Consider the following 56,784-nt stretch of genomic DNA (forward strand, 5'->3'; position numbering starts at 1 on the left):
CTGGTCCGCGAAGCTGTTGGACATCACGAACGAGGGGTGGCCGGTGGCGTTGCCCAGGTTCAGCAGGCGGCCCTCGGACAGCACGATCAGGACCTTGCCGTCCGGGAACGTCCAGGTGTGGACCTGCGGCTTGACCTCGTCCTTCACGATGCCGTCGATCGCGGCGAGGCCGGCCATGTCGATCTCGTTGTCGAAGTGGCCGATGTTCCCGACGATCGCCTGGTGCTTCATCCGGGCCATGTCGGCGGCCATGATGATGTCCTTGTTGCCCGTCGTNGTGACGAAGATGTCCGCCTGCGCGACGACGTCGTCGAGGGTGGCGACCTGGTAGCCGTCCATCGCCGCCTGGAGGGCGCAGATCGGGTCGACCTCGGTCACGATCACCCGGGCACCCTGCCCGCGCAGCGACTCCGCGCAGCCCTTGCCCACGTCGCCGTAGCCGCAGACCACGGCCGTCTTGCCGCCGATCAGCACGTCCGTGGCCCGGTTGATGCCGTCGATCAGCGAGTGACGGCAGCCGTACTTGTTGTCGAACTTCGACTTGGTGACCGCGTCATTGACGTTGATCGCCGGGAACAGGAGGGTGCCGTCGCGGTGCATCTCGTAGAGCCGGTGCACACCGGTCGTGGTCTCTTCCGTGACACCACGGATCTCGGAGGCGAGCTGGGTCCACTTCTGGGGGGACTCGCCGAGCGTGCGGTTGAGCAGCGTGAGGATCTGCGCGTACTCCTCGCTGTCGGCCGTGGCCGGGTCCGGGGCCGCGCCGACCTTCTCGAACTCGACGCCCTTGTGAACGAGGAGGGTGGCGTCGCCGCCGTCGTCCAGGATCATGTTCGGGCCGCCGGTGGGCGTGTTCGGCCAGGTCAGGGCCTGCTCCGTGCACCACCAGTACTCCTCCAGCGTCTCCCCCTTCCAGGCGAAGACGGGAACGCCGGCGGGGGCGTCCGGGGTGCCGTCCGGGCCGACCGCGATGGCGGCCGCCGCGTGGTCCTGGGTGGAGAAGATGTTGCAGGAGGCCCAGCGGACCTCGGCGCCGAGGGCGACCAGGGTCTCGATCAGCACGGCGGTCTGCACGGTCATGTGCAGCGAGCCGGTGATGCGGGCGCCGGCCAGGGGCTGGGCGGCGGCGTACTCCTTGCGGATCGACATCAGGCCGGGCATCTCGTGCTCGGCGAGGGTGATCTCCTTACGGCCGAAGGTGGCCAGGGAGAGATCGGCGACCTTGAAGTCCTGTCGATTGGCGACCGTCGTCATAACGGGCTGCTCCTCGTGGTGGAGTCGAGGGTGGGTAGGGCGGCTCTGCGGCAGCGGGCATACGGATGCCCGGGAGCTCGCAGCGCAGTCCGTCGGAGGCCCTCTCTCCCTCGGCCGGTCCGGCGTACGGACCGATCGACCGCCATCAGCAGCGACGTCTGACACTGCCGTCGAATCTACACCGAACGGCGCAGCCGCTCCCAGTCCGCCGGGGCTGAACCGGGGCGGGGGCGGCTGTACGGAGTACGCGATGGCGTGTCCGGTGCGGTCAGTGGCCGGATTCCGTCGGGTCCGACGGCGTAGCCGGGGTGTCGGGGGCTCCAGACTCGGGGGCTCCGGACTCGGGGGCTCCCGGTTCCGGGGCCTCCGGGCCGGGGGTGGTGGCCCCGTCGTCGGGGGTGCCGCCCGGGGTCTTGGCGGGGTTGGTGCCGGCCGCGGCGGCCGCCTCGTTGTAGATGTCCGGTTCCAGGTAGATCACCCGGGCGATCGGGACGGCCTCGCGGATGCGGGACTCGGCGGCGTTGATGGCGTTGGCGACCTCGTCGGCGGTGTCGTCGTGCTGGACCGCGATCTTGGCGGCGACCAGCAGTTCTTCCGGCCCGAGGTGGAGGGTGCGCATGTGGATGATGCCGGTGACCGTGTCACCGTCGACGACCGCGGCCCTGATCCTGTCGACCTGGTCGGTGCCGGCGGCCTCGCCGAGCAGCAGGGACTTGGTCTCGGCCGCCAGGACGATCGCGATGGCGATCAGCAGGATGCCGATGCAGAGGGTGCCGATGCCGTCCCACACGCCGTCGCCGGTGCCGATGGCCAGGCCGACGCCTGCGAGGGCGAGGACCAGACCGATGAGCGCGCCGAAGTCCTCCAGCAGCACGACGGGGAGTTCCGGGGCCTTCGCGCGGCGGATGAAGTCCGTCCAGCTGAGCGAGCCGCGGGTCTGGTTGGACTCCTTGATCGCCGTACGGAAGGAGAAGCCCTCGGCGATGATCGCGAAGACCAGCACGCCGACCGGCCAGTACCAGGACTCCAGCGCGTGGGGGTGCTTGATCTTCTCGTAGCCCTCGTAGACCGCGAACATGCCGCCGACGGAGAACAGGACGATGGAGACGAGGAAGGCGTAGATGTAGCGCTCGCGGCCGTACCCGAAGGGGTGCTGGGGGGTGGCCTCGCGCTGGGCCTTCTTGCCGCCGAGAAGCAGGAGGCCCTGGTTGCCGGAGTCGGCGAGCGAGTGGACGCTCTCCGCGAGCATCGACGAGGAGCCGCTGAACAGGAACGCGACGAATTTGGCCACTGCGATCGCGAGGTTGGCGCCGAGTGCCGCCACGATCGCCTTGGTTCCGCCTGACGCACTCATGGGTGCTCGGTGTCCCTTCCTCGGTGCTGCGGCTCCGGCGTCCGCGGTACGGCGGCACATTGTTGCAGCCGCCGTACCGCGGACGGTACGTCAGGCCACCACTGTGGCCCGGAACAGCGTGCCCGCTCCGGACACCCGGACCGGCTCGCCCGCCGGTACGAACGCCGACTCGCCGGGGCCGAGACCGAGCTCACCGGCGCGCGGGGCGCCCGCCGTGCAGAGCAGGATCTGGGGCGTGGGCGCGGTCAGGTCGACGGGGGCGGCGCCGGGTGACAGGTCGAAGCGCGAGAGGCGGAACTCGTCGACCGGTGTCTCGTACAGCTCCTCGCCTGAGGCCGACGCCTCGGGGCGCAGGATTCCCGGATCGGTCGCCTCGAAACGGACGATGCGCAGGAGTTCGGGGACATCGATGTGCTTGGGCGTCAGGCCGCAGCGCAGCACGTTGTCGGAGTTGGCCATGATCTCGACGCCGAGGCCGTCGAGGTACGCGTGCGGCACGCCGGCGCCGAGGAACAGGGCCTCGCCGGGCTGGAGCCGCACGTAGTTGAGCAGCATGGCCGCGATGACTCCGGCGTCGCCCGGGAAGTGGTGGGCGATGCGGGCGTACGGGGCGTAGGCGCCGCCGAGCCGTTCCGCGGCGGCCGCTGCGGCGGCCACCGTCTCGGCCATCTCGGCCGGGTCCGCGGTGAGGATCGCCGTCAGCACCTCGCGCAGGGCGCCCTCTTCGGGGTGGGCGCGCAGCAGATCGACGTACGGCTTGAGGGAGTCGACGCCCAGGCCCTCCATCGCCTCGGCCGCCTCCAGCGGGCGGCGGAATCCGCACAGGCCGTCGAAGGGGGTGAGCGCGCAGATCAGCTCGGGCTTGTGGTTGGCGTCCTTGTACGTGCGGTGCGGGGCGTCGATCGGGACGGACCGGCGCTCCTCGTCCGCGTACCCCGCCCGCGCCTGGTCCAGGTCCGGGTGGACCTGGAGGGAGAGGGGGGCGCCCGCGGCGAGCAGCTTCAGCAGGAAGGGGAGGCGCGGGCCGAACTTCTCCACGGTGGCCGCGCCGAGCTCACCGGCCGGGTCGGCGGCGATGACGTCGGTGAGGGCCTGTTCGGCGGGGGCCGACGCGGTGGGGGCGGTGCCGGTGCGGGTGATCCGGGAGGGGGCTCCGGGGTGGGCGCCCATCCACATCTCCGCCTGCGGCTCGCCGGTGGGGGCGACGCCGAGCAGGGCGGGGATCGCGGTGGTCGAGCCCCAGGCGTACGGGCGCACGGTGTTGGAGAGCCGGTCCATGGAGTTTGTCCTTGTGCGTTGTTCTGTGTGGTGCGAGGTGCTGCGGGAGCTGCGCGGTGCGCGGGGCTCCGTAGTCCGTTTCAGGCGCCGCCCTTTGCGGCGAGGGCCAGGTAGACCGCGGCGAAGTCGGTGACGGCGAGCAGCTCGGCGAGGGATTCGAGCGTGCTGCCCTCTTCCGGTTCGAGCTCGCTGATCGGCGTGTCGTGGCCCAGGGCCAGTTCGCGGGCCGCGGGGGCGGCGCTGAGGCCGCCGGTGGGGCGGTCGCGGAGCAGGACCACCCGGGCGTGCAGGGGTTCCGACTCGTCGACGCGGTCGCGGAAGAAGTCGTCCGGGTCCGCCCCGGCGGCGAACGCGCCCGCCAGCAGGCCCCCGTGCGCCGGGAGCGCCTCCGGGAGCACGGCGGCGAGGGCCGGGCGGCCCGACAGCTCCGCCAGGACCGCGGCGAACCGGCGGCCGACGGGGCCGGCCGCGTCGCCCTCCGCCCAGATCAGCGGCAGGCTGTCCGCGAGCTCCGCGGCGAGGGTCTTGGCCGGGTTGCTGTACGTGGCGATGGCCGGTCCGCAGCGCTCCGCCGTACGGTCCAGGCGGTCGGCGACGCTCTGCAGTACGTCGGCGGGGGCGGTGACCAGGCCGACGCGGTCGAGCAGCGCGAGCAGCGGGGTGAGCAGGGCCCAGAGCGTGCCGGGGCCGGCGGCCGACGTCTCGGCGTCGTACTCGCCGTGCGGGGCGGATGCCATCGGTACGACGACGCCGTGCACCCCGTGGACCGCCTCCCGCAGCGGGGAGCGCAGGGGGGCGACGGCCACGACCGTGCAGCCGCGGCGGTACGCCTGTTCCGCGAGGAGGGCGAGGCCCGGTTCGGAACCGTCCGCCGTGGCGATGAGCAGCAGGTCGACGGAGCCGGCCCAGCCGGGCAGCGTCCAGCGCAGTGCGCCGGGGGCGGGGGCGACGCCGGTCGGGTGGATACGGGTGACCGGGGCGGAGGCGCCGGCGAGCGCGGCGATCAGGTCCGCGACGCCGGTCGCGGCGGTGCCGGGGCCGGCGACGAGGACGGCGCGGGGGCGGCCTTCCGGCTTCAGCTCCGTGATCCCGGCCTCCGTCGCGTGCCGGGCGGCGGTACGGACCCGGGCCCCGGCCTCGGCGGCGCCGCGGAGCAGACCGCGGCGGTCGGCTCGGGCCAGGGCTTCCGGGGCGTCGAGCAACGACTCGTCGAGCATGGGGACGGTCCTCCGATCACATGCCGGTCACCGGCTGGTGCGGGTGTGCGGCCGGTTACGCGGGGCGGCGGGCCTCGTCGACGAGGAGTACGGGGATGCCGTCCCGTACCGGGTAGGCCAGGCCGCAGTCCTTGCCGGTGCAGACCAGTTCCGGGCTGTCGGCGGCCGACCTGTCGTCGAGCGGGGAGTGGCAGGCCGGGCAGGCCAGGATCTCCAGGAGGCCGGCTTCGAGCGGCATGGGGTGGTCCCTTCGGGCGGGGTGGGGCGGTGGGGCGGGGTTCGGTGCGGTTGTGGCGGGGTCAGCCTACCGCTGGGGGGCTGGGGGGCGCCTGCGGCGGGCCCTTGTCCCCTCCCCGCCCCTTCCCGAAACCGGAGGCTCCGCCCCCGGGCCCCCGCGCCTCAAGCGCCGGCGAGGCTGGGGATGGCCGCGAGCGGCTTCGGGGCTCCGCCCGCTCCCCGCTCCTCAAACGCCGGAGGGGCTGGAGATGGACAAGGCCGATGGGCACGCACGCCCGGCCAGGGATTCGGGGCTCCGCCCCGGGCCCCGCTCCTCAAACGCCGGAGGGGCTGAGTGGCCGGACGGAGGTGGGGATGGCCGGAGGGGCCGGGGTGACCAGAGGAGCTGAGGTGGTCGACGGGGCCAAGGTGACCAGAGGAGCTGAGGTGGTCAGAGGGGCCAGGGTGGCCAAAGTAGCCGGGGATGGCCGGACGGGGCGGAAAGATGGTCGGACGGGGCTGAGTGGCCGGACAGAGGTGGGAATGGCCGGAGGGGCTTGGGTTGTCGGACGGGCCTGGAGGTGGCCCGACGGGCCTGGGGTTTGATCACGCGCCTCCAACCACCAGATAGGCGCGAGTAGCCAGCGGGCCGGGGTGGCCCGATGGGGCTGGGAACGGTCGACGAGGCTGGGGTGGCCGGACGGGGATGGTGGGTGGCCGGACAGGGGTGGTGGGTGGTTATCCGCGGATCAGGGTCAGTACCTCGTCGCGTACCGCTCTCATCGTTTCCTCGTTCTCCGCCTCCACGTTCAGGCGGAGCAGGGGTTCCGTGTTCGAGGGGCGGAGGTTGAACCACCAGTGGGGGGAGGTGATCGTGAGGCCGTCCAGGGTGTCCGTGGTGATGTGCTCGCGGTCGGCGAAGGCGGAGCGGACCTTGGCTGTGCGGGCGGGCTGGTCGTCGACCGTGGAGTTGATCTCGCCGGAGGCGGCGTAGCGGTCGTACTGGGCGACCAGGGCCGAGAGGGGGGCCTCCTGGCCGCCGAGCGCGGCCAGGACGTGGAGGGCGGCGAGCATGCCCGTGTCGGCGTTCCAGAAGTCGCGGAAGTAGTAGTGCGCGGAGTGCTCGCCGCCGAAGATCGCGCCGTGGGCGGCCATCTCCGCCTTCATGAAGGAGTGGCCGACCCGGGTGCGGACCGGGGTGCCGCCGTGTTCGCGTACGACCTCGGGCACGGAGCGGGAGGTGATCAGGTTGTGGATGACCGTGCCCCGGCCGCCGTTGCGGGCGAGTTCGCGGGCGGCGACGAGGGCGGTGATCGCCGACGGGGAGACGCCTTCGCCCCGCTCGTCCACCACGAAGCAGCGGTCCGCGTCGCCGTCGAAGGCCAGGCCCAGATCGGCGCCCTCGGCCACGACGCGGGCCTGGAGGTCCGTGATGTTCTTGGGGTCCAGGGGGTTGGCCTCGTGGTTCGGGAAGGTGCCGTCCAGCTCGAAGTACATCGGGACCAGGTCGACCGGCAGCCCCGCGAAGACGGTGGGGACGGTGTGGCCGCCCATGCCGTTGCCCGCGTCCACGACCACCTTCAGCGGGCGGATCGCCGTCAGGTCCACCAGGGAGAGCAGGTGGGCGGCGTAGTCGGTGAGGGTGTCACGTGCGGTGACCGTGCCCGGGGTGGTGCCCGGCTCGGGGGCGCCCGTCTGCGACCACTCCTCGACCAGGGTGCGGATCTCGGCCAGGCCGGTGTCCTGGCCGACCGGTGCGGCGCCCGCCCGGCACATCTTGATGCCGTTGTACCGCGCCGGGTTGTGCGAGGCCGTGAACATCGCGCCGGGCAGGTCCAGCGCCCCGGACGCGTAGTACAGCTGGTCCGTGGAGCACAGACCGATCATCGTGACGTCGGCACCGCGCCCCGCCGCGCCCCGCGCGAACGCCCCGGACAGCCCGGGGGAGGTCGGGCGCATGTCGTGGCCGATCACGACGGCGTCCGCGCCGGTCACCGCCACGAACGCCGCCCCGAACAGTTCGGCCAGCGGTTCGTCCCACTGGTCGGGCACGACTCCGCGCACGTCGTACGCCTTCACGAGCTGCGACAGGTCTGCGGTCACGGGCCGGTCCTCCTGGGGTCTTCTTCGGACCGCCAAACTACCCGGCGGCCCGCGACGCCTCAGGAGTCGGGGGAACGCAGAACGCGCAGGTGGCCCCTGCGGGCGACCTCCATGGGGTCCGCGGTGCGCGGGCCGCCGCCCCGCGTGCCGTCGCCGCGTTCCTGCGGGCGGGCGGCTTCCCGTACGGCGTTCGCCAGCGCTTCCAGGTCGTCGCCGCTGGGGCGGCTGGGCGCGGAGGGGTCGGAGAGCCGGACGACTTCCCAGCCCCGGGGCGCGGTGAGCCGCTCGCTGTGCTCGGCACAGAGGTCGTAGCAGTGGGGCTCGGCGTAGGTGGCGAGCGGGCCGAGGACCGCAGTCGAGTCGGCATAGACGTACGTCAGTGTCGCGACGGCAGGGCGGCCGCACGCGGTGCGCGAACAGCGACGTACAGGGCTCACGATGTTGGACGGTACCGCACTCTTGAGCGGGCTGCGACGACTCTCCCCCGGCTCACCCCTCCGTGTCGCCCTGTGACCTCCGGCACATACCGCCCCACAGCAACTCCCCTGACCTGCGCGGCGGGAGAGACCCGGGGCCGCGACGGCGACGGTTCCGGGCGCCGCTGTGCCACGAACCTTTCCCAGGACGCGAGTGCGGCGGTCGGGAGCGGGGCCGGAAACGGGCTGCTGTGTGGCCGGATTGTTCAGGAGCGGACAGGGCGTCCGGCTCGCGGACGGCAGCCGTCCCGCCGCCCCTCGGAGCCCGGTCCGGAGCGTTAGGCTGCGTCGGTGATGGACAGTCCCGTACCGCCCCTCCCGTCCGAGCCGCGACCGCGGCGCCGAGACCGACACGGCCGCGGTATGCGCGGGCCCGTCGCCCCGCCGCAGGTGCCGCTCTCCACGAGCCGCGCGGACAGCTTCCGCGATCTGGTGCAGGACTCCGTCGAGCGGCTGGAGCGGCGCTGGCCACAGCTGGCCGAGGTCGACTTCGTCGTCCTGGAGGTGCCGGAGACGGCGGACGAGACCGTTCCGCTGGGCAGCGCGCTCTCCGCCGAGAAGGGGCGGCCCGCCCAGATCGCCGTCTACCGGCGGCCCGTCGAGCTGCGCACCAAGAGCCGCGACGAGCGCGCCCTCCTCATCCACGAGATCGTCGTGGAGCAGGTCGCCGAACTCCTGGGCCTCGCCCCCGAGTCCGTCGACCCCCGCTACGGCCAGGAGTAGCGGGGCGGGGCCGCTCAGTCGTCGAGTACCGACAGGTCCTGTTCGGCGGCCGGTACCTCCACCGTTCCCTTGTCGTCCGGCAGGGTCTGCACGGTGAACATCGGGATGCCGTCCTGTTCCACGGTGAGTGTCCGGGCGGCGTGGACCGGGCCGCCCGACTGGGTCTCGACCGTCAGGGCGTAGGTGCCCTTGAGGCCCGCGGGGACCGGCGGGGTGACCGCCACGGTCGCGCCGGCGGCGATCTTGTACGTCTTGCTGACCGGGGTGCCGCCCTTGCTGCCCGCGGACGCTGTGACCTTGACGGTGCCGGCGGCTCCGGGTGCGGCGAGCGAGAGGACCGAGCCCTTGGAGCGGTTGTCGGCAGCGGTCGCCCGCGCGCCGACCGGGCCGGTTGCCGGGATGTAACCGACCTCCTGCTTGTCGCCCTTGCCCCGGACCACCCGCAGCGCCGCGACCACGGGGGTGGCCTTGCCCTCCTCTGCGGGGACCAGCATCAGTGAGCCGGCCTCTCCGCGGGTGAGGTCCTTCAGGTCGAGTCCGGCGGTCATCTTCGACTTGACGTGCAGTTCGTCGTGGCCGGCCGGCGAGATCGCGCCGGACTTGCCGAGCAGCTTCAGCTTGAGGTCGGCGTCGTCGTCGCCGGGGGCGAACGCCACCAGCCGTACCGAGGTGGCGTCGGCCGGGATTCCGGGCAGCACGAGCGTCTTCGCCGGTTCGGCGGACGCGGCGATCCAGTCGCTGCCGGCCTTGCTGTCCGCAGCCCTGACGGCGGCGCCGACCCGGCCCGAGCGGGTGGTGACGTGGACGGTCACGTCGTCGGCGGCCTTGCTCGTCAGCGTCGAGATCAGCACCCGGATGCCGGAGCCGGCCGGGACGGTGATGCCCTCGCCCACGTCGGACTTGAGCGAGCCGTCCGGTCCGTACAGCTCGATGTCGGCGACGGCGGCCGTGTCGTCCGGGTTGGTGAGGTGGACGTAGTCCTGGCGGGACTTCGCGGTGCTCGCCGCCGGGAACCAGAAGTCGGTGTCGGGCGCGGTGCAGCTGATGCCGAGCAGGCCGCGTCCGTCGCCCGCCTCGATGGTGGTGGTCTGCTGGGCGGTCCAGCCGGGCGCCAGCCGGGCGGTGGCGGTGCCGATGAGCGCGGGCGAGTCCGCGCCGGACGCCTCGCCGGTGGCGGGCTTGCCGGGCTCCTTCAGGGAGACCACGGGCTTCTTCCCGTCCGCCTCCTTGCCCTTCTTGCTCTTCTCCTTGTCCTTCTTGGCGTCCTCGTCGTCGTCCTTCTTGGCGTCCTCGTCGTCCTTGGCGGACGAGAGGAGTTCGGCCTTGCCGCCCGCGGCCGACCCGCCGCTCCCGCCGACCGGGGTGAAGGCCGTGTACGCGGTCTCCGAAAGGTCGGAGAGGCCGGGCGCCGGGCAGAGCAGGCTGGTCCGCTCGACGGGCAGCCGTGCGGCGGTCCTCGCCTCGGCCGTGCCGCCGCCGTCCGGCACGTTGAGCGCGGCGAACCCGGTGACAGCGGCCAGGGCGACGGCCCCGGCGATGAGGGACAGGCTGGTGGACTTCACTCGGACTCGCCTCGGGTCGGCCACGGGTTCCGGCCCGGGGCGGGGTTCTCGGGGTTCTGCGGGTCGTACGGGCGCTGCTCGCCGTACTGCCCGGCCTCGGCGTCGTACCCGTTCGGGTCGTACTGCGCCGGATCGTACGGGGGCGGGTCGTACGGGCCCGCGTACTGGCCGTCCTGGTACTGCGGGTAGCCGGTGCCCTGGTACCGGCCCTGGTCACCCGTGCCGTACTCGCCCTGCTGCTGCGGATAGCCGTACGGGTCGTAGCCGCCGGCGTCCGGCTGCTGCCCCTCGGCGTACTGGGCGTCCGGGTACTGGCCGTCCTGGTACTGCGGATAGCCGGAGTCCTGGTACTGACCGCCCTGCCTGCCGTCCCACTCGCCGTACTGCTGCTGCGGTACGAAGACGTTGTCGTCGTCGTCCTGGGCACCCTCGGGGTCCGGGGCCGGGTCGCCGCCCTCCGGGCCCTGCTGGGCGGGGACGTACGCCGGCTGCTCGCCGGTCTCCTGGGCCGCGTCCGGCTCCGGTTCCTCGGCTCCGCCCGCGGCCTCGTTCTCGGCCAGGGCGGCAGCCCGCAGCCTGCGGGCGCGCCGGCCCTCGCCCGCGACCGGTTCGGCTACGACCGCCTCGGCCTCCTCGGGCAGGTCGTCGTCGATCTCCCGGCGGCGGCCCGGCAGGGCCATGACCACGAGGATCACGGCGAGCGCGATCTGTGCCCAGATCCACACGGTGTGCGTGAAGGGCTCCTCGTACGTGAGGTCCAGGGTGCCGCCCTCGGCGGGGAGCTCGAAGCCCTGGGCCCAGCCGTCCACGGTCTTGCGGGTCAGCGCACGGCCGTCGAGCGTGGCCTGCCAGCCGGGGTCGGCGGCGTCGGCGATCCGCAGCACGCGGCCCGCGGCGCCGCCCGGGATCTTGGTGTGCGCCTCGACGGGCCGGGAGCCCACCGGGAGCGGCTCGGCGTCGTCGCCGGACGGGATGATCATGACCCGGGCGACCTGGCGGTCCACCCGCCACAGCGCGCTGCCGTCCAGCTGGCTGAGCCGGCTCAGGCCCGGGGTCGCGTCGAGCACCCGGCTCATCTGCTTCGGCGCCCCGTCGCGTACGAGGACGTAGCGGATCGCGAAGCCGCTGAGCTGGCTGCCCTGGTCGGCGCCCGAGCCGGCGACGAGATTGGCGACGACCTTGTCGAGGTGGCTGTTGCGGCCCTGCGCCTCGGCCAGTTCCGCGTCGCCCAGCCGGGCGCCCGAACCGCGCACGAGGGTGTAGGCGACGGAGGCGGGCGAGGTGCCGCCGAGCACCAGGGTGCGCGGCTGGTCGCGGGTGCCGCTCTCCTCCGCGACGAAGGCGGGCACCTGGACCGGGTCGCGGCGCTCCAGCGGGCCGGACGCGCCGCCGATCATCCAGCCGGCGGCGGCCAGGACCGGGGCCAGTCCGGCGGCCAGGGCGATCAGGACCGCGACGGGCTGGCGCCAGCCGAAGCTGAGTTCGGCGACCCGGATGCGGGCGCCGTCCGCGCCGATCAGCGCGGCGGCGATGAGCGCGGCACCGTAGACGAGGGTGGCGGGGCCCGCCCAGCCGGAGCCGTTGGCGAGCCCGGCGAACGCCAGACCGACCAGCGCGGCCACCCAGGCGGTCCGCACGGCGAACTGCCGCTCGCCGCGCAGCAGGGCGGCCAGCGCCGCGAGCACGATGCCGAGCAGCAGGACGCCGCCCGCGGCCTTCGGCCCGCCGGGGCTGATGCCGAGCAGGTCCAGCGCGGACGCGGAGCCCGTACCGGTCTCCAGGCCCGCTTCCTTCAGGAACGCGGACGGGCTGCTCAGGAGCGAGAGCGACCAGGGCGCGAGGACGAGCAGCGGGGTGCCGACGGCGGCGAGGAAGCGCAGCCCGTAGGCCGTGATGTCGCCGCGCCGCAGCACCAGGACGCCGAGGCCGAGTACCACGGCGAGCGGCCACACGATGGGGGTGAAGGCCATCGCGAGGGTGAGGAGCAGGGTGTACGCCCAGGTGGCGCGCCAGCTGCCGCGGCTGTCGCCGGTGGCCCGCATGCCGTGCGCGGAGACGGCCGTGCGGGCGATCAGCGGGAGCAGGACGGCCAGGACGGCGGTGCCGAGGCGGCCGGTGGCCAGGGCGCCGGTCGCGGCGGGCAGGAAGGCGTACGCGATGCTGGCCCAGGCGCGCAGCAGCCGGGAGGGCAGCAGCGGGCGGGAGACGAAGTACGCGGTGAGCCCGGCGAGCGGGACCGAGCAGACGAGCAGCAGGGTGAGCGCGAAGCCGGTGGAGCCGAGGAACAGCGCGGACAGGGCCGCGAGCACGGCCAGGTAGGGCGGTGCGGTCGGGGTGCCGCCGGTGCCGATGGTGTGCCAGCCGTCCGCGTATCTGCCCCACAGGTCGGCGACGTCGCCCGGGGCGGGCAGCAGGGCGCCGCCGGCCAGGGCGCCGCCGCCGATGAGGCCGCGGCAGGCGACGAGGGAGACCAGGAGCAGGACGGCGAAGAGCACGGGTCCGGGTTTGCGCCCGACCTTCTTCAGCCGGGCGAACTGGTCGATCTCCAGGTAGTCGGCGTCGTCGCCGCCGGGGCCCGACTCGACTGCGCCGTGCCGGGAGCCGCCGGTGTCGGCGTCGGAGCCGCCGCCGAAGTTCCCGGCGACCTGTTCGACGGTGGCGCGGACGGTGGCACCGGGCGCGGGGAAGAGGCCACGCAGTTCGGCGGCGTCGACCACGCCCTTGCCGCGGGCGCGGCGGGCGCTCAGGATGCGGCCGGGGCGCAGCAGGGTGCTCAGGAGGCCGGTGACCTCGTCGACGGCCTGGCCGGGGACCTTGCCGACGAGGTAGGCGAGCGTACGCAGCAGGGTGCCGAGGACGAGCCTGAGCAGCACCCAGGGCAGCCGTTTGCCGCGGGCGTTGACGAGCATCGTGTAGACGGCGCCGGCCTTGTCCACGCGGTGCGGGCTGGCCACCGAGCGGCCGGCGCAGTCGATGGGGCGGCGCTCGCGGGCGGATGCCTCGGCGTGCCGCAGGACGGCGTCCGGGGCGACGAGGACGCGGTGGCCCGCCATGTGGGCGCGCCAGCACAGGTCGACGTCGTCGCGCATCAGGGGGAGCCTGCGGTCGAAGCCGCCGAGTTCCTCCCAGACGTCCCGGCGGATGAGCATGCCGGCGGTGGAGACGGACAGGACGGTGCGGACCTGGTCGTGCTGGCCCTGGTCCTGCTCGCGGCGGTCCAGGCCCGTCCAGCGGCGTCCGCTGTTGGCGATGGAGACGCCGACTTCGAGGAGCTGGCGGCGGTCGTACCAGCCGCGCAGCTTGGGGCCGACGATCGCGGCGTGCTGGTCGTTGTCCACGACGCGCAGCATCTCGGCGAGCGCGTCGGGCGCGGGCGCGCAGTCGTCGTGGAGCAGCCAGAGCCACTGCACCGGCTCGCCGTGCGGCAGCTCGGGCATCTCGTACGCCTCGTCGTGCCAGGTCCGGGTGACCGGGTCCCAGCCGCTGGGCCGCTTCAGGTAGGGGAGGTCGTCCGGGGTCAGGACGCCGGCCGTGCGGCTCGCCTCGTCGACGGCGGTGCCGAAGCTCGTACGCCGCGCGAGGTGCAGGACCCGGTCGGCGCCGAGCGCCTCGGTGACCAGGTGCGCGGAGTCGTCGGCGCTGCCGGTGTCGGCGGCGACGACGTTCTGTACGGGGCGTTCCTGCCCGAGCAGTCCGGCGAGCGCGTCGGGCAGCCAGCGTGCGCCGTCGTGGGAGACGAGCACGGCGGTGACGACATGCCGGGGGAACTCTGGGGCGGCGGCGGCCGCGTACGGCGCCGTTGATTGGCTGTGCACGGACATCGAGGTACGGGCCCTCCGGCCGGGTCCGGGGGACGTCCCCCCGGGGGCTGCATCGGTGTACACGCGCGCCCTGTCGGGTCGTTGGCGCGTCTCGGACGGGGCCCCACACTAACGGTACGGATAGGCGGGGTGGCGCGGAGCGGCCGGCGGAGGGTGCGACGGGGCTCCCGGCCGGGGGCGGAAGCACGGAAGCCGGGCACGGAAACGGCCCGCCGCCTGCGGGGGGGGTGCAGGGGGCGGGCCGTCGCGGGTGGGTCAGATCGCGGCCTTCTTCAGGCGGCGGCGTTCACGCTCGGAGAGGCCGCCCCAGATGCCGAAGCGCTCGTCGTTGGAAAGGGCGTATTCCAGGCACTCGGAACGGACTTCACAGGCGAGGCAGACCTTCTTGGCCTCGCGGGTCGATCCACCCTTCTCGGGGAAGAAGGACTCGGGGTCGGTCTGGGCGCACAGCGCGCGCTCCTGCCAGCCGAGTTCCTCGTCCGCGTCCTCGACCAGCAGTTGCTGGAACAGCTCGGTCATGTGCGCCCCTCGTCTGTCTCTTGCGTCCCCGTGATGCGGCCGTTATCCGATCGACCGAACGACACGAGTGAAATTACAAGTGTGTAGCTCTGGGGGGTCAAGCCCAGATCTGCTATTGGCCCCGCTATTCACTCTGCGGAACCAAGCGTATGCGTTAAGTGTTCAAATCACCAAAAACCTGACATATGCCATGGGCTCTCTCACGCCCTCGCTCCCCATGGAGACAAACCGCCGGGAGCTCGAACACGTTGCGATTCGATCACTGAAGCGACCAAGATCACATTCGGGTCACGGTGCCGTACCCGCGTTTAGCGGCACGACTGCTGCGCCACCTGTCCCCGCACGGTGGCGCACAAACCTTTCTCCGCTCCGGGTAACCGGATGAGGTGAAACATTGCCGCCAAATCGGACATCGGGTTGACAGTGGGTGGTTCTCCGGTTCTCCTTGATGTCATGCCAGTGACCTCAGCGACGCACGCCACCCGCACCCGCGGGTTCCGTAGCGCTGTCCAGGCTCGCTGCTGCTGTTCCAGCTGTCTCAGCTGCTGACGCCGCCGACGCTGTCGTAGCCCTCCCGCTCCGGCCTCGGCACCTCACCCGGACCCCCGGCCCCTCCCGCAGCGCCCCTCACGGCTTAGCGACCGCCGGTCCCCGGTCCTCGCGACACCTCACCGCACCGCACCGCACTCGCTCCCCTGCCGAGGAACCACCGCATCCATGAACAGCGACAGCGACCTCCAGATCGCCGGCGACCTCCTTGAAGTCCAGCACCTGCTGCGCCCCGCCCGCGAACACCCCGTCACCGTTGCCGAATTCGTCGGCCTCGCCCGCGCCATCGCCGCCGACCGCTCCCAGTGGGCGCCGCTCGTCCAGTACGACGCCACCACCCGCTGGTACCACCGCCTGCGCCAGGGACCCGGCTACGAGGTCTGGCTGCTCAGCTGGGTCCCCGGCCAGGGCAGCGGCCTGCACGACCACGGCCCGTCCTCCGGCGTCCTGACCGTCCTGGACGGCGAGCTGACCGAGCGTACGGACCGGGGGAAGCGGACGCTGGGCGCCTCGGCCCAGCGCGTCTTCGCCCCCGGCTACCTCCACGAGGTCGTCAACGCCTCCCTCGAACCGGCCGTCAGCCTCCACGTCTACTACCCGGGCCTCACCGACATGCCGATGCACACCGCCCAGTGCGCCCCGGCCACCGCCACGGCCTGACAGCCCGCCACCACCCCGACAACGATCAGGCTTCGCCCGACAGTCCCACCCGCCGCCCGCCACCACCCCCACAATGATCAGGCTTCGCCCGACAGTCCCACCCGCCGCCCGCCACCACCCCCACAATGATCAGGCTTCGCCTGACAGACTGTTTGCATGCGCATTGTGGTTCTGGCCGGCGGTATCGGTGGTGCTCGTTTCCTGCGTGGCCTCAAGGAGGCCGCGCCCGACGCGGACATCACGGTCATCGGCAACACCGGTGACGACATCCATCTGTTCGGACTCAAGGTCTGCCCCGACCTCGACACCGTGATGTACACCCTCGGCGGTGGCATCAACGAGGAGCAGGGCTGGGGCCGTACCGACGAGACCTTCCACGTCAAGGAGGAGTTCGCCGCGTACGGCGTGGGCCCCGAGTGGTTCGGGCTCGGCGACCGCGACATCGCCACCCATGTCGTCCGTACCCAGATGCTCGGCGCGGGCTATCCGCTCAGCGCCGTCACCGAGGCGCTCTGCGCCCGCTGGAAGCCGGGTGTCCGGCTGCTGCCCATGTCCGACGACCGCGTCGAGACGCATGTGGCGATCGACGACGGCGGCGAGAGCCGAGCCGTGCACTTCCAGGAGTACTGGGTGAAACTGCGGGCCTCCGTCCCGGCGCGGGCGATCGTGCCCGTCGGCGCGGAGCAGTCGAAGCCCGCACCGGGCGTCCTGGAGGCCATCGCCGAGGCCGACGTCATCCTCTTCCCGCCGTCCAACCCGGTCGTGTCCGTCGGGACCATCCTCGCCGTGCCCGGCATCCGCGAGGCCATCGCCGAGGCCGGAGTGCCGGTCGTCGGGCTCTCTCCCATCGTCGGTGACGCCCCGGTGCGCGGGATGGCGGACAAGGTCCTGGCCGCGGTGGGCGTCGAGTCGACGGCCGCCGCGGTCGCCCAGCACTACGGCTCCGGGCTCCTCGACGGCTGGCTGGTCGACACCGTGGACGCGGGCACGGTGGACGAGGTCGAGTCGGCGGGCATCCGCTGCCGCTCCGTGCCGCTGATGATGACCGACGTCACCGCCACCGCCGAGATGGCCCGGCAGGCGCTGGCCCTCGCCGAGGAGGTACGCGCATGAGCACCACCGCGCCCTCCTACCGTGTGTGGGCCCTGCCCGGGATGCCCGAAGTACGCGCCGGGGACGACCTCGCCAAGCTGATCGCGGCCACCGAGCCCGGCCTCGCCGACGGTGATGTGCTGCTCGTCACCTCGAAGATCGTCTCCAAGGCGGAGGGCCGGATCGTCGAGGCCACCGACCGGGAGGCGGCGATCGACGCCGAGACGGTACGGGTGGTGGCGCGGCGCGGTTCGCTGCGCATCGTGGAGAACCGGCAGGGCCTGGTCATGGCCGCCGCCGGGGTCGACGCGTCGAACACCCCAGCCGGCACGGTCCTGCTGCTGCCCGAGGACCCCGACGCGTCCGCCCGCGCGATCCGGGAAGGGCTGCGTGCGACGCTCGGCGTCGAGGTCGGCGTCGTCGTCACCGACACCTTCGGCCGGCCCTGGCGCAGCGGGCTGACCGATGTCGCGATCGGCGCGGCCGGGGTGCGGGTCCTGGACGACCTGCGGGGCGGCACCGACGCGTACGGCAATCCGCTGAGCGCGACGGTGGTCGCCACCGCCGACGAGCTGGCCGCCGCGGGTGACCTGGTCAAGGGCAAGGCGGACGGGCTTCCGGTCGCGGTGGTGCGCGGCCTCGGCCACGTCGTGGACCCGGCGGACGCGCAGGGCGCCCGCGCGATGGTGCGGGTGGCGGCCGACGACATGTTCCGGCTCGGCACCTCCGAGGCGGTACGGGAGGCGATGACCCGGCGGCGCACGGTGCGCGAGTTCACCGACGACCCGGTGGACCCGGGTGCGGTACGGCGAGCGGTCGCCGCGGCGGTGACCGCGCCGGCCCCCCACCACACGACGCCGTGGCGCTTCGTCCTGCTGGAGTCCCCCGAGGCACGGACCCGGCTGCTCGACGCGATGCGGGACGCGTGGATCGCGGATCTGCGGCGCGACGGCAAGAGCGAGGAGTCGATCGCCAAGCGCGTGCGGCGCGGCGATGTGCTGCGGCGGGCGCCGTATCTGGTGGTGCCGTGCCTGGTGATGGACGGCTCCCACACCTACGGGGACGAGCGGCGGGACGGCGCGGAGCGCGAGATGTTCGTCGTGGCGGCGGGTGCGGGTATCCAGAATTTCCTGGTGGCGCTGGCCGGTGAGCGGCTGGGGTCCGCGTGGGTGTCCTCGACGATGTTCTGCCGGGATGTGGTGCGGGAGGTGCTGGGGCTGCCGGAGGCGTGGGACCCGTTGGGGGCGGTGGCGGTGGGGCGGCCGGCTACGGACCCCGGGCCGCGGGTGGGGCGCGACGCGGAGGATTTCGTGGTGGTGAGGTAGGGCGGCGCGAGGGCTTTTGGGGCTCCGCCCCGGACCCCGGTCCTCAATCGCCGGACGGGCATGAATGTGCCCGGACCGGCCTCGGCCGCCGGACCGGCTTGAATGCACCGCCGGACGGGCTTGGTTCTGCCCGGACCGGCCTCGGCTCACAGCCGGGCGATGTCCCTGGGCTGGAAGCGGGGCGCCCGGCGGGGCGGGGTTTCACCCGAGAGCAGGATGAGGCGGGTGGCGCGGTGGCGTTGGCCCTCGTACGGGGTCAGGAGGGCGAGCATCTCCTCGTCGTCGGCGTTGCGGTTGCCCGCCAGGGCGTGGCCGACGATGCCGGGCAGGTGGAAGTCGCCGACGGTCACCGCGTCCGCCGCTCCGTTCGAGCGTTGCAGGGTCTCCGCCGCCGTCCAGGGGCCGATGCCCGGGATCGCCTGGAGGCGGGTCAGCGCGTCGGGCAGCTCCATGGCGGCCGCCTCCTCCATGCGGCGGGCCACCCGCACCGTGCGCAGGATCGTCGCCGAGCGCTTGGAGTCGACGCCCGCCCGGTGCCACTCCCAGGACGGGATCAGCGACCAGGTGCGGGCGTCCGGCATGACGTAGAGGCCGTACTCCTGCGGGCCGGGCGCGGGTTCCCCGTACCTGCGTACCAGGAGGCGCCAGGCGCGGTACGCCTCGTCCGTCGTGACCTTCTGCTCCAGGACCGACGGGATCAGCGACTCCAGCACCAGGCCCGTGCGCAGCAGCCGCAGTCCCGGCCGGCGGTGCTGGGTCACGGCGAGCAGGCGGTGGCGCGGGATGAAGGCCGCCGGGTCGTCGCCCTCGCCGAGCAGGGTGGGCAGCTGGTCCAGCAGCCAGGACGCGCCGGGCCCCCAGGCGGCCGCCTCGATGCGGCCCTCGCGGGCGACGACATGGAGCGTGCCGGGGCCGGCCGGTGTGCGGCTGGCCCGGCGCACGGAGCCGTCGGCGGACATCCGGAACGTGGGGTCGGCGGGGCCCCGGCGCAGCGGACCGAGGACGAGCCGCAGGTCGAGCGGGCCCGGCGGGGTCCAGACGCGGGTCTGCGCCGCCGGTACGGGCGTGGCCGCCGCCTGGTGCGGGACGGGCGCGCGCCGGGCGTCGCGGGGAGCGAATCGTCCTGCCACGGGTGAGGTCCTCGGTTGTCGGGGGTGCCTGTCGAGGGTACGGCTGTTTTCGGCCACCTGGTCCCCGTACGGGCGGGAGTGGCCGGTCAGGTCACTCGTCCGAGGAGAACCGCACCGAGGCGTCCGGCAGCCGCGCCCCGCACCAGACGCGTACGCCCTCGCGCAGTTCGTTGTCGGCGCCCACCTCGGCGCCGTCGCCGACGACCGCGCCGGCCAGCACCGTACGGCTGCCGATCCGGGCACCGGCTCCGACCAGGGAGTCCGTGATCACGGCGCCGGGTTCGACGGTCGCGCCCGCGAGCACGGTGGAGCCGTCGATCCGGGCGCCCGCGCCGATCACCGCGTCGGCGCCGATCACCGTGCCGCCGGAGAGCTTGGCGTCGGAGGCGACGGACGCGGAGGGCAGGACGAGGCGGTCGCCGCAGCGGCCCGGGACGGCCGGGGAGGGGGCGCGGCCGAGGACGAGGTCCGCCGAGCCCCGTATGAACGCCTGCGGGGTGCCCAGATCCAGCCAGTACGTGGAGTCGACCATGCCCTGGAGGTGGGCGCCGTCGGCGAGGAGGCCGGGGAAGGTCTCCCGCTCGACGGAGACCGGGCGGCCGGCCGGGATGGTGTCGATGACCGAGCGGCGGAAGATGTACGCGCCGGCGTTGATCTGGTCGGTGACGATCTCCTCGGGCGTCTGCGGCTTCTCCAGGAAGGCGGTGACGCGGCCGGTGTCGTCGGTGGGCACGAGGCCGAAGGCGCGCGGGTCCTCGACCCGGGTCAGGTGGAGGGAGACGTCGGCGCCGGAGTCGGCGTGCGAGGTGACCAGGGCCCGGATGTCGAGTCCGGTGAGGATGTCGCCGTTGAAGATGAGCACCGGTTCGTCCGGGCCGGAGGCGAGGCGGTGGGCGACGTTGCGGATGGCGCCGCCGGTGCCGAGCGGTTCGCGCTCGGTGACGTATTCGATGTGCAGGCCGAGTGAGGAACCGTCACCGAAGTACGGCTCGAAGACCTCCGCCAGATACGAGGTGGCGAGGACGATGTGCTCGACCCCGGCGGCCCGTGCGCGTGCCAGCTGGTGCGTGAGGAAGGGGACGCCCGCGGCCGGAACCATGGGTTTGGGCGTGTGCACCGTGAGCGGGCGCAGCCGGGTCCCCTTGCCCCCGACCAGGAGGATCGCTTCTTTTGCCTCTGTCACAGCACTGTCTTCGCTTCCTGCTGGGGCCGGGCCTCGTGTGAAGTTTCCGGCCAGTGTATGCAGACCGTAGGGGCGCCCTTCGGTCAGAGGGTCTGCGGCAGGTGCCCCTGGGGTCCTCAGCGGCCCTGTAGACCGGCCGATGTGGTCCGGACCGTCCCGAGCTTCTTGTAAAGACGCTCTCCGGGGCATTCGGTTGCGAATCCGTCGCGGTGTCCGGAGATCACGTCGAGGCTGACCTTCGCGCCCTTCTCGTACTTGTTGCTGCCGCCCGAGACCAGGGTCACCTTGCCCTTCGGGTCGGCGCCGAACAGGCCGAGCTTCCAGGCGGTGAGCTCGGAGACGGCGGTGACGGCGGCGGCGGGCGGTTCGGTGCTGGTGAAGGTGCCGAGGACTGCGATGCCCGTGGTGTCGGTGTTGAAGCCGAGGGTGTGGGCGCCCAGGACCGCCTCGGTCACGCCACCGGCCCGGCCCTCGTAGATGTTTCCGCACTTGTCGACCAGGAAGTTGTAGCCGATGTCGCGCCACCCGCTGCTCGTGACGTGGTAGCGGTAGATGCCGCGGATCACCGAGGGCGCCTGGGAGCAGGTGTAGTTGTTGCCGGTGGCGCTGTGGTGGACGAAGGCCGCCTTGACGGTCGAGGTGTACGCGAAGGCCTGCTCGCGCAGCGTCTCGTCGGCGCCCCAGCCCTGGCGGGTGACGATGCTCGGGCGCGGTCCGATGTACGGCTCGGCGGCGGACGCCGGCCGGGTGCCGGGCACCGTCTCGGACCTGCTCGGCGCGGGCAGTACGGCACCCGCGCGGCCGGCGGCCCGGTCCGCGCCCATCGCGCCCGTGATGTCCCGAGGGTCCTTGCCGGGGTCGACGAGTTCGAGGTGCAGTCCGGCGGGCAGCGGCACGGGGGTGGCGGACGCGTCGCGGGTGTCCGGGGCCCCGGGGCGGACGCGGACCTCGACGCCGTCGCTGTCGCCGACCCAGAGCGGGGCGGTGGAGCCCTTGACGGTGCCCGGGGCGCGTTCGGCGGCGCCGGGGTCGGGGGCGTGTTCGGCGTTGTGGGTCTCCAGGTCCTGCCAGCCGGACCAGCGGTGGGTCGCGGTGGCACGGGTGCGGACCTGGGCGGTGCCGTGGAGTTCGGCGTCCACGTCGTCCCAGACGACCCCGACCATGGAGAACGGGCTGACCGTGCGCCCGGTCAGTCCCTGCTCCCCGGCCGGTGCTCCGGTGGCCCGCGCGGAGGGCGCGGCCGGGGGGTCCAGGGGCAGGGACTGCGTGGAGCCGGGCAGGTCAGCGGGTTCGGAGCCCGCCGCTGCCTCGTGGGCTGGGGTGTCGGGGGCAGCGCCCACGGGCGCGGCGAGCGGCAGGACGAACGCTGCCGTGCAGGTGACACCAATGGCGGATGCAGTGAAGGCACGCATACATAGGATCCTTGGCATAACCGGACAACTCCGGCGACCCGGATTGTGCCGGGTCGTTGACGGCCCGTCTGCCGAACCGGTGTACGCGGCAGCCGCCGCACGAGGGCGCCTCTGCCGCCGCCGCGTACCCTTCCGCACATGAACGCCAGCGACCGCACCCCTGCCGACCTGCTGCGTTCCGCGCTCGCCGCGGACCCGGCCCGCCCCCTGGTCACCTTCTACGACGACGCCACCGGAGAACGCGTCGAACTGTCGGTGGCCACCTTCGCCAATTGGGTGGCCAAGACCGCCAATCTGCTCCAGGGCGACCTGGCGGCCGAGCCCGGTGACCGGCTCGCGCTGCTGCTTCCCGCGCACTGGCAGTCCGCGGTCTGGCTGCTGGCCTGTGCCTCGGTCGGTGTCGTCGCCGATGTGCAGGGCGATCCGGCCGGCGCCGACCTCGTCGTCACCGGGCCGGACACGCTGGACGCGGCGCGGGCCTGCCGGGGCGAGCGGATCGCCCTGGCGCTGCGCCCGTTGGGCGGGAGGTTCCCGCAGGCGCCCGAGGGGTTCGCGGACTATGCCGTGGAGGTGCCGGGGCAGGGCGACCGGTTCGCGCCGTTCGCTCCGGTGGACCCGGACGCTTTGGCGCTGACGGTGGGCGGGGCCGGCTTCACGGGGGCCGAACTGGTGGCGCGGGCCCGCGAGGACGGGGCGGCGCTGGGCCTGGCCGAGGGGGCGCGGCTGCTGTCGGGGCGTACGTACGACACATGGGACGGCCTCAGCGCCGGGCTCTACGCGCCGCTGGTCACCGGGGGCTCGGTGGTCCTGTGCCGCCACCTCGGCGAGCTGGGCGCGGACGCACTGGCCCAGCGGCTGGAGAGCGAGCGGGTCACGCTGACGGTGTGACGGCGGGGTGCTCCTCGTAGCCGGTACGACAAGCGGCCCGAGGGGCACCCGTCCGGCCCATCGTGGGCCGAGCCCTCCGCTCTGGTGCTCAACTCCGGTACATGATCTGCGGTACGGACCCCGAGGGTCTGCCCCAGGGATGTCTCGCCGAGGCACAACCAAGCGTGAGGTTCAGCCGTCTACTTCTGCGACCGGCGGCCCAGCGCGCCGCCGAACGTGAAGGATGGACGCAGACGTGACCGAAAGCGCCGGCACTCCGGGCGACCCCGACGACTCGGCCGCGAGCGGGGACCGGACACCGGACGCGCCGCCGCCCGGAAGCGAGCAGGCCGGAAGCCGGCCGCAGGAAAGCGAACCGGCCGGGCAGGACGCGCCACCGGCCGACGGCGAACCGGCCGGGCAGGACGCGCCGGGCAGTGAACCGGCCCGTCAGGACGCCCCGGCCGGCGAACCGTCGGAGCGGGACGCGCCGGACGGCGACAAGCGGGACGCGGCCCGGGACGCGCCGGACAGCGACAAGCGGGACACGCCCCGGGACACGCCGGACGGCGACAAGCAGTCCGCGCCGGACGGCGACAAGCAGTCCGCCGCGCCCGGCGGGGAGACACGCAGTGGTTCGGGCAGCGGCCCGGCGCCGGAGCCCGGTGCGAAGAACGAGGGCGCGGCCCTCGACATCACCGTCAGGCGCAAACGGCACTGGCTGCGTTGGACCGCGCTCGGCACCTCGTTCGTGGTGCTCGTCGCGGCGGGCATCGGCTGGTGGCTGTACAAGAAGCTCGACGGCAACATCCGTACGGACACCTCGGCGGCGGCCGAGCTGAAGGTGTACGAGAAGGAGCGGCCCGTCTCCGTCGTCCACGACGCGGAGAACATCCTGCTCATCGGCTCGGACAGCCGGGCCGGTGACAACCGCAAGTACGGCCGCGACGACGGCGGCAGCCAGCGCTCGGACACCACGATCCTGCTGCACCTGGCGGCGGACCGTAAGAGCGCCACCGCCATGTCGATCCCGCGTGACCTGATGGTGGACATCCCGACCTGCCACAAGGCGGACAAGTCGGCCAGCAAGCCGCAGTTCGCCCAGTTCAACTGGGCCTTCGAGATGGGCGGGACCGCCTGCACCATCCGGACCGTCGAGAAGATGACGGGCATCCGCATCGACCATCACATGGTCGTCGACTTCAACGGCTTCAAGGACATGGTCGACGCGGTCAACGGGGTCGAGATCTGCCTCAAGGAGCCGATCGACGACAGCGACGCCCACCTCAAGCTCGCGGCCGGCCGCCACAAGCTCAACGGCGAGCAGGCGCTCGGCTACGTGCGGGCCCGCAAGTCGATCGGCAACGGCAGTGACACCGACCGCATGGACCGCCAGCAGCAGTTCCTGGGCGCGCTGGTCAACAAGGTGCAGAGCAACGGCGTCCTCCTCAACCCGACACGGCTCTACCCGGTGCTGGACGCGGCGACCAAGGCGCTGACCACCGACCCGGGGCTGGCCAGCCTGAAGGACCTCTACGAACTGGTGCGGGGCATGCGTGACGTCCCCACCGACAAGGTGCAGTTCCTGACGGTCCCCCGGCAGCCCTACCACCTCGATGCTAACCGGGACGAATTGGTGCAGCCCGACGCGGACAAGCTCTTCAAGCAGCTGCGCGCGGACAAACCGGTCGCTGTGGTGCCCGCGGACGAGCTGAAGAAGGACGACGGCAAGAAGGACGACGACAAGAACGACGACGGCAGGGGTGCGGACTCCGCCGATGCCTCCGGGCCGTCCCCCACACCCACCTATTCGGGGAACAATGCCGCGACCGACCTGTGCAAGCAGTAAAGCAATGGCCAAGCAGACGCCAACGTTCGGCGTGCAATGGGAAGAATGCCCAGTTGTAAGGGCCGTGGAATGTGTCACGCGCGTCGCTGGACGCCGAATGAGACGGATAGTGTGACGCGATCCGGTGCTTCCGGCCATCCGGCCGCGCACTTCTGGAGCGAAAGACTGGGTGCCTTTTCGGGGGAGGCGCCTCGCGTGGCACCGACGGAGGACTCAAGTAACCGTGGATGCGCAAAGCCGTGGGCGGGCGGAAGACATGGATCCCGCAGACCAGTGGGTTCTCAACCCGGACACCGGCGATTACGAACTGCGACTGAACCAATCCGGAGGGAATTCGCCCCGCTCCACGACGCCTCCGGCCCAGCGCGGTCCCGGGCGTACGGGCACTCCTCGTGACGGTGGCGAACGCCGGTCCCCCGCGGGCGACTCCCCGCGCCGCAGCACCGAGGTGCCGCGCCAGGGCGGACGCCGGTCGGCGGGCGGTCAGCGCGGCCAGGACCGTACGGCCCCCAAGGACGCCGCCCCCGGACGCCGCAAGCGCAAGGCACCCAAGTCCCGCGGCAAGAAGGCGCTGGTCTGGACGGGCGGCGTGATGGCCTTCCTGCTCGTCGGCGTCTCGGCCGGCGGCTACTGGCTGTACCAGCACTTCAACGGCAACCTGAGCACGGTCGACATCGGCGACCGGGGCAACAAGGACGTCATCACCGCCAACGCCCCCCTCAACATATTGATCATCGGTACGGACAAACGCACCGGTAAGGGCAACGAGGGCTACGGCGACAAGGGCAGCGCCGGCCACGCCGACACCAACATCCTGTTCCACGTCTCCGAGGACCGCACCAACGCCACGGCGCTCAGCATCCCGCGCGACCTCATCACCGACATCCCGGACTGCAAGACCAAGCAGGAAGACGGTTCGGAGAAGACCATCCCGGGAACGCCGCACGAGCGGTTCAACACCAGCCTCGGCCAGAACGACCGCGACCCGGGCTGCACGATGGACACCGTCAAGGCGCTGACCGGCCTGACCGTCGACCACTTCATGATGGTCGACTTCAACGCGGTCAAGGAGCTGACCACGGCGGTCGGCGGCGTCGAGGTCTGCCTGGCGCACGCGGTCAAGGACAAGGACTCCAAACTCGACCTGCCGGCCGGCAAGAGCACGGTCCAGGGGGAGCAGGCACTCGCCTTCGTACGGACCCGGCACGCCTTCGCCAACGGCAGCGACCTGGACCGGATCAAGGGCCAGCAGCAGTTCATCGGCTCGATGATCCGTCAGATGAAGTCCGACGACACCCTGACCAGCCCGACGAAGCTGTACAAGCTCGCGGACGCGGCGACCAAGGCACTGACGGTCGACAAGGCCATCGGCACGGTGAAGAAGCTCAGTTCGCTCGCCACCGAACTCAGCAAGATCGACACGAAGAACATCACGTTCGTCACGATGCCGGTGATAGACAACCCGGAGGAGCCCAAGCCCGTCACGGTCGTCGCGCACCCCACCAAGGCGGAGCAGCTGTTCTCGATGATGCGTGACGACACCTCGCTGACCGAGGTGGCCGCGCAGAAGAAGAAGGCCAAGAGCAAGCAGGACGCGCTCCTCAAGGGAACCAAGGCGGCCGCGGGCGACGTCCGGGTCGATGTGTACAACGGCGGCGAGGTCGCCGGCGGCGCCCAGCAGACGGTCACCTGGCTGCAGAACACCAAGGGCGTCCTGAAGTCCACGAACAAGGCCAACGCGCCGAAGAAGATCGCCAAGACGACGCTGGAGTACGCCCCGAACCAGGCGGACCAGGCCCGCGCCCTCGCCGAGATGATGGGGCTGCCCGGGTCCGCGATGAAGCAGGGCACGGCCGACGCCGAGGGACTTGAGGCGATGGTGCTGACGCTGGGCGCGGACTTCAAGGCCGCCGGGACCCCGATCACCGGGCCGACGGAGATCGACATCCCGAAGGCCAGCGCCGACAAGGCAGAGTGCGCCAAGTGACACCGGGTCACCGCGCGATACCGCGAGTCTGAGCAGCAGGGGGGTCCTGGTGGGACGGAGCAGCACGCCTGGGGAGGGGACGCGGCCGCGGCCCCCGCACAGCCGCAGATCCGGGGAGCGCCACGAGGACACGGACGGCGCCGGTACGCCCACCGTCGCCGGCAAGGGCGAGGGCCGCGGCTCCGGGGGCGGGCATCGGGCCGGGAACCGGGGCGTGCGCCGGAAACCGAAGAAGAAGCACCGCGTGCTGCGGTGGACGGCCTTCTCCGTCGCCTTCCTCATACTCGGGACCGGCGCGGCCGGTTACCTCTGGTATCAGCACCTGAACAGCAACCTCCGCAAGGGGGAGCGGAGCGCGGGCAACAGCGCCGCGAAGAAGGCCGTCCCCAACGCCAAGGGCCAGACCCCGCTGAACATCCTGCTGATCGGCTCCGACAGCCGTAACAGCGCGGAGAACCTCAAGCTCGGCGGCTCGCGGGACAGCGTCGGCGGGACCCCGCTCGCCGATGTGCAGATGCTGCTGCACGTGTCGGCCGACCGGAAGAACGCCTCGGTCGTCAGCATCCCCCGGGACACCCGCGTGGACATACCCGCCTGCAAGGACCCGGAGACCGACAAGGAGTACCCGGCCAGCAACGGCATCATCAACGAGTCGCTGCGCGGCGGTCCCGGCTGCACCCTGGACACCTGGGAACAGCTCACCAAGGTCTACATCGACCACTGGATGATGGTCGACTTCGCGGGTGTGGTGGCCATGGCGGACGCCGTGGGCGGCGCCGAGGTCTGTGTGAAGCAGGACGTCTACGACCTGCCGAAGCCCAACGTGCCCGGCGGCTCGTACCTGCGGATGAAGGCGGGCACGCACAAGGTCCAGGGCGAGGACGCGCTGAAGTGGCTGCGCACCCGGCACGCCTTCGAGAGCGACATCGGCCGGTCCAAGGCCCAGCACATGTACCTGAACTCCGTGCTGCGCGAGCTCAAGAACCAGAACGCCTTCACCGACACGGGCCGGCTGATGAACCTCGCCGAGACCGCGACCAAGTCGCTCCAGGTCTCCGAGGAGATCGGCACGGTGAAGAAGCTGTTCGACCTCGGCATGCAGCTGAAGAACGTGCCGCTGGACAAGATGAACATGCTGACGATGCCCCGCATCCCCGATCCCCAGGACCCCGACGCGCACGTGCTGCCGAAGCCCGGCGCCGCCGACAAGCTGTGGGCGCTGCTGCGTGAGGACCAGTCGCTCGACCCGAAGGACCGGGCCGAGGCGAAGAAGAAGGCGGCGACGGCCGGGCCGAAGGCCGGTGCTCCGGCGTCGCTCGGGATCACCGTGGTCAACGGCACCGGAGCCGACGGGCGGGCGCCCGCCGAGGGCCGTGCGGCCGAGGTCCGGGACCTGCTGAAGTCCAAGGGCTTCACGGAGGCGGACACCACGTCCGACCCGGGGTCCGCCGAGACGACCGAGGTGACGTACCCGCGCAGCGCCGGGGCGCAGGGCAAGTCGGACGCCCTGTCCGTGGCCAAGGCGCTGTCGCTGCCGACGAGCGCCGTCAGGGAGACCCCGAGCGGGGCGGGGCTGACGCTCACGGTCGGCTCCGACTGGCGTACGGGCGCCGAGGCGCCGAAGGCCGCCGAGGACGACGACAGTGACCCGCTGGAGGGCACCGAGGCCGTGAACGGCGCGAAGACGGACGACTGCATGGACGTGTACTGGCCGTACCGCACGCCGTAGGAGTCTTCGGTACGCGAGAGGGGGCGCCCGGTCCTGCCGGGCGCCCCCTCTTCATCGTGTCCGGGTCAGGCCACCGGCGTGCCGGGCGCGGTGACCGCCGGGCGGCGGCTCGCGATGACCTTCTTCGCCAGCGAGCGCGGGCTCGTCAGGAAGCCGTACCCCCACGACATGTGCATGGTCGCCAGCGCCACCGGGATCCGGGCTCGGGCCTTCAGAGACAGGCCCTTGCCCGCCGGCAGGGACCCAGCGACGATCGCCGCGGCGTAGCCCCCCGGGACGATCAGGGCCCACGGGGTGACCGCCGCGCCCACCACGAGGCCGGCCGCGATGGCGACGACGGCGGTCGGGGGCGCGAGGTAGCGCAGATTGATGGAGCCGGAGTGGTAGCGGGCGACGACGTGGCGCCAGCGGCCGTAGTCCTTGTACTGCTTGGCGAGCGCCCGTACGGAGGGGCGGGGACGGTACTGGACGCGCAGCTCGGGCGAGAACCAGATCAGGCCGCCGGCCTCGCGGATGCGGAAGTTCAGCTCCCAGTCCTGGGCTCGGATGAACTCGACGTTGTACCCGTCGGCCTTCTCCAGCGCCTCCCGGCGGAAGACGCCCAGGTAGACCGTCTCTGCGGGGCCCGCATCGCCTCCGGTGTGGAAGGCCGCGTTGCCGACGCCGATCTTCGATGTCATGGCCGCGGCGACGGCGTCCTCCCAGGCGTTCTCGCCCTCGGCGTGCATGATGCCGCCGACGTTCTGCGCGCCCGTCTCCTCCAGGAGCCGGACGGCGGTCGCGATGTAGTTCGGTGAGAGCATGCCGTGGCCGTCGACGCGGACGACTATGGGGTGGCCGGATGCCTGGATCGCGGCGTTCAGGGCGGCGGGGGTGCGGCCGGTGGGGTTGGGCACGGTGTGGACCCGGGGGTCCTCCGCGACCAGCTCGGCGGCGATCTCGTCCGTACGGTCCGTGGACGGGCCGAGCGCGATCACCACCTCCATCTCCCCCGCGTACTCCTGCTCCAGGATGTGGCGGACGGAGTTGCGCAGATGGCGCTCCTCGTTGAGCACCGGCATGATCACGGAGACGGCGGGAGGCTGCGCGGCAGACATGTGGTCCTCGGGGGGTCCTCGGGGGCGCCGGGGGTTCGCACCCCACCGGGCGGCGGTATTCGGCCGCCACGTTACCGCGAATGGGGGACAGCGGTGCGCGCCGCCGAGGGGCCTCCCGGGATGCAGATCATATGGGCCTACCGTGCGAACGGTCCCCCTCGCACCGCGGAGGTGTCCCCCGTGCCCACGCCTCATCGCTCCCCCCGTCCGCCCAGGCCCCGCACCGCTCCTGCCTCGCGGCGGAGGCGGCCCAGAAGGCCGGACGAGCGGCCGCGCTGGGGCATGCGGATGGCGACCGGGCTCTCCGTCCTCGTGCTCGGGGCCGGCGGGATCGGGCACGCGGTCGTGACGAACCTGGAGAGCGGGATCGACCGCATCGACCCGTTCAAGGACATGAAGAACCGGCCCGCGGGCGGACACGGCATGAATCTGCTGCTGGTCGGCACCGATGGGCGCGACAAGATCACCAAGGAGGAGAAACAGAAGTACCGGCTGGGCGGCGAGCCCTGCCACTGCACGGACACGATCATGCTGGTGCACCTGTCGGCGGACAAGGAGCGCGCCAGCGTCGTCAGCCTGCCGCGCGACAGTTACGCGGAGATCCCCGCGCACCGGGACCGCACGACCGGCGAGGAGCACGCGGCGCACCCGGTGAAGCTGAACGCGGCGTACGCGGAGGGTGGGCCGAGCCTCACCGTACGCACCATCGAGCACATGACGGGCGTCAAGATCGATCACTACCTGGAGGTCGATTTCACCAGCTTCATGACGACGGTCGACACCCTCGGCGGTGTGAAGATCTGCACGGCCAAGCCGCTGAAGGACTCCTACACCGGTCTGGACCTCGCGGTCGGCACCCACACGCTGGACGGCGGCCAGGCACTCCAGTACGTACGTTCCCGGCACATCGACGGGGCCGCCGACCTGGGCCGGATGCAGCGCCAGCAGAAGTTCATGGCCGCGCTGATCACGCGGGCGACGAGCAGCGGGGTCCTGCTGAATCCGGTGAAGTTCCGCGAGGTCGCCTCGACGATGCTGAAGTCGGTCCGGGCCGACCGGGGCTTCGACACGGAGCAGATGCTCTCCATCGGCCAGGCGATGCGCGGCTTCTCCCCCTCGTCGTCGGAATTCGCCTCGGTGCCGATGAGCGATGTCGCCTACCAGGTCAAGGGCATCGGCTCCACGGTCAAATGGGACCCGGCCAAGTCGAAGCAGCTGTTCACCGCCCTGCGCGAGGACAAACCCCTGGCGACCGCCAGGCCGGCCGCGCAGGCCGCCGCGAAGAAGGTCGACGTGCCGCCGCGGCAGATCCGGGTCCAGGTCTACAACGGGACCGAGAAGGACGGCCTGGGCTCCACGGTCGACGCGGCGCTGCACGCCACGGGCTTCGACACCACCCGCGCCCCGCTCACCTCACCGCAGCACGACCTCAAGCACACCCTGGTCACGTACGACCCCCGCTGGGACCGTTCCGCGAAGACCCTGGCAGCGGCCTTGCCGGGCGCGGAGCTGCGGGCGGTGCAGGGCCAGGGGGCGACGCTGAACGTGACCGCGGGCGAGGACTACCACAAGGTGACCCCGGTCCACGCGGAGGAGCCGGAGACGGGGAAGTTCGACGCGGTGAAGGGCGACGAGGTGACGTGCCCGTGAGGCTGCCGGGGTGAAACACCGCAGCCCCGGGCCCCGCGCCGGGCCGGAGTGAGCCCCGCAGCCCCGCAGCCCCGCAGCCCCGCGCCCCGGGCCCCGCGGCCGGCCCCGCGCCGCTCAGTCCTCGATGCCGTCGGCCAGCCGCTTCTCCCGCAGCTCACGAATCGCGCGGCGCCGCGCAAGCCGGTGCGTGCGGCGGATCTGGGCCTCCTGGTAGCGCCGCTTGTCGCGCTCCGTCTCGGGGACGACCTGCGGTACGGGGCGGGGCCGCCCGTCCGCGTCCACCGCCGCGAACACCAGGTACGCGCTGCCGACCTGCGTCGCGGGCGTCGACTCGTTCCAGCGCTCGGCCATGACCCGGACACCGACCTCCATGGAGGAGCGGCCGGTCCAGTTGACCTGGGCCCGCACATGCACGAGGTCGCCGACGCGGACCGGCTCCAGGAAGACCATCTCGTCCATCGAGGCCGTGACAGCGGGCCCGCCGGAGTGCCGGCCGGCCACGGCGCCCGCCGCGTCGTCGACCAGTTTCATGATCACACCGCCGTGCACGGTACCCAGGAGATTGGTGTCGCTGCCGGTCATGATGTGGCTGAGGGTGGTCCGGGAGGCCGCGGTGGGCTTGGCCGGAATGTCGCCCTCCGGGCGCGTGGCCTGATCTGTCATACCGTCCACCTTATGTGGGGGCTTGGAGAGCGTCGCAATGCATCAGCTTCGCAACAGCCCTGGCCCGATTTTCCTCACACCCTGTAAGAGGGATGGCCCCGGCCTGCACACTGGTCCGTATGAACGATTGGCCCGACGGCTGGACCGACGACAACCGCAGCGGTAACCGCTACGGGCAGGGCAGCGGGAGCGAGCGCCCCGAGAGCGCCCGCTCCATGCCGCATGTCCAGCGCCGCCCGGCCCCGCCTCGGCAGCGCCCCGCGCCGCCGCGACAGCGCCCGGTGCCGCAGCAGCCGGCCGGCTACGACGAAGGCCGGCCGCAGTACGACAGCGGCTACAACACGGGCCAGGTCTACGGCGGCGAAAACGGCGGCCGTGGCGCGGGTCACGGCCAGGGCCCCGGCGACGGCGGCCGCGTCCGGGGCCGCCCCGGCGCGGCGCCGAACTGGGGCCGCCGGATCAGGATCGGCGCGCTGGTCCTGGTCGTCGCGGTGCTCTGCGTCTCCGTGGGCACGTACTTCTGGGCCGACTCCAAGCTGAACCGCGACGTCGACCTGTCCAAGGTCATCGAGCGGCCGAAGGCGGGCGACGGGACGAACTACCTGATCGTCGGCTCCGACAGCCGCGAGGGCATGACGTCCGAGGACAAGAAGCGGCTCCACACGGGTTCGGCCGAGGGCAAGCGGACCGACTCGATGATGATCCTGCACGACGGCGGCAACGGCCCGACGCTGGTCTCGCTGCCCCGTGACTCCAACGTCGAGATCCCCTCCTTCGTCGGCTCCGAGTCCGGCAAGAAGTACCCGGCCACCGGCCGTACGACGAAGCTGAACGCCGCGTACGCCACGGACGGGCCCGAACTCCTCGTGCGTACCGTCGAGTTCAACACCGGTCTGCACATCGACCACTACGTCGAGATCGGCTTCGGCGGCTTCGCCAAGATCGTGGACTCGATCGGCGGGGTGGAGCTGGACATCCCGAAGGCGTTCAAGGACAAGTACTCCGGCGCCGACTTCCAGGCCGGCAAGCAGACCCTGGACGGCCAGCAGGCCCTGGCCTTCGTCCGCACGCGCCACGCCTTCACCTCCGACCTGGACCGTACGAAGAACCAGCAGAAGTTCCTCGCGGCGCTGGCGAGCCAGACGGCGACGGTCTCGACGATCATCAACCCGTTCAAGCTGTACCCGACACTGGGCGCGGGACTGGACACGCTGATCGTGGACAAGGACATGTCGCTGTGGTCCCTGGGCCAGATGTTCTTCGCCCTGAAGGACGTCACGGGCGGCGACGGCACCTCGCTGAACATGCCGATCTCCGGTTCCACGGGCGGCAACCTGGTCTGGGACAAGGCCAAGGTCAAGCAGCTGGTGGAGCAGCTCAACAACGACGAGAAGGTCACGGTCACGGAGAACTGAGGGGCCCGCCATGCCGGTGCGGATCGTGTACGAGTCGCATGCGACGACCACCGACAACGAGGCGGGCATCGCCACGGGATGGCTTCCGGGCCGGCTCTCCCCGACCGGCCGCCGCCAGGCCGCCGAACTGGGCGGCCGGCGGCGCGGCACCGGGCTCGACGCCGTCTACACCTCGGATCTGGCCCGCGCCGTCGAAACGGCCCGGATCGCGTTCACCGGCGCGGAGGCCCCGGTGCTCCGCCAGGACCCACGCCTGCGGGAATGCGACTACGGGGAACTGAACGGCAGCCCGACAGCCGTCCTGCACCCGCTGCGCACGCGGCACATCGACCGCCCCTGGCCCGGCGGCCAGAGCTACCGCGACGTGGTCGACGCGACGGCCGCGTTCCTGCGCGACCTGGCCGCCGAGTGGGACGGCGGCCAGGTCCTCCTGATCGCGCACTCGGCGAACCGCTGGTCCCTGGACTGCCTGCTCGCGGGTACCCGCCTGGAGAGCCTGGTCGCGCACCCGCCGCCGTGGCAGCCGGGCGTCTCCTACACCCTGCCCTGACCCAGCACCGCCACGTGCGGCAGCGACAACAGCCCGTCGTCCGCGAGGAATTCGCCGCACAGCGCGTCGTACTCGCGCTTGGCGGCGGCCACGCCTTCCGGCCCGGCGCTGGTGACCATGCCGCCGACCGCCCCGATCCCGGCGGCGGGACCCGCCCACCAGTCCTCCGGATCGGCCCGGTGGTCCCAGGCGTGCGTGGTGCCTTGTACGTCCCCGAGCCCGGCGGCCGTGAGCAGCGCGGCCACCCCGTCCGGGGTGCGCGCGAAGTTCCGCTCCTCGTCCACCGTGGCCAGCCAGTCGGGCCGGGTCAGCCCGGCCGCCTGGGCGGCCCGGCCCACCAGCGCCTGGCCCGGCGCGCCGGGCAGCTGCCAGATGGTGAGGGCGATCCTGCCGCCCGGCCGGATGACCCGGCGCATCTCGACGAGGGCGTCCAGGGGCCGGCCGACGTGGTTGAGCACGAAGTTGGCCACGACCGCGTCGAACTCCCCATCGGCGTACGGCAGCTGGGGCAGCGTCCCGGTCCGTACCTCGGCCCCGGGCGCGGCCCGCCGGGTCGCCGCGACCATGCCGGGCTCGGCGTCCACGGCCCGGACGAACGCTCCGCGCGCCAAGGCGGCGGCGGTCACGTTGCCGGTGCCGCACCCCACGTCGAGCAGGCGCGTCCCTGCCCCCACCTCGGCGGCGTCCAGCAGGGCGGGCACGGTGCGGACGCAGAGCCGGGCGGCGGTGCGGGCGTAGGCGTCGGCCTGCCCGTCCCATATCCGCCGTTCCATCACGTCGAACGCGGTCATGTCTCGTCTCCTTCGGTACGGGTACGGGTGGTGGGGGTCTGCGGTTCCGCTTCGTTCAAGTCCTCGTGCAGGGCGCCGAGTACACGCCCGGTGGGCTCACCGTGCTCGGACAGCTCCCCGAGGAACCACCCGGGCAGCCGCCCCTCCACTTCATCCGGCACCTCGCCCCGCTCCGGGTCGTCCATCCCCTGGAGCAGCGCGAACGCGGTCTCCCTGGCCACCTCGCGGGCGATCTCCCCCAGCTCATCGGCCGTCACCCCGAGCCGGACGGCCCGCTCGACGGCCCCGCCGGCCACGCCCTCCCTGCGGTAGGCGGCCACCCAGTCGGGCGCGGTGGTGCTCCAGGCGTCGATGTCCTGCCAGACCATGCGCAGGAGCCGGTACCGGGCGAGCTGCGGCAGGTCCTGCTCGGCCTCGGCCCACCCCTCGGCGTCCTCGGCCCCGAGCGCCTCGAAGAGCCGCGTCAGCCTCTCGATGTCCTCAGCCACTGCGGAAGCTACGGGAGAGCCAGGGGCTGAGCATGGTGCGCGGCACGAGCTCCTTGTACGTCTCGTCCCCCGGCAACGGCACGACGAGCCACTGCCCCGGCGGGAGGAACCGGCTCCTCACGTACGCGGTCCCGCCGTACACGGACCGCAGGAACGCGGGCACGGAGTCGCGGGGCACGTCGTCGAACACCACCCCGTCGACGGTGATCCGCGCGTCGTCCTCCGGAAAGACCTGCACGGTGACGGCGGGCGCCCCGCCCAGCTCGACGAACGCCTCGTGCGGCAGCGACCCGTCGGCGTCGGTCACGGCGAAGGCCCCCGCCGACGTACGCCGGGAGGTCTGGTCCGTCCCGATGTCGTCGGTGACGGTGACCTCCAGGTTGTACGCCTTCGCGACCTCCCGCACGGCGATGACGGCGGCCTCGGTGGAGGGCAGGTGAGGGTGCGTCATGCGTTCCGGGACGCGTGGGCGACGAAGGCCGCCCAGGCACGCGGGGCGTGCGCGAGGTGGGGGCGGCGGACGTCCTTGGAGTCCCGGACGAGGACGGCGCGGGGGGCGGCGGCGACCTCGACGCACTCGCTGCCGTTGCTACTGTCGCTGTAGCTGCTCTTGACCCACTCCAGTGTGGAGGCATCCCCGGCGGACAGCTTGCGAATCATGTCTCTCCCAGCACTTGCTCGATGAATGCCTTCGACTCCCCAGGAGTGAGAGCCTGGGCCCGGATCATTCCACACCGCGACTCAAGGATTCTGAGCAGCTTCGGATCGGAGACGGGCCGACCGCCGAAGGCACCTTCGGAGCGTCCAACTGCCGTACCGTCTTTGAACTTCAGCACCTGGATCTCACCGTCGATTCCCGCGTGCTCCTCGCGATCCATGGGCATCACCTGGATCGTGACGTTCCGCGACTCAGCGATCTCCAAAACGTGTTCGAGTTGGCGGCGCAGAACCATTTTGCCTCCGAGCGGGCGCCGAAGCGCCACCTCTTCCTGCACGAAACCGAACGTCGGACTGGGTGACCGCTCGAAGACGGTCTGCCGAGCCATACGCGCGGCTACGCCTCGCTCCACTTCTTCCTGGGTGTACGCGGGCTGCCGCATGGCAAACAACGCACGCGCGTACTCCTCCGTCTGCAACAAACCGTGGAAGCTGCCGTTGCCGTAGGCCAGCAACTCAACGGCCTGGGCCTCCAACTTGGCCAGCTCCCGCACCTTCTTCGGATACCGCACCACCGCCAAGTCCTGCTTCATCACGGCGATCTTGCCGTTCGCGCCCATGACGTCGTCCGACCTGTCCAGGTACTCCGGCCGGGGGATGCGCCTGCCGCCCTCGACCTTGTAGACGAGGTCCTCCCCGTACCCGATCAGCGCCCCGAACTCCGCCGCCCGCATCCCCGACGCCTCGCGCCACGCCTTGAGCTGGCGGCCCACGGCGGCGACGACTGCCGCGCCCGACTCGTCCTCGGGATCGACGTCCCAACCATGCTCGTCCGACTCACCGTTCGCGCTCCGGTCCTTGCCGACCGCGTCCACACTCATCCGTGCCCCACTTCCGACGTGCGTGCCGTGCTTCCTCAACCGTCCCCGTCCCCACACGTCACTCCGGACAGCCGGGACAACGCCGGACAAGCGCCGGACAGTCACCGTACGCAAGGGCTCGGTCACTGCGCACGGTACGCAGAGGCGGCCACGCTGAGTGATGTGAACCAACAAATCGTCGGCCCTCAACGGCCCATCACCGAGCGCGCGTTCACCGTGCGGCTCTCCCCCACCCGCCGGGGCGCCCGGCTCGCCCGACTGCTCACGGTGGCGCATCTGGACCTCTGGGGCCTGCCTTCGGCGGCGGCGGCGCACATCGTCGCCGAGCTGGCCGCGAACGCGGCGGCGCACGGGAGAGTGCCGGGCCGGGACTTCCAACTGGCCGTGACCGCAAGCGAAGGCACCACGCTGCGGATCGAGCTGACGGACACGAAGGGCGACAGCCTGCCCGTGGCGGCATCCGCGCCCGACGAACACTCCGAAAGCGGACGGGGTCTGCTGATCGTCGAGGCCATGGCCGACCGCTGGGGCGTGGCCCTGGGGCCGGTTCCGCGCAAGACGGTGTGGGCCGAACTCGACCTCGTACCGTGACGCGATCGGTCCACCGGGTCGCGGAAATCCACGACCTGGGTCCATGGGTCGTGGAAACCCGCGACCCGGTGCGCCACGACAACAAATGCTTTGAAAGAAACCGGGGAAAGAACCAACCCCACCCCACCCGACCCCCGTACGAACCTTCATCACTCGCGCGGGTGACAAATGGCAACTGGGCTGGATTTGAGGCAGGTTGTCGGGCATATGCTCGCGGCATCCACGTCAGACACAAGTCGGCCCCGACTGGGACAGTGAATCCCGGACGGGGCCTGACCACCGAGGAAGAAGAGACCTTCCCGATGACTGCCCAGCAGGTTATCGCGCCCCCGTGCGCCCCGCCCGGCCCTCCCGGTGACGTCACACCGACCTCCGGTGTCATCCACGTCAACACCCGCCACACGTCCCGCTTCACGGTCATCGGCAACCACCTGGCCCAGCACGACACGCTCTCCCTCCTGGCGATCGGGCTCGCCGTCCACATCCAGTCGCTGCCCGAGGGCGCGAAGATCGGCGTCAAGGCGCTCGCGGCCCGCTTCCCGGAGAGCGAGATGCGTATCGCGGCGGCCCTGCGCGAGCTGGAGGCGGCGGGTTATCTGCGCCGCACCCGCGTACGCCTCGGGGACGGCCGCGTAGTGACGCGCACGGAGTCGTACAACCGGCCGGGCACCACCCCCGAGCGCCCCGCACCCCCAACACGCCCCCAACCCCGGCCCACCGCTGCCCCAACACCCCCACCCGCTCCCGCTCCTCCCCCCACCCCTGCCCCCGCCACCGCCCCCACAGTCACACCGCTCCCGGCACCGCTCCCCCAGCCCCGCACCCCCACCGACGCCCTTCACCGCACGGCCGCCCTGCTCCTGGCGGATCTCCGTCGCCACGCTCCCGAACTGATTCTCTCCGAGGCGGACATCGCCACCCTCGCCCCGGGGGTCGCCACCTGGCTGGAGCGCGACGCGCACCCCGACACCATCCGCCGCGCCCTCACCACGGGCCTCCCGGCACCGGTCACACACCCGGCGCGCCTGCTCCGCCACCGGCTCACGACCCTCCTGCCACCCCCACTCCCGGCCCCCGCCGACCTCCCCCCGCAACACCCGGCCCCCACCGTCATCCCCCTCCAGAACTGCGACGACTGCAACCGCGCCTTCCGCGCCCCGGAACCGGGCCCCTGCCGCGACTGCCGGAACGGCGGTTTCCAGTAACGGAAACTCAACCCTCTTGCTCCCTGGCAACGGGACGAGCAAGCATCGGATCACCGCACTCGCCCATAAGGAGACTCCGTGAAGCTGACACGACTGGTTGGCCAGTGCGACGAGGGCGAGTGCCCTGCGATCTACGCCACGGACCGAGGAACGCTTGCCGTCCAGGGAAGCCGTTTAGCCGACCACGGGCTGAACGTTCCCGTTCACGAGGCGCTGGTGGAGATTCCGGTCGAGCTCATCCGAAAGGCCATGCGTGACAACCTCATCTAAGTCCATCGGAAACTGGCTCGACGACTTCGAGCGGGAAGCGTTCCGGCTTGAGACTCTGGACGATTACAGCAAATCGGGCGGCGTGGAGGCATACCAAGCGTTCCTGGCCGGAGAGCCGCAGCCGGAGAGTTACAGAACAGCCGGCTGGATCACGACGGTGGGGAACGCGGTCCGGTCAGGGAAGCGGATCTATCGCGTACACGTCCTCGCCCGCCCGTTGACGGACTATCTGCGCTTCGAGCTGTCCTGGGGATACCGCCGTAACATGACCGCAGGTGAGGAGTTCTACATCCTGGATACCACCGTCCAGGGAAACCCCATCGCGGATGCACCGGATTTCTGGATGTTCGACGAGCGGGCTGTCGGGACGATGAGCTACACACAGGACGGCAGGTACACCGGCTCCGAATTCCTCGGAGAGGACCGACTGCCGGATTTCCTGACGTTCAGGGACAAGGCGATGGAACACGCCGTCCCCTTCGCTGAATGGTGGTCGAAGTACGGCGAGTGAACAAATACAGCCTTGGGCCCGCACTGCGGGAACTGCGGGAGTCTTCCGGGCTCGAAGCAAAAGCAGTTGCCCGTGGTGCTGCCATGTCCCGGTCCAAGTTGTCGAAGATCGAGAACGGAAACACGGCTCCGAGCGTCACCGATGTCGACTGCATCCTCACCGCCATAGGCGTATCGGATGAGGCGAAGGCCGAGTACATGGCTACGGCCAGGGAAGCGGCGACGGAAGCCACGGCATGGCGACTGATTCGACGGCTGGGCTACAGCCGCAAACAGCAGCAGGTTCAGGCCCTCGAATCACAGACCACGCTGCTGCGCCTGTTCCAGTCCTCTCTTGTCCCCGGCCTGCTCCAGACACCCGAATACGTGCGGGCGGTCTTCGCTCGACGGAACTTGAGCGAAGCCCAGTTGGAACGCACGATCGGCGCAAGACTGGCGCGGCAGGGTGTCCTGTACTCGGAAGGAAAAACCTTCCGTTTCATCATCACGGAGCCGGTGCTCCGATGGCGGATCGTTCCGCCCCTGGTGCTGGTCGGACAGCTCGATCGAATCATTTCGGTATCCCGACTGCCCAATGTGGACATCAGGGTCGTCGAATTGTCTGCCCCGCAGCATGATTTCCCCGGGCACTCGTTCTCGATCAAAGATGACCGAACGGTGGCCATCGAGACCATCCACGCGGAAACGGTGGTGACCGATCCCAGGGACATCGCGCTGTACGTGTCCAAGTTCGAGGGATTCAGTGTGGCCGCCTGTTCCGGTGAAGAGATGCGCACGCTGGTCGGAAGGGTCCGGGACGACCTTTTGCGTGAACAGGAAACTGCCTAGAAACCGACCCCGCACCCGGTCACGATGAGGTGTCGATTCCCGAAGTGAAGAAGGGTGTGCCATGACAGCCACGGTGGAAACCGCTATCGCTATGCGGCGCGGACGGGACCTCCTCGATCCCGAACTGTTCGAGAAGGTGTCCGAATTCTGTGCTGCGGAGTACGGGCACGAAATGTGCACGGCCCGAAACGTCGTGGACCAAGCCCTCGCCTTCCTCAAGGTCATGGGCGACGCCCGCGCGTTCGACATGACCCCGTCCCGGATCGTCGACCCGGGCTGGCATTCGTTCGCGCTTCACACCCGCGCCTACGCCGCCTGGTGTCAGGAGCAGTTCGGCTATTTCCTGGATCACGAACCGGGAGCCACCGTTCGCACACGCCCGCTGATCGGCTCCGTGGCGGAGCGGATCAAGGCAGCCGGCTTCCACGTCGACGAGCGGATGTGGGGTGTGGCGAAGGAATGCAATCCTCCGACCTGTTGCGGCGACGGCGACGGTTGCTGAGCGAAGGTGCCGCCCACGGCATCCGACGGCGGGCTGACCGGCAGCAGCAGAGTGACCGTGTACGTCATCTTCGGCGTGGTCTTCGGGTACGCCACCCACCACCTCGACGAGCGCCGGCTCGGAGACGTCGCCGTTGTCGGCCCCCTGACTCCCGGGGTCGAGTGGGGACGCCTGTGGCAGATGGCCCGCCACTGCGAACGCCCCACGGCCGGCGAGACCGAACTGGCCCAATGGGTGCTGACACAAGCCACTCGGGCGTTCGTGTGCGGCAGCGACCGCATCGCTCACTTCCAGGAACGCAGGTGGAAGTTGGAACCCGTCGGCAAGTGCGTTCGCTTCAACTCGACGTATGCCAACCGCGACCAGCTCTGGACGGGAAACATGACCATTGACGGGCTCGCCCCCGACCTGATCTCGGAACGACACACGCTCTACCCAGCCTGATCGTGCCTTTCGGGGACCCTCGCGGCCATCGCACATACAGACAACCCGACGGCAGTGCGATACTGGTGGCCGTGGACACCTCTTTCTACAAGTCCTTCATGTCGGAAGAAATCAGGGACGAGGGCCGCACAGAAGGCCGGGCGGAAGGCCGCACAGAAGGCCGGGCGGAAAGCCTCCTGCTGATTCTCGGCGTACGCGGTATCGCAGTCACCGACTCGATCCGCGACCAGATCACCACCTGCACCGACCCCGAGATCCTGCACGAGTGGCTCCAACGCGCCGCCACGGCTTCCTCGGCCGAGGAAGTCTTCCGCACGCCGTGAGCGGACAGCCGTCGGCGACGTCATGGCCGAGCCGGCCCGCCCCCGCGCGGGGGCGGGCCGAGCAAGGATCTCGGCGGGCCGCTCAGGGGCAGGAGCCGTCGAAGTCGTCCTCGTAGGTGCGGTACACCGGGGCGGGCTTGGCGCCCTTGCCCGCGGTGGACGCGGTGGGGTATTCGATGACGGGCACGGGCTTGCAGACGGCCCACTTGCGGGTGTCCGGGGAATCGTCGAAGCCGAAGGTGCCACTGGCTCCGCGCACACAGTTGACGCAGCTCGCGCCGGTCTCGGTGCCCAGGATGTTCATGTTGACGACGGTGTTGTACACGTCGTCGTGGTTGGGCAGGTCAACGGCTGCCGGCCCGTCGCCCTTCGGGTCCTCCCGTTCGCCGTTGATGTCGTCGTACGCCCGGTCGGTGGCCTGGGCAAGCACGGTGAAGGCGTCGTGGTACATGACCGCGTAGCCGTCGTCCAGGGGCTTCGCGCCCCATGCCTGGGCGTCCGGCAGGCGCTTGCGGAGCTTCTCGAAGTACTCCAGGAAGCCCCGGGGCCCGGCCGTGAGGCGGTCGGCGCTCTCCCAGGACAGGGTGTCGACCGAGGCAGCGCCGACGAGAGTGATCCGGGAGTCACGCAGGTGTGCGGTGATCTCCGGCCCCGTCGACTCGGGGTCCATGCCGATCCCCACCTTGAGGATGCGGGTCGGCTGGTCGTGGGTGCAGGAGGGCTCGCTCGCCAGACGGTTCACCAGATGGGGCAGGTCGTGATCACGGCCCGCGAAGAACACCGTGTCCGCCTTGGTCAGGCAGATGCTCCGGGCCACGTCGGCGAAGCGCTGCGGGACGCCCTTGTCGTCACCTATGAGCCCGAGGTAGGACGCCTGGCGCTGCTTCAGCCCGTACTTCTCGCCGAAGTGCTTGAGGAAGACGTCCCTCAGGTCCGCCGAGTAGCTGTCGCGCTCCCGCCGGTCGGACACCAGGAAGCCGGTTCCGCCCCCGGGCTTCCTCTCCAGGTACGCGTCCAGTGCCCGCACCAGGAGGTCGTTCGACGGCGAGGTCTTGAAGAAGTACCCGGCCTGCATCGTGGTCGACGTGAGGATCGGGCCGATCGTCGGAATCCGGTGCGCGGAAAGCGCGTTGGCGGCGGCGAGCGTGTCGGGATTGCTGTTGGGCATGCCGAACACGCCGACGAGCGGCGACTCCTCGTCGGCGGCCATCGGCGCCAGCCGGTCGACCACGGGCCGCCAGTGGTCGAGGTTCTTGCCGTCATCGGCCAGCAGCAGCTGGTAGTGGGGCCCCGCCTGTGCGTTCGCCCGGAGCTGTGCCACATGGGCGCCCACCAGGGCACGGGCGATCTGCGCCGTACTCATGGCGCTCGTGGCGTCCGTGGTGAACGGCATCATCAGCGCGATCCGCACGTAGGGGATGCGCGCCCGGCCGTTCTCGGGGTCCTTCCACCCCTTCTCCACGCGGTCGTTCTCGTCCGCCACGGCCTTTATCAGGCTCTTCAGTTCCGGGTCACCGTCCAGGACTCCCGCGGTGACGCCGACGCATTCCTTCGCCGCCTCCTCGAAGCCGTCGCCGCACTTCTCCGGCAGCATCCGTACGACCGCGAAGGCGGCTGCCGCGAGCAGGAGGACGCCCACGGCCAGGGCGATGACCTTGTCCGCCGGGCCCATGGCCCGGTTCCTGAAACGCTCCAGCACAGTTCTCACTCCTCGCCGCGGAGAGGGCCGCGTCCGTAGTCCGGTCCGTACGTGGGCCAGGGCCTGCGCTCACGTACGGCGGCGGGCCAGGAGCGTGCCGCCTCGTTGAGCACCACGCGGCCCGACGGATGACGCATCGACAGGAAGGCCAGTTCGGCGCCGATGTCCTCGCACAGGTCGTCCATCGGTTCCGCGTACGTCTCGGACAGGTACCAGAGAGCGTGCAGCAGCCGGTTGACGGACCGGTGTATGTCGTCGGCGTCCTCGTACAGGTGGTCGTGCGCACCCCGGGCGATCTCCGCACGGTGGTCGGCCCACTGCGACCGGGGAGGATGCGGGGCCGAGGCGACGTGGGGCAGTGCCTCCAGCCAGCGGCCGGCGGGCCAGCTCCCGAAGTAGTCGGTCAGCTTGCCCACCACCGGCTCCGCGTCCCCGATGGCGAGCTCGTGCCGCAGGACGTCCGGCTCGTGACCGGCCCCGCGCTCCTCGTGATGCTGCCGCAGGAGGCCGTGCAGGTCCGCCCAGCGCCGTCCCGGCCCGGCCTCGGCGCAGGTCCGGCGGGCCTCGTGGACCAGCAGGGCCCGCAGGAAGGGGTCGGCCACGAAACCCGCGTCCGGACCGGGCGGGTCCCCGTCCCCCGCCTCCGGTTCGCCGTCGGCCCAGTGCTCCTCCACCAGATAGCGGGCCGCCGTGGGAAGCCCCGCGCCCGGGAGTCCGCCGTCGGCGAGCACGGCCGCCGTGGTCAGCACCTGTGCGGCGGCCCGGTCACGGGCCAGGGCGAGCGGTGCCAGGTGGGCGCGCAGCTGGGGCTGGGGCACCAGCCGCTCCAGCAGCACCTCGCCGGCCGGCCGGCCCTCCGCGACGGGCAGGTCGAGCAGGGACTCGGGGGCAACGGGGTCCTGCGCGCGGACGACCGCCTCGCACAGCACCCGGCTGCCCTGCGGATGGCCTCGCGTGAGGGAGTACAGGGCGGACGGAAGGTGGCGGGGCAGCGGCCCCCTGGCCTCGTCGAGCATCAGCAGCAGGTCGCCACGGCCCAGCGGTGACAGCGCGGCCGTCAGTACCCCGGCGGACGGGGAGGACGCGACGGTGCGCGCCCAGCCGGACTCGTGGACGAGTGCGGGCAGGTCCCGGACCGTCGCGTCCGGATAGAGTGCCTCGCCGCTCCCCAGCCGGGTCGCCACGACGACCAGCGGGTCCCGGACGCCTGGGCCGGGCACCGACCGGTGGTCGAGCAGCAGGCCGACGAAGCGCCGCCCGGCCGCGGTGTGCGCGTTGTCGATCAGGACCAGGGGCCGGGGGGCCCGGTTGACCCGCTGCCACCGCCCGTAGGCGTCGGCGAGGTCTTCGAGGAACGCCGCGGTCAGCGTGCGCTCGACGGCGTCGCGGAAGTCGCCCCCCTGGTGGAAGCGGAGGCTCAGCCGGATCAGGGCGTCCACCGCGTCCTCGGAACCGCTGGAGCGGCTCCGGTACCACCGCTGCACCGACTTCTCGGCGCGACCGCGCGCGTGCCGCCCGAAGTACTGCTGCACGACCGCCTCGGTGACAGGGGCGAGATCGTGCTGCCGCCGGTCCGGGTCCGCGAGGCGTTCACTGACGTCGTACGTCCAGTCGGTGCCCTCCACCTCCGTTCCCCCCGCGGCCTTCGTCAGGCCGCAGGCGACGAGCAGGCGCCCGATCCGGTTACGGGCCAGCGCCTGCTGCTCCTGGTCACCGCGGTGCCAGCTGGACACGGCGAACAGCCCCGGCAGCAGGCGGGAGAAGCGGAGCCGCGCCGCCCCCGGTACCGCCGGTGCCAGTCCGCAGACCAGCTGCTCCAGGATCTCGACCACCGCCGAGGTGTTGGCCGCCGCGGGGCCGGACCTGTGTGCCCGTTCGACCTGCGCGGCGTCGACCCTGCCCAGGGGAATCCGCCCGCGGTAGAAGTCGTCCAGGGCGTCGAGCACCGCCGTCCTGCCCATTCCGTGGCTCCCGCAGAGCAACGTCACCGGCAGGTCGTCCCGGTGTTCCTGGGGGACCAGTTCCCGCCGGTCGGGCGCCATGCCCACCAGCCGGGGCACCAGTCCTCGCAAGATCGCGTCCCGTGCGTACAAAGGCGTCCGCATCGCCCGTCCCCCCGTTCTGCCGTCCTTCTCCGTTCTGCGCGGCCCCCGCTCCACGTGTCCGCCGCGGTGCGTCCCTGCCGGGCGTCAGCCGCCGAGCATCCTCCCGAGCGCCTGGCCGACCGCGTCCATGAGGAGCTGCCGGCCGACCGTGTCGGGGGCGGAGGCGAGGCAGCCCCTGATCCGTTCCATGAGGCCGCGCTGCCGGTCCGGGGGCGGCTCGTCGTCGGGATCACCGCCGCCCGCCAGCGAGTTCGCACTGCGCAGCAGGGACGCGAGCGATTCCGCGTCGAGGTCGAGCGCCGGCGCCAGCTCCGTGATGAGCCGGGCGAGACCACCGGGCGGGAGCGCGGTGTGCATCTCGATCGAGGTGTGCACGCTGTGGTCGGAGTCGCCCTGCGTGAGGTGCTCTATCGTCCCGGCCTCTATGTGGGTGTGCTGGGTCGGTCGGCGGTACTCACGCTGCCGCGCCACATACGCGCCGACATCCGCGACGCCGGCCAGCACGACGGCCACGCCCTGCGAGGTGAGCTCCACGTGCGAACCGACGTCGTGGTGGAACGGCGGCCCCTCGCAGGTGATCAGGTCCTCGTCGGCCAGATAGCTGAGGGCTCGGGCGACCTCGCTGCGGGAGAGGGCGTCGCCGAGGAAGAAGACGTCCGGCGAGTCGAGGAAGCCGCTGATCCGCAGGGGCTGCCGGTGCGCGTTGGCATGGACCCAGTGCAGTACGGCCCGTGCCGCGTGGCGCGTCCGCTCGGCGGCGTTCGCGCGCAGGGCCTGGAGACGGCGGGCGCGGGCCGCCCCGGCAGCCCGGAGGGTGACCACGGGGGCCCCGGTTCCCGGGCCCGGACCGCCGACGGTCTCGATCAGTTCCTCGGCGCACAGATGGTCGACCAGGAGCCCGACGGCGCTCATGGGAATGCTCTGGAGGGAGCCGAACCCCGCACAGGAGACGTGCCGGTCCAGCCCGCCCTCCGCCCTGTCCCAGACCCACAGCAGAAGGCGGGGGCCGTACCTGTCGACGTACGCGTCGAGGGCGTCGTGGCCGGGTAACGCCGGTAGAGGATCTGACACAGACGGGGTCCTGTTCATACTGGTGTTCAACGGCTCAGCTGCCGCACCTACCCCGGTTTCACTCCTCTAATCAGCTTCACCTCACGTGCCGCTGATTCAACTTCGTTACGAAAAAGCGGAGTTGACGATTCGACCACTGTCGCGCCGGGTGCGGAACCGCAGCCGACAGCGCAGCCCCCGGCGGGGAGCCGGGGGCTGCGCTGTCCGTACGGGCGGGGGCGGTTCCGCCCGCTGTCACGCTCGGCGACGGCGGAAGGGGACCTCAGGGCAGGTTCCGCGCCATGACGATCCGCTGGACCTGATTCGTGCCTTCATAGATCTGCGTGATCTTGGCGTCGCGCATCATCCGCTCCACCGGGTAGTCCCGCGTGTAGCCATAGCCGCCGAGGAGCTGGACCGCGTCCGTCGTGATCTCCATGGCGACGTCGGAGGCGAAGCACTTGGCCGCAGCGCCGAAGAAGGTGAGGTCGCCGTCGAGGCGCTCGGACTTGGCGGCGGCCGAGTAGGTGAGCTGGCGGGCCGCCTCCAGCTTCATGGCCATGTCCGCGAGCATGAACTGCACGCCCTGGAAGTCGCCGATCGGCTTGCCGAACTGCTTGCGCTCCTGGACGTAGCCCTTGGCGTAGTCCAGCGCGCCCTGGGCGACACCGAGTGCCTGGGCGGCGATCGTGATGCGGGTGTGGTCCAGGGTCTTCATCGCGGTGGCGAAGCCCGTGCCCTCCTCGCCGATCATGCGGTCGGCGGGGATGCGGACGTTGTCGAAGTAGACCTCGCGCGTCGGGGAGCCCTTGATGCCGAGCTTCTTCTCCGGGGCGCCGAAGGAGACGCCCGGGTCGGACTTCTCCACGACGAAGGCGGAGATGCCCTTGGAGCGCTTGGTCGGGTCGGTGACCGCCATGACCGTGTAGTACTCGGAGACACCCGCGTTGGTGATCCAGCGCTTCACGCCGTTGAGGACCCAGAAGTCGCCGTCGCGTACCGCGCGGGTCTTCATGCCGGCCGCGTCGGAGCCCGCGTCCGGCTCGGAGAGGCAGTACGAGAACATGCCGTCGCCCTTGGCCAGCGGGCCCAGGTACTTCTTCTTCAGGTCCTCGGAGCCGGACAGGATCACCGGGAGCGAGCCGAGCTTGTTCACGGCCGGGATCAGGGAGGAGGAGGCGCAGGCGCGGGCCACCTCCTCGATCACGATGACCGTGGCGAGCGCGTCGGCGCCGGCGCCGCCGTACTCCTCCGGAACGTGGACCGCGTGCAGGTCGGCGGCGGTGAGGGCGTCCAGCGCCTCCTGCGGGAAGCGGGCCTCCTCGTCGACCGCGGCCGCGAACGGGGCGATCTTCGCCTCGGCGAGCGCACGCACCGTCTCACGGAGCATCTCGTGCTCCTCGGCCGGACGGTACAGGTCGAAATCGGTCGAACCCGCCAAGACGCTCACTCCCCAGGGTGCTAACTACCGTTAAGTAACCCAATTTTAGGCGCCTTCCCCTCCCCCGGCATACGCGCTGGGGCCGTGAGCTTCGCGACAGCCGGAAATGGGAGGTTCCAGGGGCAGGACTATGCTCGTTCACCGCACGTCTGTCCGCATCTCACAGGAGCACTACATGGCCCTCAGGATCACCGTGATCGGCACCGGCTACCTGGGCGCCACACACGCCGCGGCCATGGCGGAGCTGGGGTTCGAGGTCCTCGGGCTGGACATCGTGCCCGAGAAGATCGAGATGCTGTCCGCCGGCCGGGTCCCGATGTACGAGCCGGGTCTTGAGGAGATGCTGAAGCGGCACGTCGCCGGCATCGAGGGCGCCACCGGACGGCTGCGGTTCACCACCTCCTGGGAAGAGGTCGCCGAGTTCGGCGATGTGCACTTCGTCTGCACCAATACGCCGCAGAAGCACGGCGAGTACGCCTGCGACATGTCCTACGTCGAGAGCGCTTTCCAGTCGCTCGCCCCGCTGCTGACCCGGCCCGCCCTCGTCGTCGGCAAGTCCACCGTGCCCGTCGGCTCCGCCGCCCGCCTCGCCGCCCGCCTCGCGGAGCTGGCCCCCGTGGGCGCCGACGCCGAGCTGGCGTGGAACCCGGAGTTCCTGCGCGAGGGCTTCGCCGTCGACGACACCCTGCACCCGGACCGGATCGTCGTCGGCGTGACGAGCGAGCGGGCCGAGAAGCTGCTGCGCGAGGTGTACGCCGTACCGGTCGCCGAGGGCTCCCCGTTCGTCGTGACGGACTTCCCGACCGCCGAGCTGGTGAAGACCGCCGCCAACTCCTTCCTCGCCACCAAGATCTCCTTCATCAACGCCATGGCCGAGGTCTGCGAGGCCGCCGACGGCGACGTGCTGAAGCTCGCCGAGGCGATCGGCCACGACGAGCGCATCGGGAAGAAGTTCCTGCGGGCCGGTATCGGCTTCGGCGGCGGCTGCCTGCCCAAGGACATCCGCGCCTTCATGGCCCGCGCCGGCGAGCTGGGCGCCGACCAGGCGCTGACGTTCCTGCGCGAGGTCGACTCGATCAACATGCGCCGCCGCGGCCACATGGTCGAGCTGGCCCGCGAGGCCGTCGGCGGCGACTCCTTCCTCGGCAAGCGGGTCGCCGTGCTGGGCGCCACGTTCAAGCCGGACTCGGACGACGTACGCGACTCCCCCGCGCTCAACGTCGCCGGTCAGATCCACCTCCAGGGCGGCCAGGTCACCGTCTTCGACCCCAAGGGCATGGACAACGCCCGCCGCCTCTTCCCCACCCTCGGGTACGCGGACACCGCCCTGGACGCGGTGCGCGGCGCCGACGTCGTGCTGCACCTCACGGAGTGGCGCGAATTCCGCGAGCTGGACCCGGAGGCGCTCGGCGCCGTGGCGGGCCGCCGGATCATCCTCGACGGGCGCAACGCACTCGACCCCACCGTGTGGCGCGAGGCCGGCTGGGCCTACCGGGCGATGGGCCGCCCGACCGCCTGAGACACCCGGATCAGCCGCGCTTCGCGCGGTACGTACGCATCTTCGCGCGGGCGCCGCACACCGACATCGAGCACCACCTGCGGCGCCCCGCCGGGCTGCGGTCGTAGTACGCCCACCGGCAGTCCGCCGCCTCGCACACCTTGAGCCTGGCCCACGTGCCTTCGGCCGAGGCCACGGCGATGGCGGCCGCGACCCTCGCCGTCAGACCGGGCGGCTCCTCCACCGGCCGCAGCGCCGCCGCACCCGCCGCGTCCACGGTCACCCGCAGCGGTGCCCCGGCGAGCAGCCGGTCCAGCGCGAAATCGCCCTCACCCTCGTCGCGGTGGCCCGCGTGGGCCAGGCAGACCTCGCGCAGCGCCTCGCGCAGGACGCGGGCCGCCGGTACGTCCGGCTCCGCGAGGGCGAACGCGGCGCGCCCCTGGGCCGTGTCGAGGGTGTCCGCGCCGGTCTCGACGTCCAGGGTGTTGACCAGCGCTTCGACCAGCGCGAGCCCGCCGGGCGCGGAACCCCTCTCATTCATGGTTGCGACGGTACCTCCGGTACGGCAGCATGCAGTCACGGTTACCGGTTGAGAGCTTTAAACGGTAACCACTTGTCCGTAGTCTGCCCGCGCATCTGCCCGAGGAGAAGCAACATGGCTGTGGCCGCACTGGGTGCCGTCGTCCTGGACTGCCCCGACCCCCTCGCCCTGGCGAACTTCTACGCCGCGCTGCTCGGCGGCGAGGTCGAGCAGCAGGAGGACTGGGTGGACCTCACGGGGATCACCGGCACCCCGCTCGCCTTCCAGGCCGCGCCCGGCTTCGTACCGCCGAAGTGGCCGCGCCCCGACGCCTCGCAGCAGCTCCACCTGGATCTGACCGTGGCGGATCTGGACGCGGCGGAGCGCGAGGTGCTGGCGCTGGGCGCGACGGTGCTGGAGGCGGAGGACCGGGAGCGGTCCTTCCGGGTGTACGCCGACCCGGCGGGGCACCCGTTCTGTCTCTGCGCCTGTTAGGGAGCGTTGAGGAGGCCCCGGTGTGCGCTCAGGCCGCCGGGGCGTCCAGCTGTCCGATCGTGGCGTGCGACGGGCCGCGGCGCGTGCGCAGGTCCCGCGCCACGTCCTCGGCGGCGCGCAGCACCCGTACCGCGTTCTGCCAGGTGAGCTTGGCCAGGTCGGCGGCGGACCAGCCGCGGCCCAGCAGCTCCGCGATCAGGTTCGGGTAGCCGGCGACGCTCTCCAGGCCCTCGGGGAGGAACGCGGTGCCGTCGTAGTCGCCGCCGATGCCGATGTGGTCGATGCCCGCGACCTCGCGCATGTGGTCGAGGTGGTCGGCGATGGTGGCCACGGTGGCCTTCGGGCGGGGGTTCGCCGCCTCGAACGCGGCGTGCGCCTTCATCGCGCGCTCGGTGGTGTCCAGGTGGTGGAGCCCGTTGGCGCGCAGGTTCTCGTCGGCGGCGTGCGTCCAGGCGACGGCCTCCGGCAGGACGAACTTCGGTACGAAGGTGGCCATCGCGATGCCGCCGTTGGCCGGGAGCTGGGCCAGGACGTCGTCGGGGATGTTGCGCGGGTGGTCGCAGACGGCCCGGGACGAGGAGTGCGAGAACATCACCGGGGCCGTGGAGGTGGCGAGCGCGTCGCGCATGGTCGTCGCCGCGACGTGCGAGAGGTCGACCAGCATGCCGGTGCGGTTCATCTCCCGTACGACCTCGTGGCCGAACGGCGAGAGGCCGCCGACGCCCGGTTCGTCGGTCGCCGAGTCCGCCCAGGCGATGTTGTCGTTGTGGGTGAGCGTCATGTAGCGGACGCCGAGCGCGTACAGGCCGCGCAGGGTGCCCAGCGAGTTGTCGATGGAGTGGCCGCCCTCGGCGCCCATCAGGGAGGCGATCCGGCCCTCGGTGCGGGCCGCCTCCATGTCGTCGGCGGTCAGGGCGCGGCGCAGGTCGGCGGGGTAGCGGTCGAGCAGCTCGGCGACGGCGTCGATCTGTTCCAGGGTGGCGCTGACGGCGGCGTCGCCCGCCAGGTCGGAGCGTACGTAGACGGACCAGAACTGCGCGCCGACACCCCCGGCGCGCAGCCGGGGGATGTCGGTGTGCAGGTGGGCCGACTGGTCGCCCGCGATGTCGCGGGCGGCCAGGTCGTAGCCGACCTGTTCGCGCAGCGCCCACGGCAGGTCGTTGTGGCCGTCGACCACGGGGTGCTCGGCGAGGAGCTGCCGTGCCCGGTCCAGTCGGTCCGTCATGGTCCCTACTTCCCGAAGCCGAAGGAGTCCGCGCCCTCGACCTTGTGGCGCAGCCGCTTGCCCTTCTCGGTCGCCTGGTCGTTCAGCTCGTCCAGGAAGTCCGTCATCCGGCGCTGGAGTCCGGGGTCGGCCGCGGCGAGGACGCGGACGGCCAGCAGGCCCGCGTTGCGCGCGCCGGCGATGGAGACGGTGGCGACGGGGATGCCGGCGGGCATCTGGACGATGGACATGAGGCTGTCCATGCCGTCGAGGTACTTCAGCGGGACCGGTACGCCGATGACGGGCAGCGGGGTGACCGAGGCGAGCATGCCGGGCAGGTGGGCGGCGCCGCCCGCGCCCGCGATGATCGCCCTGAGGCCGCGGCCCGCCGCGTTCTCGCCGTACGCGATCATCTCGCGCGGCATGCGGTGCGCGGAGACGACGTCGACCTCGTACGGGATCTCGAACTCGTCCAGCGCCCTGGCCGCCGCTTCCATGACGGGCCAGTCGGAGTCCGAGCCCATGACGATGCCGACGACGGGTGCGGCGGAGGCGGGGGAAGTCATTCGGTGATCGTTCCTCGCAGGTAGTCGGCCGCGTGCCGGGCGCGCTCCCGCACGTCCGCCAGATCGTCGCCGTAGGTGTTGACGTGGCCGACCTTGCGGCCGGGCTTCACGTCCTTGCCGTACATGTGGATCTTGAGCTGCGGGTCGCGGGCCATGCAGTGCAGGTAGCCCTGGTACATGTCCGGGTAGTCGCCGCCCAGGACGTTGCACATGACCGTCCAGCCGGCGCGGGGGCGCGGGTCGCCGAGCGGGAGGTCGAGGACCGCCCGGACGTGGTTGGCGAACTGCGAGGTGATCGCGCCGTCCTGGGTCCAGTGCCCGGAGTTGTGCGGGCGCATCGCCAGTTCGTTGACGAGGATGCCAGGGGTCCCGTCGTCGCGACGGGTCTCGAACAGCTCGACCGCGAGGTGGCCGACCACGCCCAGCTCGGCCGCGATCCGCAGCGCCAGCTGCTGGGCCTCGCCCGCCAGCGCCTCGTCGAGGTCGGGGGCGGGGGCGATCACCGTGTCGCAGACGCCGTCGACCTGGATGGACTCCACGACGGGGTAGGCGACGGCCTGGCCGTGCGGCGAGCGGACGATGTTGGCAGCCAGCTCCCGTACGAAGTCGACCTTCTCCTCCGCGAGGACCGGGACACCGGCCCGGAAGGGCTCGGCGGCGTCCGCCTCGGAGCGGACCACCCAGACGCCCTTGCCGTCGTAGCCGCCGCGCACGGTCTTGAGGATGACCGGAAACCCTCCGGCCTCCTCCGCGAAGGCCACCGCGTCGGCGGGGTCCTTCACGATGCGGTGGCGGGGGCAGGGCGCGCCGATCTCGGTGAGCCTCGCGCGCATCACCCCCTTGTCCTGGGCGTGCACCAGAGCGTCGGGGCCGGGACGCACGGGGATGCCGTCCGCCTCCAGGGCCCTCAGGTGCTCGGTCGGCACGTGTTCGTGATCGAAGGTGATCACGTCACAGCCGCGCGCGAAGGCCCTCAGCGTCTCCAGGTCGCGATAGTCGCCGACGACGACTTCGCCCACCACCTGGGCCGCGGAGTCCTGAGCGGTGTCGCTGAGGAGCTTGAACTTGATGCCGAGGGGGATGCCCGCCTCGTGGGTCATACGGGCGAGCTGACCGCCACCGACCATGCCGACTACCGGGAACGTCACGCTCCCAGGGTATCCGCACCGCCCGTGGGCGGCCCTGGGCGGGGCCCGGCCCCGCCACACGCGCGCCGGTACGCACAGGCGTCCGCCGGGTGTCCTGGTTAGCATGGCCGGGTTGACGGAACATGGAGCGGAACCGACGGACGGGCTGAGCGATCACATGAGCGAACGAGGCCCACTGCGGGCCCGGCTGGAACTGCTGGCCCGTGAGGTCGCCAAGTTCGGCGTGGTCGGCGCGGTCGGCCTGGTGGTCAACATCGCCGTGTCCAACCTGCTGTGGCGCTACACGGACATCCCGACGGTGCGCGCGGGCCTGCTCGCCACGTTCGTCGCCATCCTCTTCAACTACGTGGGCTTCCGCTACTGGACGTACCGCGACCGCGACAAGTCCGGCCGCACCCGTGAGCTGACGCTGTTCCTGCTGTTCAGCGCGGCGGGCGCGGTCATCGAGACCGGTGTGCTGTACGTGGCGACGTACGGGTTCGGCTGGGACACCCCGGTCCAGAGCAACGTCTTCAAGATCGTCGGGATCGGTGTCGCGACGCTGTTCCGCTTCTGGTCCTACCGGACGTGGGTCTTCAAGGCGCTGCCCGCGCCCACGGAGGCGGTGTCCGACAAAGAGGCCGTGGTGACCGTGCCGGCCCCGGCCGTGCGGGTGTCCGCCGTGCGGGGCGAGGCGGACCCGGCCCGCCGGTAGGCGCGGGGTGTGGGGACGGGCACGCTCCCGCTCACCGCACCGGGCGTTCCGGTTCGTTCCGGTTCAGGGCCACCCGGCTGAGGAACAGGGCGAAGACCGGCGGCTGCTGCTGGAGCAGTTCCAGACGGCCGCCGTCCGCCTCCGCGAGGTCACGGGCGACCGCGAGGCCGATGCCCGTGGAGTTGCGGCCGCTGATGGTGCGCTCGAAGATCCGCGCGCCCAGGTCGGCGGAGACCCCGGGGCCCTCGTCCGTCACCTCGATCACTGCCTGGTTGCCGGTGACCCTGGTGCGCAGGGCGACCGTGCCGCCGCCGTGCATGAGTGAGTTCTCGATCAGCGCGGCCAGCACCTGGGCGACCGCGCCGGGGGTGCCGACGGCGCTGAGCCCCTGTTTGCCGGAGCAGACGATGGCGCGGCCCTCGCCCCGGTAGGCGGGGCGCCACTCCTCGATCTGCTGCTTGACGACCTCGTCCAGGTCGAAGACGACCGCGGAGCCCGTCCGGGGGTCCCGGGCGTTGGTCAGCAGCCGCTCCACCACGTCCGTGAGCCGCTCGACCTGGGTGAGGGCGATGTGCGCCTCCTCCTTCACGGTCTCCGGGTCGTCGGTGAGGGAGATCTCCTCGATCCGCATGGACAGGGCCGTGAGCGGCGTGCGGAGCTGGTGCGAGGCGTCGGCGGCGAGCCGGCGTTCCGCGGTGAGCATCCGGGCGATCCGTTCGGCGGAGGCGTCGAGCACGTCCGCGACGCGGTCCAGCTCGGGCACCCCGTACCGCCGGTGGCGCGGGCGGGGGTCGCCGGAGCCCAGGCGTTCGGCGGTCTCGGCGAGGTCGGTGAGCGGCGAGGCCAGCTTGTCGGCCTGGCGCACGGCGAGCAGGACGGCCGAGATGATGGCGAGCAGCGCCACCGCACCGATGATCATCAGAGTCCGGCCGACCTCGCGGGTGACGGCGGAGCGGGACTCCTCGATGGTGACCTTCTCGCCGTGCTCGCCCGTCTCCGTCGCGGTGATCACACTGCCGCTGGGGCGGTCACCGACCTCGACGGGGGCTCGGCCGGGAAGTTTCACCAGGGCGTACCGGTTGTCGTCGATCTGCTCGTCCAGCACCTCGGCGTTGATCCGCTCGGCGCTCACGAGCCGGCTCTCGATGACGCTGATCAGCCGCAGCGCCTCGGAGTCGACGCTCTCCTGGGCGCTGCTGCTGATGGTGCGGGTCTCGACGAGGACGAGGGAGACGCCGAAGACGGCGATCACCACGAGCACGACGGCGAGGGTGGAGTTGATCAGTCGTCGGCGCATGCCTGCTTCTGTACGTCAGCTCGTGCGGATGGCGTGGAGCGCGGTCACCCCGGCGAAGGACGGTCCCCCTGGCGGAGGGCGGTCACCCCGGCGGGGGCGGTCCCCGGCGGAGGGCGAGCACCCCGGCGGGAGGGCGGGCGGTCACCCCGGTGGGGGGGCGGTCACCCCGGTGGGGGGGCGGTCACCCCGGTGGGAGGGGCCTCAGCTCTTCTCGAAGCGGAAGCCGACGCCCCGGACCGTGGCGATGTAGCGCGGGTTGGCGGCGTCGTCGCCGAGCTTCTTGCGGAGCCAGGAGATGTGCATGTCGAGGGTCTTGGTCGACGACCACCACGTGGTGTCCCAGACCTCGCGCATGAGCTGGTCGCGGGTGACGACCCGGCCCGCGTCGCGCACGAGGACCCGGAGCAGGTCGAACTCCTTGGCGGTGAGCTGGAGTTCCTCGTCGCCCATCCAGGCGCGGTGCGACTCGACGTCGATGCGGACGCCGTGGGTGGCGGGCTGGGGGACGGGCTCGGTGGCGCCGCGCCGCAGCAGCGCCCGGACCCGGGCGAGCAGTTCGGCGAGGCGGAAGGGCTTGGTGACGTAGTCGTCGGCGCCCGCGTCGAGCCCGACGACGGTGTCCACCTCGTCGGCGCGGGCGGTCAGCACCAGGACCGGCACGGTGTGGCCCTCGGCACGCAGCCTGCGGGCGACTTCGAGGCCGTCCATCCCGGGCAGCCCCAGGTCGAGCACGACCAGGTCGATGCCGCCCTGGAGGCCGGCGTCGAGAGCGGTCGGGCCGTCTTCCCGCACCTCGACCTCGTAACCCTCCCGCCGCAGGGCGCGGGCCAGCGGTTCCGAGATGGATGCGTCGTCCTCGGCGAGCAGTACACGGGTCATGCACTGATGGTAGTCCGCGCGGCGGACGGGAAGGGCTGCGATCGAGAAGCCCTGCGGGTCTGCGCCCCGGCACCGAGGACACCTTCGAATATGGGAGTGTGGTTGCACCTGGACCTGTGATCCATCTCTCAAGTCCTTCCATATCGGTCTCTGTCGTGGCGTATGGTGTCTCGACGCCTATTGCACTACTCAAGGACCTTTGGGCAGCCCTGAGCGCCAAGGGTCCCTTTTGTGTGCGGGGCCGGTACCCGCCGGCCCGGAATTTTCAGTGAATGACCTGTGGGCCGGGCCCGGACGCCGATGAGGGCGTTCCGGGTGTGGATCCCGTCGCGGTGGGCGTACCCGCGTCGGTGCCGGCCTCCCCCCACCGGGCGCGTACCGCCTCACCGAGGCGTCGCGTCCCGAGCACACAAGGATCGATCATGGCGTCCAGCCTGACGAAGGACCCGTCGAGCACCGCTGGTGGTGAGAAGACCTTCTTCGGCCACCCCCGGGGCCTGGCCACGCTCTTCATGACCGAGATGTGGGAGCGCTACAGCTTCTACGGCATGAAGGCACTGCTCCCGCTGTACCTGATCGCGCCCGGCGGCATGCACATGAACGCCACCACGGCCACGACGATCTACTCCGCCTACATGGCGATGGTCTACCTGCTCGCCATGCCGGGCGGCTGGATGGCCGACCGCTTCTGGGGGCCGCGCCGGACGGTCGCCATCGGCGGCGCCGTCGTCATCCTCGGCCACATCACGCTCGCGGTGCCCAACTCGGCGACCTTCTTCGCCGGTCTCGCCCTCGTCGCTCTCGGCTCGGGGCTGCTGAAGGCCAACATCTCCACGATGGTCGGCCACCTCTACAAGGGCCCGGAGGACCCGCGGCGGGACGGTGGCTTCACGCTCTTCTACATCGGCATCAACGTGGGTGCCTTCCTCGCCCCGCTGTCGATCGGCACCGTCGGCGAGAACGTCAACTGGCACTTCGGCTTCGCGCTGGCCGCGGTCGGTATGGCCCTGGGCCTCG

The 56,784-nt window shown here is 71.5% G+C and carries 53 protein-coding genes (1 of these 53 only partly in view); 23 read left to right on the plus strand and 30 right to left on the minus strand.

What is annotated here, in order from left to right:
- The 7 genes from ahcY to B082_RS0116655 all read right to left on the minus strand — a co-directional run.
- On the minus strand, window positions 1–1,254 hold a 1,254-nt coding region (ahcY, locus tag B082_RS0116625), incomplete at its 3' end, for an adenosylhomocysteinase (RefSeq protein WP_018552942.1).
- Window positions 1,255–1,522: 268 nt separating this feature from the next.
- Window positions 1,523–2,608 (minus strand): cation diffusion facilitator family transporter, encoded by a 1,086-nt coding sequence (locus B082_RS0116630; protein ID WP_018552943.1) that lies wholly within the window; start codon window positions 2,606–2,608, stop codon window positions 1,523–1,525.
- Window positions 2,609–2,698: 90 nt separating this feature from the next.
- The gene (gene manA / locus B082_RS0116635; RefSeq protein ID WP_018552944.1) at window positions 2,699–3,886 is read right to left on the minus strand and encodes a mannose-6-phosphate isomerase, class I; all 1,188 of its coding nucleotides are present in this window, start codon (window positions 3,884–3,886) and stop codon (window positions 2,699–2,701) included.
- Between the two features lie 80 nt (window positions 3,887–3,966).
- A complete protein-coding gene (locus B082_RS0116640) occupies window positions 3,967–5,103 on the minus strand; it encodes an SIS domain-containing protein (protein ID WP_018552945.1) in 1,137 nt (378 codons plus the stop codon).
- A gap of 55 nt (window positions 5,104–5,158) precedes the next feature.
- Window positions 5,159–5,341 (minus strand): Trm112 family protein, encoded by a 183-nt coding sequence (locus B082_RS0116645; RefSeq protein WP_018552946.1) that lies wholly within the window; start codon window positions 5,339–5,341, stop codon window positions 5,159–5,161.
- Window positions 5,342–6,057: 716 nt separating this feature from the next.
- Complete coding sequence (locus B082_RS0116650; RefSeq protein WP_018552947.1) at window positions 6,058–7,422, minus strand: phosphomannomutase/phosphoglucomutase; 1,365 nt, start codon at window positions 7,420–7,422, stop codon at window positions 6,058–6,060.
- A gap of 59 nt (window positions 7,423–7,481) precedes the next feature.
- Entirely contained in the window at window positions 7,482–7,859 is a 378-nt protein-coding gene (locus B082_RS0116655; protein WP_018524691.1) for a DUF3499 domain-containing protein, read from the minus strand.
- Window positions 7,860–8,192: 333 nt separating this feature from the next.
- Here B082_RS0116655 and B082_RS0116660 point away from each other — a divergent pair, with 333 nt between their 5' ends.
- The gene (locus B082_RS0116660) at window positions 8,193–8,621 is read left to right on the plus strand and encodes a metallopeptidase family protein (RefSeq protein WP_026249870.1); all 429 of its coding nucleotides are present in this window, start codon (window positions 8,193–8,195) and stop codon (window positions 8,619–8,621) included.
- A gap of 14 nt (window positions 8,622–8,635) precedes the next feature.
- Here B082_RS0116660 and B082_RS0116665 read toward each other — a convergent pair whose 3' ends face one another.
- The 3 genes from B082_RS0116665 to B082_RS0116675 all read right to left on the minus strand — a co-directional run bounded on the left by B082_RS0116665 (window position 8,636) and on the right by B082_RS0116675 (window position 14,523).
- The gene (locus tag B082_RS0116665; protein WP_018552949.1) at window positions 8,636–10,183 is read right to left on the minus strand and encodes a DUF5719 family protein; all 1,548 of its coding nucleotides are present in this window, start codon (window positions 10,181–10,183) and stop codon (window positions 8,636–8,638) included.
- On the minus strand, window positions 10,180–14,004 hold the full coding sequence (locus B082_RS0116670) for a glycosyltransferase family 2 protein (protein WP_018552950.1): 3,825 nt from the start codon (window positions 14,002–14,004) through the stop codon (window positions 10,180–10,182). Before B082_RS0116670 ends, B082_RS0116665 begins: the two co-directional genes overlap by 4 nt.
- A gap of 255 nt (window positions 14,005–14,259) precedes the next feature.
- Complete coding sequence (locus tag B082_RS0116675) at window positions 14,260–14,523, minus strand: WhiB family transcriptional regulator (RefSeq protein ID WP_003968728.1); 264 nt, start codon at window positions 14,521–14,523, stop codon at window positions 14,260–14,262.
- Window positions 14,524–15,240: 717 nt separating this feature from the next.
- On the opposite strand from B082_RS0116675, the gene B082_RS0116680 reads away from it, so the two are divergent.
- The 3 genes from B082_RS0116680 to B082_RS0116690 all read left to right on the plus strand — a co-directional run bounded on the left by B082_RS0116680 (window position 15,241) and on the right by B082_RS0116690 (window position 18,149).
- Complete coding sequence (locus tag B082_RS0116680; RefSeq protein ID WP_018552951.1) at window positions 15,241–15,732, plus strand: cysteine dioxygenase; 492 nt, start codon at window positions 15,241–15,243, stop codon at window positions 15,730–15,732.
- Between the two features lie 156 nt (window positions 15,733–15,888).
- Window positions 15,889–16,845 carry a 2-phospho-L-lactate transferase gene (gene cofD / locus B082_RS0116685; protein WP_018552952.1) on the plus strand — a complete coding sequence of 319 codons (957 nt, stop codon included), beginning with the start codon at window positions 15,889–15,891 and terminating at the stop codon, window positions 16,843–16,845.
- A complete protein-coding gene (locus B082_RS0116690) occupies window positions 16,842–18,149 on the plus strand; it encodes a coenzyme F420-0:L-glutamate ligase (protein WP_018552953.1) in 1,308 nt (435 codons plus the stop codon). Before cofD ends, B082_RS0116690 begins: the two co-directional genes overlap by 4 nt.
- 146 nt (window positions 18,150–18,295) lie before the next feature.
- Here B082_RS0116690 and B082_RS0116695 read toward each other — a convergent pair whose 3' ends face one another.
- The 3 genes from B082_RS0116695 to B082_RS0116705 form a co-directional block, all read right to left on the minus strand.
- Window positions 18,296–19,279 (minus strand): DNA-3-methyladenine glycosylase family protein, encoded by a 984-nt coding sequence (locus B082_RS0116695; RefSeq protein WP_018552954.1) that lies wholly within the window; start codon window positions 19,277–19,279, stop codon window positions 18,296–18,298.
- Window positions 19,280–19,370: 91 nt separating this feature from the next.
- On the minus strand, window positions 19,371–20,462 hold the full coding sequence (locus B082_RS0116700; RefSeq protein ID WP_018552955.1) for a nucleotidyltransferase family protein: 1,092 nt from the start codon (window positions 20,460–20,462) through the stop codon (window positions 19,371–19,373).
- A gap of 116 nt (window positions 20,463–20,578) precedes the next feature.
- Window positions 20,579–21,874, minus strand: coding sequence for a peptidoglycan recognition protein (locus tag B082_RS0116705; RefSeq protein ID WP_018552956.1), 1,296 nt, complete (start codon window positions 21,872–21,874; stop codon window positions 20,579–20,581).
- A gap of 138 nt (window positions 21,875–22,012) precedes the next feature.
- Here B082_RS0116705 and B082_RS0116710 point away from each other — a divergent pair, with 138 nt between their 5' ends.
- From B082_RS0116710 to B082_RS0116725, 4 genes are all read left to right on the plus strand, one after another.
- The gene (locus B082_RS0116710; protein WP_018552957.1) at window positions 22,013–22,762 is read left to right on the plus strand and encodes a TIGR03089 family protein; all 750 of its coding nucleotides are present in this window, start codon (window positions 22,013–22,015) and stop codon (window positions 22,760–22,762) included.
- A gap of 235 nt (window positions 22,763–22,997) precedes the next feature.
- Window positions 22,998–24,590 (plus strand): LCP family protein, encoded by a 1,593-nt coding sequence (locus B082_RS0116715; RefSeq protein ID WP_018552958.1) that lies wholly within the window; start codon window positions 22,998–23,000, stop codon window positions 24,588–24,590.
- Window positions 24,591–24,846: 256 nt separating this feature from the next.
- Window positions 24,847–26,577 (plus strand): LCP family protein, encoded by a 1,731-nt coding sequence (locus B082_RS0116720; RefSeq protein WP_202453431.1) that lies wholly within the window; start codon window positions 24,847–24,849, stop codon window positions 26,575–26,577.
- Window positions 26,578–26,791: 214 nt separating this feature from the next.
- Window positions 26,792–28,306: an LCP family protein gene (locus tag B082_RS0116725; protein WP_018552960.1), complete on the plus strand. Its 1,515-nt coding sequence runs from the start codon at window positions 26,792–26,794 to the stop codon at window positions 28,304–28,306.
- A 65-nt stretch (window positions 28,307–28,371) separates the two neighbouring features.
- Here B082_RS0116725 and B082_RS0116730 read toward each other — a convergent pair whose 3' ends face one another.
- A complete protein-coding gene (locus B082_RS0116730) occupies window positions 28,372–29,403 on the minus strand; it encodes a glycosyltransferase family 2 protein (RefSeq protein WP_026249872.1) in 1,032 nt (343 codons plus the stop codon).
- Between the two features lie 282 nt (window positions 29,404–29,685).
- Between B082_RS0116730 and B082_RS0116735 the strand changes: the two genes are divergently transcribed.
- A complete protein-coding gene (locus tag B082_RS0116735) occupies window positions 29,686–31,053 on the plus strand; it encodes an LCP family protein (RefSeq protein WP_018552962.1) in 1,368 nt (455 codons plus the stop codon).
- A 114-nt stretch (window positions 31,054–31,167) separates the two neighbouring features.
- Here B082_RS0116735 and B082_RS0116740 read toward each other — a convergent pair whose 3' ends face one another.
- Window positions 31,168–31,716, minus strand: a complete 549-nt coding sequence (locus B082_RS0116740) for an acyl-CoA thioesterase (protein WP_018552963.1) — start codon at window positions 31,714–31,716, stop codon at window positions 31,168–31,170.
- Between the two features lie 119 nt (window positions 31,717–31,835).
- On the opposite strand from B082_RS0116740, the gene B082_RS0116745 reads away from it, so the two are divergent.
- Window positions 31,836–33,131, plus strand: coding sequence for an LCP family protein (locus B082_RS0116745; protein WP_018552964.1), 1,296 nt, complete (start codon window positions 31,836–31,838; stop codon window positions 33,129–33,131).
- A gap of 10 nt (window positions 33,132–33,141) precedes the next feature.
- A complete protein-coding gene (locus B082_RS0116750; protein WP_018552965.1) occupies window positions 33,142–33,681 on the plus strand; it encodes a histidine phosphatase family protein in 540 nt (179 codons plus the stop codon).
- Here B082_RS0116750 and B082_RS0116755 read toward each other — a convergent pair.
- From B082_RS0116755 to B082_RS0116775, 5 genes are read right to left on the minus strand one after another with little or no spacing between them, the layout of a single operon-like run.
- Complete coding sequence (locus tag B082_RS0116755; protein ID WP_018552966.1) at window positions 33,666–34,472, minus strand: class I SAM-dependent methyltransferase; 807 nt, start codon at window positions 34,470–34,472, stop codon at window positions 33,666–33,668. The genes B082_RS0116750 and B082_RS0116755 overlap by 16 nt on opposite strands.
- Complete coding sequence (locus B082_RS0116760) at window positions 34,469–34,960, minus strand: hypothetical protein (RefSeq protein WP_018552967.1); 492 nt, start codon at window positions 34,958–34,960, stop codon at window positions 34,469–34,471. The genes B082_RS0116755 and B082_RS0116760 overlap by 4 nt, the downstream gene beginning before the upstream one ends.
- Complete coding sequence (locus B082_RS0116765) at window positions 34,953–35,411, minus strand: hypothetical protein (protein WP_018552968.1); 459 nt, start codon at window positions 35,409–35,411, stop codon at window positions 34,953–34,955. The genes B082_RS0116760 and B082_RS0116765 overlap by 8 nt, the downstream gene beginning before the upstream one ends.
- Window positions 35,408–35,620: a DUF397 domain-containing protein gene (locus B082_RS0116770; RefSeq protein WP_018552969.1), complete on the minus strand. Its 213-nt coding sequence runs from the start codon at window positions 35,618–35,620 to the stop codon at window positions 35,408–35,410. The genes B082_RS0116765 and B082_RS0116770 overlap by 4 nt, the downstream gene beginning before the upstream one ends.
- The gene (locus B082_RS0116775; RefSeq protein WP_018552970.1) at window positions 35,617–36,498 is read right to left on the minus strand and encodes a helix-turn-helix domain-containing protein; all 882 of its coding nucleotides are present in this window, start codon (window positions 36,496–36,498) and stop codon (window positions 35,617–35,619) included. Before B082_RS0116775 ends, B082_RS0116770 begins: the two co-directional genes overlap by 4 nt.
- 162 nt (window positions 36,499–36,660) lie before the next feature.
- Here B082_RS0116775 and B082_RS0116780 point away from each other — a divergent pair, with 162 nt between their 5' ends.
- The 8 genes from B082_RS0116780 (at window position 36,661) to B082_RS0116815 (ending at window position 41,171) form a co-directional block, all read left to right on the plus strand.
- On the plus strand, window positions 36,661–37,089 hold the full coding sequence (locus B082_RS0116780; RefSeq protein WP_018552971.1) for an ATP-binding protein: 429 nt from the start codon (window positions 36,661–36,663) through the stop codon (window positions 37,087–37,089).
- Between the two features lie 302 nt (window positions 37,090–37,391).
- Window positions 37,392–38,294 (plus strand): hypothetical protein, encoded by a 903-nt coding sequence (locus B082_RS0116785; RefSeq protein ID WP_018552972.1) that lies wholly within the window; start codon window positions 37,392–37,394, stop codon window positions 38,292–38,294.
- A 78-nt stretch (window positions 38,295–38,372) separates the two neighbouring features.
- Window positions 38,373–38,564, plus strand: coding sequence for a hypothetical protein (locus B082_RS0116790; RefSeq protein ID WP_018552973.1), 192 nt, complete (start codon window positions 38,373–38,375; stop codon window positions 38,562–38,564).
- Window positions 38,548–39,075 carry a DUF6879 family protein gene (locus B082_RS0116795; RefSeq protein WP_018552974.1) on the plus strand — a complete coding sequence of 176 codons (528 nt, stop codon included), beginning with the start codon at window positions 38,548–38,550 and terminating at the stop codon, window positions 39,073–39,075. The genes B082_RS0116790 and B082_RS0116795 overlap by 17 nt, the downstream gene beginning before the upstream one ends.
- Window positions 39,072–39,902, plus strand: a complete 831-nt coding sequence (locus B082_RS0116800) for a helix-turn-helix domain-containing protein (protein WP_037710333.1) — start codon at window positions 39,072–39,074, stop codon at window positions 39,900–39,902. Before B082_RS0116795 ends, B082_RS0116800 begins: the two co-directional genes overlap by 4 nt.
- A 61-nt stretch (window positions 39,903–39,963) precedes the next feature.
- On the plus strand, window positions 39,964–40,404 hold the full coding sequence (locus tag B082_RS36225) for a hypothetical protein (RefSeq protein ID WP_026249873.1): 441 nt from the start codon (window positions 39,964–39,966) through the stop codon (window positions 40,402–40,404).
- Window positions 40,405–40,410: 6 nt separating this feature from the next.
- Window positions 40,411–40,848: a hypothetical protein gene (locus B082_RS0116810; RefSeq protein WP_018552977.1), complete on the plus strand. Its 438-nt coding sequence runs from the start codon at window positions 40,411–40,413 to the stop codon at window positions 40,846–40,848.
- Between the two features lie 71 nt (window positions 40,849–40,919).
- Window positions 40,920–41,171, plus strand: coding sequence for a hypothetical protein (locus tag B082_RS0116815; protein ID WP_018552978.1), 252 nt, complete (start codon window positions 40,920–40,922; stop codon window positions 41,169–41,171).
- 82 nt (window positions 41,172–41,253) lie between these two features.
- On the opposite strand, the gene B082_RS0116820 is transcribed toward B082_RS0116815, so the two are convergent.
- The 4 genes from B082_RS0116820 to B082_RS0116835 form a co-directional block, all read right to left on the minus strand.
- The gene (locus B082_RS0116820) at window positions 41,254–42,870 is read right to left on the minus strand and encodes a hypothetical protein (protein ID WP_234018169.1); all 1,617 of its coding nucleotides are present in this window, start codon (window positions 42,868–42,870) and stop codon (window positions 41,254–41,256) included.
- Window positions 42,871–42,875: 5 nt separating this feature from the next.
- Window positions 42,876–44,975, minus strand: coding sequence for a hypothetical protein (locus tag B082_RS0116825; protein ID WP_026249875.1), 2,100 nt, complete (start codon window positions 44,973–44,975; stop codon window positions 42,876–42,878).
- 84 nt (window positions 44,976–45,059) lie between these two features.
- Entirely contained in the window at window positions 45,060–46,046 is a 987-nt protein-coding gene (locus tag B082_RS0116830) for a hypothetical protein (protein ID WP_018552981.1), read from the minus strand.
- A 262-nt stretch (window positions 46,047–46,308) separates the two neighbouring features.
- Window positions 46,309–47,466, minus strand: coding sequence for an acyl-CoA dehydrogenase (locus tag B082_RS0116835; RefSeq protein WP_018552982.1), 1,158 nt, complete (start codon window positions 47,464–47,466; stop codon window positions 46,309–46,311).
- A 175-nt stretch (window positions 47,467–47,641) separates the two neighbouring features.
- Between B082_RS0116835 and B082_RS0116840 the strand changes: the two genes are divergently transcribed.
- On the plus strand, window positions 47,642–48,985 hold the full coding sequence (locus tag B082_RS0116840) for a UDP-glucose dehydrogenase family protein (RefSeq protein ID WP_018552983.1): 1,344 nt from the start codon (window positions 47,642–47,644) through the stop codon (window positions 48,983–48,985).
- A 10-nt stretch (window positions 48,986–48,995) separates the two neighbouring features.
- Here the strand turns inward: B082_RS0116840 and B082_RS0116845 are convergent, their stop codons facing one another.
- Window positions 48,996–49,505: a CGNR zinc finger domain-containing protein gene (locus tag B082_RS0116845; RefSeq protein WP_018552984.1), complete on the minus strand. Its 510-nt coding sequence runs from the start codon at window positions 49,503–49,505 to the stop codon at window positions 48,996–48,998.
- A gap of 114 nt (window positions 49,506–49,619) precedes the next feature.
- On the opposite strand from B082_RS0116845, the gene B082_RS0116850 reads away from it, so the two are divergent.
- Window positions 49,620–49,979 carry a VOC family protein gene (locus tag B082_RS0116850; RefSeq protein ID WP_018552985.1) on the plus strand — a complete coding sequence of 120 codons (360 nt, stop codon included), beginning with the start codon at window positions 49,620–49,622 and terminating at the stop codon, window positions 49,977–49,979.
- A 28-nt stretch (window positions 49,980–50,007) separates the two neighbouring features.
- On the opposite strand, the gene B082_RS0116855 is transcribed toward B082_RS0116850, so the two are convergent.
- From B082_RS0116855 to B082_RS0116865, 3 genes are read right to left on the minus strand one after another with little or no spacing between them, the layout of a single operon-like run.
- Window positions 50,008–51,204, minus strand: a complete 1,197-nt coding sequence (locus tag B082_RS0116855) for a dipeptidase (protein ID WP_018552986.1) — start codon at window positions 51,202–51,204, stop codon at window positions 50,008–50,010.
- Between the two features lie 5 nt (window positions 51,205–51,209).
- On the minus strand, window positions 51,210–51,749 hold the full coding sequence (gene purE / locus B082_RS0116860) for a 5-(carboxyamino)imidazole ribonucleotide mutase (protein ID WP_018552987.1): 540 nt from the start codon (window positions 51,747–51,749) through the stop codon (window positions 51,210–51,212).
- Window positions 51,746–52,897: a 5-(carboxyamino)imidazole ribonucleotide synthase gene (locus B082_RS0116865; protein WP_078622586.1), complete on the minus strand. Its 1,152-nt coding sequence runs from the start codon at window positions 52,895–52,897 to the stop codon at window positions 51,746–51,748. The genes purE and B082_RS0116865 overlap by 4 nt, the downstream gene beginning before the upstream one ends.
- A 157-nt stretch (window positions 52,898–53,054) precedes the next feature.
- On the opposite strand from B082_RS0116865, the gene B082_RS0116870 reads away from it, so the two are divergent.
- A complete protein-coding gene (locus tag B082_RS0116870) occupies window positions 53,055–53,591 on the plus strand; it encodes a GtrA family protein (RefSeq protein WP_018552989.1) in 537 nt (178 codons plus the stop codon).
- A 31-nt stretch (window positions 53,592–53,622) separates the two neighbouring features.
- Here B082_RS0116870 and B082_RS0116875 read toward each other — a convergent pair whose 3' ends face one another.
- Together B082_RS0116875 and B082_RS0116880 are read right to left on the minus strand one after the other, a co-directional pair.
- The gene (locus B082_RS0116875) at window positions 53,623–54,888 is read right to left on the minus strand and encodes an ATP-binding protein (RefSeq protein WP_018552990.1); all 1,266 of its coding nucleotides are present in this window, start codon (window positions 54,886–54,888) and stop codon (window positions 53,623–53,625) included.
- Window positions 54,889–55,089: 201 nt separating this feature from the next.
- Window positions 55,090–55,767, minus strand: coding sequence for a response regulator transcription factor (locus B082_RS0116880; protein WP_018552991.1), 678 nt, complete (start codon window positions 55,765–55,767; stop codon window positions 55,090–55,092).
- 422 nt (window positions 55,768–56,189) lie between these two features.
- Between B082_RS0116880 and B082_RS0116885 the strand changes: the two genes are divergently transcribed.
- A protein-coding gene (locus tag B082_RS0116885) for a peptide MFS transporter (RefSeq protein WP_018552992.1) crosses the window boundary here: on the plus strand, window positions 56,190–56,784 show its 5' end (the start). It continues 902 nt past the right edge of the window; the window shows 595 of its 1,497 coding nt (coding positions 1–595); its start codon is at window positions 56,190–56,192; its stop codon lies off the right edge, out of view.

It is taken from the genome of Streptomyces sp. ATexAB-D23, from assembly GCF_000373645.1.
GTDB lineage: Bacteria > Actinomycetota > Actinomycetes > Streptomycetales > Streptomycetaceae > Streptomyces > Streptomyces castrisilvae.

Excerpts from the sequence above, each read along its gene's own strand:
- B082_RS0116765 (WP_018552968.1), bottom strand. The coding sequence starts at position 35,411 with ATGACGCACCCTCACCTGCCCTCCACCGAGGCCGCCGTCATCGCCGTG.
- B082_RS0116680 (WP_018552951.1), top strand. The coding sequence starts at position 15,241 with ATGAACAGCGACAGCGACCTCCAGATCGCCGGCGACCTCCTTGAAGTC.
- cofD (WP_018552952.1), top strand. The coding sequence starts at position 15,889 with ATGCGCATTGTGGTTCTGGCCGGCGGTATCGGTGGTGCTCGTTTCCTG.
- B082_RS0116875 (WP_018552990.1), bottom strand. The coding sequence starts at position 54,888 with ATGCGCCGACGACTGATCAACTCCACCCTCGCCGTCGTGCTCGTGGTG.
- B082_RS0116690 (WP_018552953.1), top strand. The coding sequence starts at position 16,842 with ATGAGCACCACCGCGCCCTCCTACCGTGTGTGGGCCCTGCCCGGGATG.
- B082_RS0116640 (WP_018552945.1), bottom strand. The coding sequence starts at position 5,103 with ATGCTCGACGAGTCGTTGCTCGACGCCCCGGAAGCCCTGGCCCGAGCC.
- purE (WP_018552987.1), bottom strand. The coding sequence starts at position 51,749 with ATGACTTCCCCCGCCTCCGCCGCACCCGTCGTCGGCATCGTCATGGGC.
- B082_RS0116840 (WP_018552983.1), top strand. The coding sequence starts at position 47,642 with ATGGCCCTCAGGATCACCGTGATCGGCACCGGCTACCTGGGCGCCACA.
- B082_RS0116710 (WP_018552957.1), top strand. The coding sequence starts at position 22,013 with ATGAACGCCAGCGACCGCACCCCTGCCGACCTGCTGCGTTCCGCGCTC.
- B082_RS0116850 (WP_018552985.1), top strand. The coding sequence starts at position 49,620 with ATGGCTGTGGCCGCACTGGGTGCCGTCGTCCTGGACTGCCCCGACCCC.
- B082_RS0116660 (WP_026249870.1), top strand. The coding sequence starts at position 8,193 with ATGGACAGTCCCGTACCGCCCCTCCCGTCCGAGCCGCGACCGCGGCGC.
- B082_RS0116735 (WP_018552962.1), top strand. The coding sequence starts at position 29,686 with ATGCGGATGGCGACCGGGCTCTCCGTCCTCGTGCTCGGGGCCGGCGGG.
- B082_RS0116670 (WP_018552950.1), bottom strand. The coding sequence starts at position 14,004 with ATGTCCGTGCACAGCCAATCAACGGCGCCGTACGCGGCCGCCGCCGCC.
- B082_RS0116645 (WP_018552946.1), bottom strand. The coding sequence starts at position 5,341 with ATGCCGCTCGAAGCCGGCCTCCTGGAGATCCTGGCCTGCCCGGCCTGC.
- B082_RS0116775 (WP_018552970.1), bottom strand. The coding sequence starts at position 36,498 with ATGAGTGTGGACGCGGTCGGCAAGGACCGGAGCGCGAACGGTGAGTCG.
- manA (WP_018552944.1), bottom strand. The coding sequence starts at position 3,886 with ATGGACCGGCTCTCCAACACCGTGCGCCCGTACGCCTGGGGCTCGACC.
- B082_RS0116770 (WP_018552969.1), bottom strand. The coding sequence starts at position 35,620 with ATGATTCGCAAGCTGTCCGCCGGGGATGCCTCCACACTGGAGTGGGTC.
- B082_RS0116755 (WP_018552966.1), bottom strand. The coding sequence starts at position 34,472 with ATGACCGCGTTCGACGTGATGGAACGGCGGATATGGGACGGGCAGGCC.
- B082_RS0116705 (WP_018552956.1), bottom strand. The coding sequence starts at position 21,874 with ATGCGTGCCTTCACTGCATCCGCCATTGGTGTCACCTGCACGGCAGCG.
- B082_RS0116785 (WP_018552972.1), top strand. The coding sequence starts at position 37,392 with ATGACTGCCCAGCAGGTTATCGCGCCCCCGTGCGCCCCGCCCGGCCCT.
- B082_RS0116870 (WP_018552989.1), top strand. The coding sequence starts at position 53,055 with ATGAGCGAACGAGGCCCACTGCGGGCCCGGCTGGAACTGCTGGCCCGT.
- B082_RS0116845 (WP_018552984.1), bottom strand. The coding sequence starts at position 49,505 with ATGAATGAGAGGGGTTCCGCGCCCGGCGGGCTCGCGCTGGTCGAAGCG.
- B082_RS0116720 (WP_202453431.1), top strand. The coding sequence starts at position 24,847 with ATGGATCCCGCAGACCAGTGGGTTCTCAACCCGGACACCGGCGATTAC.
- B082_RS0116750 (WP_018552965.1), top strand. The coding sequence starts at position 33,142 with ATGCCGGTGCGGATCGTGTACGAGTCGCATGCGACGACCACCGACAAC.
- B082_RS0116730 (WP_026249872.1), bottom strand. The coding sequence starts at position 29,403 with ATGTCTGCCGCGCAGCCTCCCGCCGTCTCCGTGATCATGCCGGTGCTC.
- B082_RS0116825 (WP_026249875.1), bottom strand. The coding sequence starts at position 44,975 with ATGCGGACGCCTTTGTACGCACGGGACGCGATCTTGCGAGGACTGGTG.
- B082_RS0116740 (WP_018552963.1), bottom strand. The coding sequence starts at position 31,716 with ATGACAGATCAGGCCACGCGCCCGGAGGGCGACATTCCGGCCAAGCCC.
- B082_RS0116880 (WP_018552991.1), bottom strand. The coding sequence starts at position 55,767 with ATGACCCGTGTACTGCTCGCCGAGGACGACGCATCCATCTCGGAACCG.
- B082_RS36225 (WP_026249873.1), top strand. The coding sequence starts at position 39,964 with ATGACAGCCACGGTGGAAACCGCTATCGCTATGCGGCGCGGACGGGAC.
- B082_RS0116855 (WP_018552986.1), bottom strand. The coding sequence starts at position 51,204 with ATGACGGACCGACTGGACCGGGCACGGCAGCTCCTCGCCGAGCACCCC.
- B082_RS0116745 (WP_018552964.1), top strand. The coding sequence starts at position 31,836 with ATGAACGATTGGCCCGACGGCTGGACCGACGACAACCGCAGCGGTAAC.
- B082_RS0116675 (WP_003968728.1), bottom strand. The coding sequence starts at position 14,523 with ATGACCGAGCTGTTCCAGCAACTGCTGGTCGAGGACGCGGACGAGGAA.
- B082_RS0116630 (WP_018552943.1), bottom strand. The coding sequence starts at position 2,608 with ATGAGTGCGTCAGGCGGAACCAAGGCGATCGTGGCGGCACTCGGCGCC.